General features: G+C 31.9%; 37 protein-coding genes. 27 read left to right on the top strand and 10 right to left on the bottom strand.

All coding sequences use genetic code 11. The features are described from left to right. Positions 1-175 precede the first annotated feature (175 nt). Both CD150_RS09695 and cydC read left to right on the top strand, forming a co-directional pair. A complete protein-coding gene (locus CD150_RS09695) occupies positions 176-1,801 on the top strand; it encodes an ABC transporter ATP-binding protein/permease (RefSeq protein WP_103161535.1) in 1,626 nt (541 codons plus the stop codon). Then, complete coding sequence (gene cydC / locus CD150_RS09690; protein WP_073343280.1) at positions 1,798-3,474, top strand: thiol reductant ABC exporter subunit CydC; 1,677 nt, start codon at positions 1,798-1,800, stop codon at positions 3,472-3,474. The genes CD150_RS09695 and cydC overlap by 4 nt, the downstream gene beginning before the upstream one ends. A gap of 307 nt (positions 3,475-3,781) precedes the next feature. Here cydC and mgrA read toward each other — a convergent pair whose 3' ends face one another. Next, positions 3,782-4,225 (bottom strand): global transcriptional regulator MgrA, encoded by a 444-nt coding sequence (gene mgrA, locus CD150_RS09685; RefSeq protein ID WP_046207364.1) that lies wholly within the window; start codon positions 4,223-4,225, stop codon positions 3,782-3,784. A gap of 226 nt (positions 4,226-4,451) precedes the next feature. On the opposite strand from mgrA, the gene CD150_RS09680 reads away from it, so the two are divergent. From CD150_RS09680 to mdh, 5 genes are all read left to right on the top strand, one after another. Next, positions 4,452-5,378 (top strand): CobW family GTP-binding protein, encoded by a 927-nt coding sequence (locus CD150_RS09680; RefSeq protein WP_103161534.1) that lies wholly within the window; start codon positions 4,452-4,454, stop codon positions 5,376-5,378. 37 nt (positions 5,379-5,415) lie between these two features. Next, positions 5,416-6,324: an aldo/keto reductase gene (locus CD150_RS09675; RefSeq protein ID WP_103161533.1), complete on the top strand. Its 909-nt coding sequence runs from the start codon at positions 5,416-5,418 to the stop codon at positions 6,322-6,324. A 25-nt stretch (positions 6,325-6,349) separates the two neighbouring features. Then, positions 6,350-6,649 carry a hypothetical protein gene (locus tag CD150_RS09670; protein ID WP_064209544.1) on the top strand — a complete coding sequence of 100 codons (300 nt, stop codon included), beginning with the start codon at positions 6,350-6,352 and terminating at the stop codon, positions 6,647-6,649. A 43-nt stretch (positions 6,650-6,692) separates the two neighbouring features. Next, positions 6,693-7,310 carry a DedA family protein gene (locus CD150_RS09665; protein WP_103161532.1) on the top strand — a complete coding sequence of 206 codons (618 nt, stop codon included), beginning with the start codon at positions 6,693-6,695 and terminating at the stop codon, positions 7,308-7,310. 239 nt (positions 7,311-7,549) lie between these two features. Then, a complete protein-coding gene (gene mdh, locus CD150_RS09660) occupies positions 7,550-8,488 on the top strand; it encodes a malate dehydrogenase (RefSeq protein WP_073343271.1) in 939 nt (312 codons plus the stop codon). A gap of 76 nt (positions 8,489-8,564) precedes the next feature. On the opposite strand, the gene CD150_RS13770 is transcribed toward mdh, so the two are convergent. The 3 genes from CD150_RS13770 to CD150_RS09645 all read right to left on the bottom strand — a co-directional run bounded on the left by CD150_RS13770 (position 8,565) and on the right by CD150_RS09645 (position 10,670). Further along, positions 8,565-8,840, bottom strand: coding sequence for a hypothetical protein (locus CD150_RS13770; RefSeq protein ID WP_070657624.1), 276 nt, complete (start codon positions 8,838-8,840; stop codon positions 8,565-8,567). Continuing rightward, entirely contained in the window at positions 8,837-9,502 is a 666-nt protein-coding gene (locus CD150_RS09650; protein WP_081370522.1) for a DUF1361 domain-containing protein, read from the bottom strand. Before CD150_RS09650 ends, CD150_RS13770 begins: the two co-directional genes overlap by 4 nt. Positions 9,503-10,250: 748 nt before the next feature. Then, on the bottom strand, positions 10,251-10,670 hold the full coding sequence (locus CD150_RS09645; protein WP_046207371.1) for a PPC domain-containing DNA-binding protein: 420 nt from the start codon (positions 10,668-10,670) through the stop codon (positions 10,251-10,253). Positions 10,671-10,875: 205 nt separating this feature from the next. On the opposite strand from CD150_RS09645, the gene norA reads away from it, so the two are divergent. The 11 genes from norA (at position 10,876) to CD150_RS09585 (ending at position 24,928) form a co-directional block, all read left to right on the top strand. Continuing rightward, complete coding sequence (gene norA, locus CD150_RS09640) at positions 10,876-12,036, top strand: multidrug efflux MFS transporter NorA (RefSeq protein WP_103161531.1); 1,161 nt, start codon at positions 10,876-10,878, stop codon at positions 12,034-12,036. A gap of 431 nt (positions 12,037-12,467) precedes the next feature. Next, positions 12,468-13,214 carry a hypothetical protein gene (locus CD150_RS09635; RefSeq protein ID WP_103161530.1) on the top strand — a complete coding sequence of 249 codons (747 nt, stop codon included), beginning with the start codon at positions 12,468-12,470 and terminating at the stop codon, positions 13,212-13,214. A 164-nt stretch (positions 13,215-13,378) separates the two neighbouring features. Then, entirely contained in the window at positions 13,379-14,251 is an 873-nt protein-coding gene (gene galU, locus CD150_RS09630) for a UTP--glucose-1-phosphate uridylyltransferase GalU (RefSeq protein WP_073343265.1), read from the top strand. 82 nt (positions 14,252-14,333) lie between these two features. Then, positions 14,334-14,813, top strand: coding sequence for a Cys-tRNA(Pro) deacylase (gene ybaK, locus CD150_RS09625; RefSeq protein ID WP_073343262.1), 480 nt, complete (start codon positions 14,334-14,336; stop codon positions 14,811-14,813). A gap of 796 nt (positions 14,814-15,609) precedes the next feature. Next, positions 15,610-16,368 carry a DeoR/GlpR family DNA-binding transcription regulator gene (locus CD150_RS09615; RefSeq protein WP_073343257.1) on the top strand — a complete coding sequence of 253 codons (759 nt, stop codon included), beginning with the start codon at positions 15,610-15,612 and terminating at the stop codon, positions 16,366-16,368. Beyond that, on the top strand, positions 16,365-17,288 hold the full coding sequence (gene pfkB / locus CD150_RS09610; RefSeq protein ID WP_103161529.1) for a 1-phosphofructokinase: 924 nt from the start codon (positions 16,365-16,367) through the stop codon (positions 17,286-17,288). The genes CD150_RS09615 and pfkB overlap by 4 nt, the downstream gene beginning before the upstream one ends. 1 nt (position 17,289) lies before the next feature. Next, positions 17,290-19,227 carry a PTS fructose transporter subunit IIABC gene (locus CD150_RS09605; RefSeq protein ID WP_073343251.1) on the top strand — a complete coding sequence of 646 codons (1,938 nt, stop codon included), beginning with the start codon at positions 17,290-17,292 and terminating at the stop codon, positions 19,225-19,227. Between the two features lie 170 nt (positions 19,228-19,397). Then, on the top strand, positions 19,398-20,558 hold the full coding sequence (gene nagA / locus CD150_RS09600) for an N-acetylglucosamine-6-phosphate deacetylase (protein ID WP_073343249.1): 1,161 nt from the start codon (positions 19,398-19,400) through the stop codon (positions 20,556-20,558). A 298-nt stretch (positions 20,559-20,856) separates the two neighbouring features. Further along, on the top strand, positions 20,857-22,209 hold the full coding sequence (locus CD150_RS09595; protein WP_073343246.1) for a hemolysin family protein: 1,353 nt from the start codon (positions 20,857-20,859) through the stop codon (positions 22,207-22,209). A 255-nt stretch (positions 22,210-22,464) separates the two neighbouring features. After that, positions 22,465-23,304, top strand: coding sequence for an aldo/keto reductase (locus CD150_RS09590; protein ID WP_046207382.1), 840 nt, complete (start codon positions 22,465-22,467; stop codon positions 23,302-23,304). Between the two features lie 523 nt (positions 23,305-23,827). Then, positions 23,828-24,928 carry a glycosyltransferase family 2 protein gene (locus tag CD150_RS09585; RefSeq protein ID WP_073343243.1) on the top strand — a complete coding sequence of 367 codons (1,101 nt, stop codon included), beginning with the start codon at positions 23,828-23,830 and terminating at the stop codon, positions 24,926-24,928. 519 nt (positions 24,929-25,447) lie between these two features. On the opposite strand, the gene CD150_RS09580 is transcribed toward CD150_RS09585, so the two are convergent. From CD150_RS09580 to queC, 5 genes are all read right to left on the bottom strand, one after another. Then, on the bottom strand, positions 25,448-25,702 hold the full coding sequence (locus tag CD150_RS09580; protein ID WP_064209529.1) for a GlsB/YeaQ/YmgE family stress response membrane protein: 255 nt from the start codon (positions 25,700-25,702) through the stop codon (positions 25,448-25,450). Between the two features lie 63 nt (positions 25,703-25,765). Continuing rightward, a complete protein-coding gene (locus CD150_RS09575; protein ID WP_070039048.1) occupies positions 25,766-26,359 on the bottom strand; it encodes a hypothetical protein in 594 nt (197 codons plus the stop codon). Between the two features lie 242 nt (positions 26,360-26,601). Further along, the gene (gene queE, locus CD150_RS09570) at positions 26,602-27,318 is read right to left on the bottom strand and encodes a 7-carboxy-7-deazaguanine synthase QueE (protein ID WP_046207386.1); all 717 of its coding nucleotides are present in this window, start codon (positions 27,316-27,318) and stop codon (positions 26,602-26,604) included. Next, positions 27,311-27,736 carry a 6-carboxytetrahydropterin synthase QueD gene (queD, locus tag CD150_RS09565; protein ID WP_103161528.1) on the bottom strand — a complete coding sequence of 142 codons (426 nt, stop codon included), beginning with the start codon at positions 27,734-27,736 and terminating at the stop codon, positions 27,311-27,313. The genes queE and queD overlap by 8 nt, the downstream gene beginning before the upstream one ends. A gap of 1 nt (position 27,737) precedes the next feature. Then, the gene (gene queC, locus CD150_RS09560; RefSeq protein WP_073343237.1) at positions 27,738-28,409 is read right to left on the bottom strand and encodes a 7-cyano-7-deazaguanine synthase QueC; all 672 of its coding nucleotides are present in this window, start codon (positions 28,407-28,409) and stop codon (positions 27,738-27,740) included. A 250-nt stretch (positions 28,410-28,659) separates the two neighbouring features. On the opposite strand from queC, the gene CD150_RS09555 reads away from it, so the two are divergent. The 7 genes from CD150_RS09555 (at position 28,660) to ltaS (ending at position 36,130) form a co-directional block, all read left to right on the top strand. Next, a complete protein-coding gene (locus CD150_RS09555; protein WP_073343234.1) occupies positions 28,660-29,253 on the top strand; it encodes an anthranilate synthase component II in 594 nt (197 codons plus the stop codon). Continuing rightward, positions 29,237-30,376 carry a chorismate-binding protein gene (locus CD150_RS09550; RefSeq protein ID WP_073343231.1) on the top strand — a complete coding sequence of 380 codons (1,140 nt, stop codon included), beginning with the start codon at positions 29,237-29,239 and terminating at the stop codon, positions 30,374-30,376. The genes CD150_RS09555 and CD150_RS09550 overlap by 17 nt, the downstream gene beginning before the upstream one ends. After that, positions 30,376-30,984: an aminotransferase class IV gene (locus CD150_RS09545; RefSeq protein WP_073343228.1), complete on the top strand. Its 609-nt coding sequence runs from the start codon at positions 30,376-30,378 to the stop codon at positions 30,982-30,984. Before CD150_RS09550 ends, CD150_RS09545 begins: the two co-directional genes overlap by 1 nt. Positions 30,985-31,181: 197 nt before the next feature. After that, a complete protein-coding gene (locus tag CD150_RS09540) occupies positions 31,182-31,385 on the top strand; it encodes a hypothetical protein (RefSeq protein ID WP_071562148.1) in 204 nt (67 codons plus the stop codon). Between the two features lie 22 nt (positions 31,386-31,407). Further along, on the top strand, positions 31,408-32,115 hold the full coding sequence (locus CD150_RS09535) for a 5-oxoprolinase subunit B family protein (protein ID WP_073343224.1): 708 nt from the start codon (positions 31,408-31,410) through the stop codon (positions 32,113-32,115). Continuing rightward, positions 32,103-33,107, top strand: coding sequence for a 5-oxoprolinase subunit C family protein (locus CD150_RS09530; RefSeq protein WP_046207393.1), 1,005 nt, complete (start codon positions 32,103-32,105; stop codon positions 33,105-33,107). The genes CD150_RS09535 and CD150_RS09530 overlap by 13 nt, the downstream gene beginning before the upstream one ends. Before the next feature lie 1,082 nt (positions 33,108-34,189). After that, complete coding sequence (gene ltaS / locus CD150_RS09525; protein ID WP_046207394.1) at positions 34,190-36,130, top strand: polyglycerol-phosphate lipoteichoic acid synthase LtaS; 1,941 nt, start codon at positions 34,190-34,192, stop codon at positions 36,128-36,130. Between the two features lie 521 nt (positions 36,131-36,651). Here the strand turns inward: ltaS and CD150_RS09520 are convergent. Continuing rightward, positions 36,652-37,470: a ZIP family metal transporter gene (locus tag CD150_RS09520; RefSeq protein ID WP_046207395.1), complete on the bottom strand. Its 819-nt coding sequence runs from the start codon at positions 37,468-37,470 to the stop codon at positions 36,652-36,654. A 112-nt stretch (positions 37,471-37,582) separates the two neighbouring features. On the opposite strand from CD150_RS09520, the gene CD150_RS09515 reads away from it, so the two are divergent. Together CD150_RS09515 and recQ are read left to right on the top strand one after the other, a co-directional pair. Beyond that, complete coding sequence (locus CD150_RS09515; protein WP_064209524.1) at positions 37,583-39,463, top strand: ABC-F family ATP-binding cassette domain-containing protein; 1,881 nt, start codon at positions 37,583-37,585, stop codon at positions 39,461-39,463. A gap of 13 nt (positions 39,464-39,476) precedes the next feature. Beyond that, positions 39,477-41,255, top strand: a complete 1,779-nt coding sequence (recQ, locus tag CD150_RS09510; RefSeq protein ID WP_046207397.1) for a DNA helicase RecQ — start codon at positions 39,477-39,479, stop codon at positions 41,253-41,255. Positions 41,256-41,404 lie beyond the last annotated feature (149 nt).

The following is a 41,404-nucleotide window of genomic DNA, read 5'->3' as shown; positions in this document are numbered from 1 at the left end:
TTTATTAACTATATAATTATGAAAGTTTGTTTTTTACTTTTGAATTTTAAGCATTCAATCATTTGATTATAATTATGGCAAAAATATGAATTAAGTAAATAAAAATGTATTAATTTTTGAGCCAATTCATTTCATTTTAATACATTCCATTTATAATATGAGCCAGGTGATATTTGTGAAAAGATTAACAAGTTTAGCGATGAAATATAAAATTTATCCGATATTAATGTTTGTAATCAGTACAATATTAGCGATTACTGTAGTCATTCAGAACATTGCTATTGCAGAAATTTTAAATGCAATGTTACGTCATACACATCAAGATTTGTTAATTTTACTACTAGTGACATTAATTGTTTTATTAGCAAGAGCGACATTTAACACAATAAATCAAATAATAGGTAATCGTATGTCTTCTCGCGTTAAATATGATTTACGACGTCAATTGATTTTAAATAAATCTTCAGAACCTATTGGTGTTCAAATTAATACATTGACTGAAAATATAGATGGTATAGCACCATTCTTTAATAGTTACTTTCCTCAAGTTCTTAAGTCTATGATGATACCACTATTTATCATTATTGCAATGTGTTTCATACATTTAAACACGGCTTTAATCATGATTGTTACAGCACCATTTATACCAATGTTTTATATCATTTTTGGGTTGAAAACACGTGATGAGTCAAAAGATAAAATGACTTATTTAAATCAATTTAGTCAACAATTTTTAAATAAAATAAAGGGTTTGATTACTCTCAAACTATTTAATAAAACAGAAGCTACAGAACAATCTTTATATGGAGAAAGTACGACTTTTCGAAATTTAACAATGCGTATTTTAAGAAGTGCTTTTTTATCAGGTTTGATGTTAGAGTTTATCAGTATGCTTGGAATTGGCCTTGTTGCTTTAGAAGCGGGGTTAGGATTAATATTATTTAATAGTATAGATTTTAAAACTGCAGCCATAGCAATTATATTAGCACCGGAATTTTATAATGCTATTAAAGATTTAGGTCAATCTTTTCATACTGGAAAGCAAAGTGAAGGTTCAAGTGACGTTGTTTTCGATTTATTAGATCGACAAGAAGCATATGTGAAACCACAAGTGCAAACGAATAGTTATCAAAAGCCATTAATACAACTTGAGCATGTGTATTATAAATACAATGATGCACAGCAACATGCTTTGCAAGATATCAACATTAGTATTTATGAAGGGGAACATATTGCATTAATTGGAAAAAGTGGAGCTGGAAAATCTACTTTAGCTCAAGTTATAGCACAACATTTTAAACCACAATATGGTTCTGTTATTTATAAACAACAGTTAAAAATTGGTTTTTTGAGTCAGCATCCATATATTTTTAATGCATCTATAAGAGATAATATGACGATGTTCCAAAAAATTGAAAAAGATAAAATTTTAGAAGCGCTTGACGATGTTAACTTAAAAAATATTGTCAATAAGTTAGAAAAGGGTATTGATACTTGGATTGGTGAAGGTGGAGAGATGCTATCTGGAGGGCAGATGCGAAGAATTGAACTGTCACGGTTATTATTATTACAACCTGATGTACTGATATTCGATGAGCCTGCAACGGGATTAGATGTACAAACTGAGCATGTCATTCAATCTGTGATAAACAGAAAGTTTGAAAATACGACGATCATCACTATCGCACATAGAGAACATACAATAAAAAATGCAGATAGACGTATAAAAATTAATGAAGGTTCCGTTGAAGCTATAAAAGTAATCGAGCAAAATGCGTATAAAGGTGGTGGCTTTTGTTGAGACCACGTATTCAATTTAAGGTAGATAAAGATTTGGTTTTATCTATTATTGTAGGTATATTGGGCAGTTTAACTGCATTAAGCATGTTTTTCTTGAGTGGTTATATGGTGACGCAAAGTGCATTAGGGGCACCATTGTTTGCATTAATGGTTTTAATTGTTTCTGTTAAAATGTTTGGGTTTATACGTGCTGTTGCAAGATATATTGAAAGATTGCTGTCTCACAGAGCCACATTTACTATGTTGAGAAATGTGAGAGTACAATTCTTCAAACATATTATACCTGTCGTGCCAGATGTGTATAGAAAATTTAAATCAAGTGATTTACTTGGGCGCATGGTTGGTAGCGTAGAAGCACTACAAAATATTTATTTAAGAGTTTATTATCCGCCAGTAGTCATTGGTTTAACGGCAATGATTGCAATGGTTGTGACGTTTTATTTTTCATTTGTTCATGCAATTATCATCTTTTTAAGTATGTTGATAACATTGGTTTTAATCCCTTGGTTAAGCGCGAAAAAAGCACAATTATTAAAAAGAGATGTTAATCGTGTACAAGATCAATTTTTAAATCAATTTTACGATTATAAAGAAGGGTATCAAGAACTTGCAAGATTTGACCAAACAGCATATTATCAACATCGGGTGTTAAATCAATTGAATCAGTATGAACAAGCACAAGCAAAAGAGCAACGATTCTTATCATTGTATGAATATAGTTTGAATCTGGTTTCAATGATTGCTTTATTTGCAACTTTATATTTAGGTGTTATACAAGTGCAAAATCAACAATTAGATGTTGTTTACTTAACAAGTATTGTTTTGATGATGTTAACATTATTCGAACAAGCAATCCCTATGAGTAATGTGGCTTATTATAAAGCCGAGACGGATGAAGCATTGAGCAATATTAATGAAGTTATTGCTCACCCAATGCAACAAGGCAATCAACCACTATCACTAGAAAGTGATGTGCATCAACCTTTCGTAGAAGTTAAAAATGTTGATTTTAAATATTGGAATCAATCGAATTACACTTTAAAAGAATTGAAATTACGGGTGCATGAAGGTGAACATGTAGCAATTATTGGACCTTCCGGCTCAGGTAAGAGTACCTTATTACAGTTAATATTGGGACTTTATCAAAGTGAAAATGGTGTGGTTTTAATAAATAATCAAGATATTACAACCCTTTTAGATTCAAATAAATACAGTTCGATTAATGCTCTGTTACAGTCACAACAGTTATTTGATGGTACAGTACGTGATAATTTATTCACTGATAAAGATGATGCAGTAATCAAAGAAGTTTTTGATACACTAGGTTTATCGCACATTGAATTAGATAGACACATCACACTTTCAGGTAATACACTGTCTGGCGGTGAGATTCAACGAATGGGTATTGCAAGATTATTATTGAAAGAAGCTCCGATTTGGGTGTTGGACGAGCCTACAACAGCGTTAGATATTTATCATACGAATCATGTGATGGATGAAATTCACAAGCAATCTCAAACACTAATCGTGGCAACACATGATTTACGATTACTACCAAAATTTGATAAAATCGTGGTTATGGTTGACGGTAAAATCATAGAACAAGGAGATTACCAATCGTTACTATCAAATAAAGGCTATTTATATCAAATGGTCACGTTAAATCAAGTGTGACTTTTTAACAAAAGACAGCAATATAAGTACTTGATTTGTAAATGGAAAATGTTAAAGATTTAAAGCGAAAACCTGAGCTGTAGCTCATGCATAAGCCCCACTAACCCAACAAGTTGGGAAGTGGAATAAAGGAGTACCTGAGCTGTAGCTCATGCATAAGCCCCACTAACCCAACAAGTTGGGAAGTGGGGCTTTAAAATAAACTAGAGCCTAGAACAAATCAATAATGTCCTAGACTCTAGCTTTAAATCAATATATTTAATTAATCAATTTCATAGTGTTTAACCTTAACATTTAGAATTTAGCATTATTTTGCTTTTTCTTCTGTAAAGGCATTAATTACTTTTGAAAGTAATCGATTTAGTTCTTTGTTTTCTTCTGCGCTAAGTGAAGATGCAACTGCCACATCTTGACATGCTGTGTCCAATTCAGGTCGAATTGCTTCACTTTTATCTGTTAAGTGGATAAACACTTCACGTTGATCTACTTCAGAACGTTCACGTTTAATTAAATCAACTTGCTCCATTCTTTTTAGTAATGGAGATACAGTACCTGTATCAAGTGCTAATTCAGTTACGACTTTTTTCACATTAACAGGTGAGTCAGCCCATAAGATTGTTAAAACTAAAAACTGTGGATATGTCAATTTGTATTTTTTAAAGACATTGTTAGAGTAGTAGCGATTTACTTGTCTTTGAGCATTATACAAACTGAAACATAATTGATCCTTTAAATTAAGTGGTTCAGACATAAAGTTCTCCTCCAGACATTCTATCCGTTTTGTTCTTTCTGTTATCGGATTTGAATCCGTCTATTGTTGTGTAACACTTCCTCAAGCATACTTTCACACTGTGCCATGCTAAAATAAAGTATGTATAAAGTTTAGAAGAAAGTCAACATTTTATCAAGTGAAAGGTTAATTATAAGAATAATTAAAGTTTTACGCAAACATTTTTATTTATGAAATGAGTGAGTATATGAAAAATATTAACAATCAAAAAACCCGAATTACGATTATCACAGGATTTTTAGGGAGTGGTAAAACAACTTTTCTTAGTAAATATGTAAAATATTTACAAAAAAACAATGAAAACCCAAGTGTAATCGTAAACGAAAACGGTAATTTAGATATAGATAGCTATGCTATTAGCGATGATATTGAGGTTGCGTCAATATTAAATGGTTGCGTATGTTGTGATTTGCAACTAGATTTAATAAAACAATTAAAACATTTTCTAAGCAAAAGTGCAATGCGCCATATAATAATTGAGGCGACAGGTTTAGCACATCCAATTGAAATTATTGCAGCATGCCAGGATCCTGAAATTATTGAACAAGTCGCTCAACCCACAGTAGTAGGCTTGGTGGATGGGCCTCGCTTCTTAAATCGTTTTCAATATACAAACCATACAATTCAATTGATGGAAGAACAATTATCTGTATGCCATGACATAGTGATGAACAAAATGGATCTCATTGATAATCATACACATGAGCTTGATGAAGCAATCCGCAAAATTAATCCAACAGCATCCAAATATTTTACTACATATGCAGATATGGATATGAATCAAATTGCTCTGGTTGAAAATGAAAACCAAATGAATATTAATAACCATGTACATCATCATGGGATAAATCGTCTACATTATCATTTTTCTGGACCTATTCATAGACAATTATTTTATCAATTTATTTTACGGTTGCCAGATAATGTTCTAAGATTAAAGGGATATGTAAAATTTAAAGATATGCCCAACGACATTTATGAATTTCAATATGCGTTTGGATTACCAGATTATCAAACGATTGATAAAGAAGTACCCTTAACGATTGTTATGATTGGTGAACAATTAGATATAAATCAACTACGAAATCAATTAGATATGCTACAATTTACCTAATTTAAATTAATGTACTGAAGAAGGGGTTTGATTCATTATGGAAAGAGTGAAAATTAACCAACATGTATCCTTTTCAAATGTAATACAAGGGTTTTGGAGAGCAAAAGATTGGGATTGGACACCACAACAATTAAATTACTATATTAATGAATTAGTCGAGCGTGGAATTACTACTATGGATCATGCAGATATATACGGTGATTATAGTTGTGAAGGGATTTTTGGAGAAGCGCTTAAATTATCACCTAATCTACGGGAGCATCTTGAAATCGTTTCTAAATGTGGCATTGTATTGCCATCAGAGCATTTGGCGGCAGCAAATGGACATCGATACGATCACAGTAAAAAACATATCAGAGAAACTGTGGAACGTTCGCTTAAACAATTGCAAGTAGAACAGTTAGATTCATTATTGATTCATAAACCATCTCCGTTAATGGATCCTCACGAAATCACTGAAGCTGTTAAATCTTTAGTTAAAGAAGGGAAAATCAAATCGTTCGGTGTGTCAAATTTTAACAAATCTCAGTATGATTTATTAAGTAAATGCTTAGTTTGTGATAAATTACATATTACTTTAAATCAATTAGAAATTTCTCCTTATACATTAGATGCGATTGAAGATGGAACCATTAACTATATGTACAAAGATGATGTTAAAATTATGTCATGGAGTCCGTTGGCTGGAGGGAAACTGTTTGATCTTGAAGACGAAAAATCAGCAAGAATCACTGCGATTATATCTCCATTGGCACAAAAGTATAACGTTACGACAACTGCAATTATAATGTCTTGGTTAAAAAAACATCCAGCGTCAATTATGCCAGTGTTAGGCACGCAAAAGATTAATCGTATTGATGAAGCATTACAAGGTATGACAATAACGTTAACTGACCAAGAATGGTTTGATATTTATACAGCTTCCTTAGGTCATGATATTCCTTAGATTATAATTAGAAGGAGCGTAGAACATGAGTATTCAGAATGAACAACATCATAGAGATCAGTTTAGATTTCAACGCAATTTTATTAACTTTCCTTTTTTAGGTTTTGCAATAGTAATTGCTTTATTAAACATAATATATCCTGACATAAATGTCATGATGGCATTGTTTGGTTTGTTCTTTTTATACAATGGTGGGATATTGTTTGTGGCATTTATAAAGCATTATAAACGTGTGATGGTCTTAGCAATTATCTTAACCTTAATGTCATTAGCACTATTTGGAATGACGATGTATTTATATGCTAAATCAAATAATTTACTATAATGTACAATATTACTTGATCTAAATAAGTAGTAGGAGGGCATACATGGAGCAATGGATCACTCATTTTATGGAACAATTTGGTTACTGGGGAATTGCTTTTCTGATATTTTTAGAAAATATCTTCCCTCCTATACCTTCTGAAATCATCTTAACGTTTGGTGGTTTTATGACCACACACTCAAACTTGAGTTTTATTGGTGTAACACTTACATCAACTGTAGGATCTATTGTTGGAGCGATTTCTCTTTATGGCATAGGTGCTTGGATAGGAGAAAGAAATTTATATAAAATTGTAGATCGTTATGGAAAAATAATACGAGTAAAAAGAAGTGATTTAGATAAAACACTGCATTGGTTCGAGCGATACGGTTATTGGACGATATTTTTCTGTAGATTTGTACCTCTTTTAAGAAGTTTAATTTCAATTCCTGCTGGTTTAACACGCATGAATATGCCTTTGTTTTTATTATTTACAACAATTGGTACATTGATTTGGAATATCGTTTTAATTTATTTAGGACAAACAGTTGGTAGCAATTGGCATGTGATTGTGCACTATATGGATATTTACTCTAAAATGATTTATATCGTACTTATTATTTTAGTTATTTTTATTATTTGGAAGTGGTTGAAACGTCAACGAAAGCATAAGCAAAATTAAGCATAAGCTTTGCGAATTCGAACAATATTTTAGTAGCTACTAAAGAATGGTTTACTTATTAACATCTTATGGTGTGAGATAGCACTTAAATTTATTCAAATTGATTGTATGTGCACACTTTGTCAAAGTTGACTAGGATTGAGATTCATGCATAAGTCTCACTAACGCAATAAATTGAGAAATGTAATTCAAGCATACTAAGACAATTCACTTATCTATCATTATAAGGGGATGATATTATGACAAAACAAAAGGTTTCTATTATAGGTGCTGGCAATACAGGATCTACATTAGCTTTTATTATAGCTAAACATGAATTAGCAGATGTTGTATTAATTGATCAACCTAAAAATGAAGGACAGGTTAAAGGTAAAGCACTGGATATATTACAAAGTAGTCCAATTTATGGCTTTGATGTAAATGTTTCAGGCTCAGTAGACTATGCAGATACAAAAGACTCGGATATTGTTGTGATTACTGCTGGGGTGCCACGCAAGCCTGGAATGAGCAGAGATGATTTGGTTAAAATAAATGAACAAGTAATGGAAGATGTCACAAAAGAAATTGTTAAATATTCTCCTGAATGTAAAATTATAGTGCTCACTAATCCGGTTGATGCAATGACCTATTCGGTCTTAAAAGCATCAGGTTTCTCTAAAGAACGCGTTCTTGGACAGTCGGGTATTTTAGATACTGCAAGATATCAAACATTTATAGCGGAAGCTTTAGGCGTTTCGATTAAAGATATTAAAGGATTAGTACTAGGTGGTCATGGAGATACCATGCTTCCGTTAGTTAATGCTACAAATGTTAATGGTGTACCATTGACTAAATTATTAGATGAAACTACTATTAACCAAATTATTGAACGTACTCGAAAAGGTGGTGCTGAAATAGTAGAATTATTAGGTACTGGTTCTGCTTATTATGCGCCAGCTTCAGCAGTGTATACGATGTTGGAAGCAATTTTAAAAGATCAACAACGTTTATTACCCTCTATTGCATATTTAGAGAATGAATATGGTTTTTCTGATATTTGCTTAGGTGTCCCTACAATAATAGGAGAAAATGGTATAGAACGTATCTTAGAACTCGAGCTTTCTGGTGAAGAATTAAAACAATTAAAAATTTCAGCAAATGCTGTTCAACAAGTAAAACAATCGCTAAAAAATAAATAACTTTTTTAAAAAGAAACACCCACAACATGGCTAATAAGTCTGCTGTGGGTGTTTCGTTATATAATTAAATTTGTGATTACATCCTGAAAATACAGATATACACCGCAACGTACTCAAGAAAAGTTAAAATATACATATACTTTAACCTTAACTTTGTTTTAATAGAAACATGCCAATCAGGATATTTACGTTCGTAATAGAATAATTGCAAATAAAATAAACCGATACCTAGTGGTAAACACATGAGTAGAATGCTTTTTGTGTATGAAAATCCTATGTCATGGAGTAAATGTCCAATAATTAGCTGAAATACGATGAGTACAATAAGTAAAATTAAAATATTAAAAGTCATTTTGTATGTTGTACTCCTTTCGCAAATGTATAAATTAAAACTTGAAGCAATACAAGTAATATGACAAAAAGGAAAGCATCAAAATCTAAATGATTGATGACTTCTCTATAAATTCGAAGTGGTTCATTGATAATATAAACAGAATGCAAACGCAAGAACCGTCCGATATAAATACCTAAGCCATTTAAAAACATCATTATTAATATAATGCTTCTATTTAACCAACGATGCGTTGTAAAATTTTCCATTTCTACAAACATTAAAATTAATAAATATAAGGCTAACAAGACACCGGCAACTAAAAAAGTAAAATACATCCATTCAACGATGATTAGCCCTTGATAAAAATTAAAAGTAAATTGATTTAAATGTATTAAATCAGTAACCATATATAGTGTATTGGGTACCATGCATAAAAATATAAGTACAAAAACGATAAATAATGGCCATTCATATTTATATTTCGGTTTAAATAAATTTAATAGTAAGCACAATTCAAATGGAATATATGCTAAAAATAGATTGAGTGTCATAAATTGATAAAATTGGTTAAAGAAAATAGATATAATCATTAAAATTAAAAATATTGTTCTAGCAATGTAACGTGGGGCGATACTTACACCTACTTTCCTTATAGATTTATATATGTGATAAACACACATGTTCATATAATTATTTTTAGGGGGTACAGTTTTAGCTAATGTTAAAAATACGACTTTGTTTGAAAATGTATTTTTAATATTCTCATTGATTAAGTTTAGTTAATGTTTAGTAAATGACAAGCAGTTTAATTTTTAAATAGCAAATAAAAATCCCCTCAAAAAGCTCAATATCAAGGGAAAAGCAATATAAAATTACGAATGTGATTTTTCATAATACAATTTATAAACGAAAATTTCAATTATAAACATAATTCGAACCTATTGAAAACGTTTTAAAAATAAAAACAAGTTATACATAAATAGCTATTTTCAAAACAAAGTAAATATAAAGCATTTGAGTTAATATACATTATTTTTAAATTTTCCGTTTTTGAGCGATGAGGTTGTTTACTTTTAAAGTTTATTAGTATGATTTGGACTTGTAATTTCTCACAAATTCAAACTCAGAGCGTCAAGACGTTTCAAAATGGTAATCGATAAATGTTAGTACAAAAATAATTGAAGTGTGCTAGTTGGCAATATTAAAAGAATATATATACAGAAAAAAACGTTAATTTCTATCTAATTTCAATAGAAATTAACGTTTATGCTTTAGCAAGAGCAAATAATGTTCATGTGTTTTGATTAAGATAGTTTAAATGTATACAAATAATTCCTGACCTATATATAAATTTTATTTTTTGAAGTTAAACACAGTAAATGTTTTTATGGACTAATGATTCATTATTGTTAAATGGACACCAACAATTTACAAGTCTAATAAATTCAAGCCTATGTCTGCATTGTGTTTACGATTTATATCTAGGTTTGTCATTGTAATGACGATTTCTGCAGTAGCAGATACAACTGCTTTTGTTAAATGACCGCTTAATGTTTCATATTGGTTAGTACCAAAAGTTGCATGTAAATGTGCAAACGGCTTTTCATCAATATGAGAAATATTACCTAACAGGCTAATTAATTCTAAAGGTTCTTTAATTTCCTTTTTTTCATAGGTTTTAGTTTCTAAATTATAGAAATTTAATTCTACGTCGTCACAAGCTCCAATACCACTAACCGTTCCAAATTTACCGTTTTGCTCACGAGCAAGATCCGTTACAGCTTCAACAATATCTTCACCTTGCTCTAGAACTAATACGATAGTATTGCCATCTACTTGATATACCATTTGAAAACCTCCATTCAAATTAATACGTTAATATCATTATACAATTAATTATTTATGAGATGTATAATAGTGTTTGAAAATGTAAGTTTTTCTATTGTTTTTCTATAGGAAAATGTTATAGAATGTTCTAATATTGTGCATTCCTCTAAATTAACGATTCAAAACAAGATGATTAAAAAATGTGTATAAGAATGGAGTGAGAAACGTGAATAAACAATTTTATATTTTATATTTTAATATCTTTTTAGTCTTTTTAGGTATCGGTTTGGTTGTACCAGTGTTACCCGTATACTTAAAAGATTTAGGTTTAAAAGGTAGTGATCTAGGAATTCTTGTTGCGGTCTTTGCACTCGCACAAATGATTATTTCACCATTTGGTGGTACGCTTGCAGATAAATTAGGTAAAAAATTAATTATTTGTATTGGGCTGGCACTTTTTGCGATTTCAGAATTCTTATTTGCCGCAAGCCACACGTTTTCTCTACTAATCGTTTCTAGAATATTAGGTGGGTTTAGTGCTGGAATGGTTATGCCTGGTGTTACAGGGATGATTGCTGATATTTCTATCGGAAGAGATAAAGCGAAGAATTTTGGTTATATGTCTGCAATCATTAATTCAGCTTTCATTTTAGGGCCTGGTTTAGGTGGATTACTAGCAGAAGTTTCACATAGATTACCGTTTTATGTGGCTGGTACTAGTGGTGTGATAGCACTTATATTATCTATCACTTTAATTAAAAATCCAAAAAACGAAACGCAAGATGGTTTTACACATTATCAACCTGAATTATTGTCTAAAATAAATTGGAAAGTGTTTCTCACTCCAGTCATTTTAACACTTGTACTCGCATTTGGTTTGTCGGCGTTCGAAACATTATTCCCTTTATATACAGCCGATAAAGCACACTATTCACCTATAGATATCTCCTTTGCAATTACTGGTGGAGGCATTTTTGGTGCGATATTCCAAGTGTTTTTCTTTGATAAGTTTATGAAATACTTTGAAGAACTTACTTTCATTACTTATGCATTACTTTATTCAGCAATTATATTACTTGCGTTGACATTTATGCATAATTACTGGTCAATTATGATTATTAGTTTTATAGTATTTATTGGATTTGATATGATTCGACCAGCAATTACGAATTATTTTTCTAATATTGCTGGAAATCGCCAAGGATTTGCTGGTGGATTAAACTCGACCTTCACAAGCATGGGGAATTTTATAGGACCATTAGTAGCTGGTACATTATACGATATTAACTTTGAATTCCCACTTTATATGGCAATATTAGTAATGTTTATTGGTATGATAGTAATATTTATTGAGAAATCAATTCGAAATCGTCTAAAAAAATCATAAAATTAATAACGCAGACAAGTTACGATGCTTAAAACGAAATGCTATATATGACATGAGAAAATAAGTCACTATTCTATAAAAGATAATTTAGGTTTCTCACAAATAAACTAATATTAAAGGAGTAAGATATGAGATTGGAGTTACCAATTTAATTTCATATCTTACTCCTTTTTAATTTGAAAAATAAAGCAATTCAAACTTTAGAAATATGTTGATTTGTCATGTTAATACTCCTAATTGGTTTAAAAGTGGCTGTATTTATTCATTTATAATTTCAAATATGACACGAATATTAAATTAAGTTGCATACGTAATATTCATGTTACAGAAATTACAATTGTTTTAAATTGTAGTCTATATAAGTTTTTTGTTAAATATTTGTGATAATATGTTGTTGTGATTATTAAAGAGAGATGATTAAGGGGATAAAGTTGAAGAATTTACTATTATCAATATTGGCTTTTCTATTAACATGCTGCTTCATATTTTTATTAGTATTAGTTACTAATCAACAAGTGCTAGCCAAAGTACATGAAACGATATCGAGTTATTCCGATACTAATAATACTGTTCAATCCAAAGCAAGCGCGGAAAAAACAGACTTCGAATCAAACATGCCGAACGATAAAAAGCATGACGCGCAAAAAGAAAAGCCATATAATGCAAAAAAACATGAGCCGATAGCAAAATTAGCAACGCATGATTTGAATGATAAAGAGACTGGAGAAATCAATTTGCCTCAATTTTCAGAAGCGCTAAATAAAGCGAAAAAAATGGTAGACAATGATAACCATTCTGAAAATAAATATAATGACTATGGTATTGATAGTACATGTGAGGGAACTTATTACTATATTTTTACTTTCGAAAATAAGCAACATCCCAAAACATATTATAGAGTCACTGTAGATCAAAATAATGAGGCAAGAATATTTGATGATGCTTATCAAGTTCAAAAACATCAAGACCAAGACAAACCGAGAATATCGCCTCATGAATCAGAAGTAATTGCTCAAAAATATGCAAAAGATGCACTAGGAAATAATGCTACCTTGAAAAAAGTTCAAGCTTCAAAGCAAGGTATGTCCTATACATTTTATGATGCGGCTGCAAACAAAGAATATAAAGTTATTGTGAATAAATTGGGTGATGTCATACGTCAACCTGCATTAAAATAGGGAAATAAAAACATTCAACTTTTAGATACTATTGAAGTTGAATGTTTTTTAGTATCATAAAAAAGTATAAAGTTAAATGTATCGATGTTATTATTATATTAAGACTAAACTGATTTATATTTTGATGAATATTAAATTATTAAAAATTGAAAAGGATGAATGTTTTGAAAAAAATAAAAAAAGCAATTATACCTGCAGCAGGATTAGGTACAAGATTTCTTCCGGCAACAAAAGCTATGCCAAAAGAAATGCTACCAATTTTAGATAAACCAACGATTCAATACATTGTTGAGGAAGCGGCTCGTGCTGGTATTGAAGACATTATAATTGTGACTGGTAAACATAAACGAGCAATTGAAGATCATTTTGATAATCAAAAAGAATTAGAAATGATTTTAGAAGAAAAAGGAAAAACTGATTTATTAGAAAAAGTGAATTACTCTACCGAACTTGCTAATATTTTTTATGTAAGACAAAAAGAACAGAAAGGCTTAGGACATGCGATTTATTCAGCGCGTCAATTTATTGGGGATGAACCTTTTGCCGTATTATTAGGTGATGATATTGTTGAATCTACACAGCCAGCCATCAAACAATTGATGAATACATATGAAGAAACTGGTAAATCCGTAATCGGTGTTCAAGAAGTGGATGAAAACGATACACATCGTTACGGTATTATTGACCCATTAAGTAAAAGCGGACGTCAATATGAAGTGAATCAATTTGTAGAAAAACCAAAACAAGGAACTGCACCTTCAAATCTAGCAATTATGGGGCGTTATGTGTTAACACCTGATATTTTTGAATATTTAGCAAATCAAGGTAAAGGTGCCGGTGGGGAGATTCAACTGACAGACGCTATTGAAAGAATGAATAAGGAAAGCCATGTCTATGCCTATGATTTTGAAGGTGAGCGTTATGATGTTGGTGAAAAATTAGGTTTCGTTAAAACTACAATAGAATTTGCTTTAAAAGATCAAGAAATGAAAGCGGCGTTAACGCAATTTATTAAGCAACTTAATCTGGATGAATGATTTGTGATAAAGTTACTTTATAGATAGAAAATATAAAATATTTTGATATACATGAAACATTTTAATCATATGAGGTATCGAAATGAAACAAAAGAAAACGAATGCTATGCGTATGTTAGATCGTCAAAAGATAAACTATAGTGTCAATATTTATGAAATTTCAGATGAACATATAGATGGTACTGAAGTAGCAAATAAAGTAGGTATAGAGGATAAGTATGTTTATAAAACACTTGTTTTAGAAAATAGTGATCATCATCATTTTGTGTTTATTATTCCGGTCAGTAACACATTAGATATGAAAGCGGCGGCACATGCGGTAAATGAAAAGAAACTGCAATTAATGCCTTTAGATGATCTTAAAAAAGTAACAGGCTATATAAGAGGTGGTTGTTCACCGATTGGCATGAAAAAGCAATTTGAAACCGTTGTTGATGAACAAGCAACAAGTATAGATTCACTTTATATTAGTGGCGGAGAGCGTGGGGGACAGATTGAAATGGCAGTAGATGATTTGGTTGAAGTCACCAATGCAAAAGTGATGCACGTCACTCATCATTGAACAACGCAAAAATAAATAAAATCACGAAATAGGCATGATTCCATTTCGTGATTATTTAGCAGGCAATAAGTAATTAAATATTTTTTGTAATTTTATAAAATTGAGTGTATTAATGATTTGAATCTTTATTCGAATTTTGCACTCTTTTTTTTATGCGTTTTTTAAATTGACGTTCTACAATCATTAAAAACGTAAGGCTCAATGTAAAAAATGTGAGAGCCATCGTTAGAACAAACATAGATTCTATTGGGAGTAAAAGTAATATAAGTAGTACGATAAAGTTACTAATATATGCATATGTATAGAGTAAAATCATGGTCATTCGTATATATTTGTCGGATGTTTGACTAATAAATTGTAACAGGTTAAACGCCATTTGAAAAAACAACAAAATATATATTAGCAAAGTTTGAAAAAACACAAAATCAGTTTTGAATTTTTCACTTATGTATATATTGAGCATCATTAAAATAGCAAAGATAACTGCGGTACTGATTCTGATTCGTCTTTCCCATTTTACTATAGATGATTTTTGCATAACTTCAAGGCACTCCTTGTAAGAAATATATGGAATAAAAAAGATTGTGTTATACATTGTGCATTATAACGTAATGAGATGTATTATCAAGATACTCAAAATGGTTATTAATACATAGTTATGGAGCATAATTATTTATAAAAAGGCCAATCATCAAATTTTATTAGTTATATATGATTGTTTTTGATTGCTTTTGACAATAAATGATTGAAAAAAGAAAGCGCAACCATTATAATGAAAATGAAATGAGGTGAAGGGATGATTACAGAAAAGCGCCAGGAGCTCATATTGACTGAATTGTCAAAAAAAGATTTTTTAACCTTGCAAGAATTAATAGATCGAACTGGATGTAGTGCTTCTACAATTCGCCGAGATTTATCCAAATTACAAAAAATTGGGAAGTTGAAAAGAGTACACGGTGGGGCAATGCTTAATGAATCATCAATTTTAGAACCTAATTTGGCAGATAAACGTGGTACAAATTTAAAGGAAAAACAAGAAATTGCTCGATTAGCAGCACTAGAAATAGAAGACAATGAATGTATTTTTATAGATGCTGGTTCAACTACACTTGAGATGATTCCTTATATTGATGCACAAAATATCATTGTAGTAACAAGTGGTTTGACGCATGTCGAAGAGTTAATTAAACATGGTATTCGTACATTTGTTTTAGGTGGAGAAATTAAATCGACAACATATGCGACAGTAGGTGCTAGCGCACTTGAAACGTTGAAAAGCTATCGTTTTGATAAAGTGTTCCTTGGTATGAACGGCATTGATTTAAAATATGGTTTAACTACACCAGACGAGCAAGAAGCAATTATTAAAAAACACGCGATATATTTAGGTTCGAAAGCGTATGTTTTAGCTGATCATGATAAATACGACAAGGTGTATTTTGCACATGTGCCTGTCGAAACACAAGTTAGCATTGTTACTTCTAAAAAAGTAAAAGAGAGTGACATATTTAAGCAATATACTGAACATTATACATTTATTGGAGGTACACGATGATTTATACGGTAACTTTTAATCCCTCTATTGATTACATCATGTTTGCTGATGATTTTGAATTAAATGGATTAAACAGAGCGACAGAAACTTTTAAATTTGCTGGAGGTAAGGGTATCAATGTTTCAAGGGTATTGAAAACATTGAATGTCCCTTCAACAGCCTTAGGATTTGCAGGTGGATTTCCAGGTCAATTTATAGATGACACTTTAAAAAAAGCAGGTATTCAAACTGATTTTATAGAGATAGATGAAGATACGCGGATTAATGTAAAACTGAAAACTGGTGATGAAACAGAAATAAATGCACCAGGTCCAAATATTTCTCAAACACAATTTGAAAATCTACTCAGACAACTTAAACAAACTTCAAAAAAAGATATAGTAGTCGTGGCAGGAAGTATACCGAAAAGCGTCCCTAAAGATGCTTATGAACAAATTGCAAAAATCATAAAACAAACAGGTGCTCGATTAGTCGTAGATGCTGAAAAAGATTTAGTGGAATCCGTATTAAAATACAACCCACTATTTATTAAACCGAACAAACATGAATTAGAAGTGATGTTTGATACATCAATCAATTCTGACGAAGATGTTATCCATTACGCACAAGAAATTATGAAACAAGGAGCATCATCTGTGATTGTGTCACTTGGTGGTGAGGGCGCAATTTATGTTGATCATAAACATAGTTTGAAAGCGTCAGTACCTCATGGTCAAGTTGTCAATACAGTTGGTTCCGGTGATAGCACTGTTGCAGGCATGATAGCTGGTCTTGAAACAGGATTGACGATTGAAAATGCGTTTAAACAAGCGGTTTCTGCGGGGACAGCTACTGCTTTTAACGATGATTTAGCCTCATACAAAGCAATTGAAGATATTAAAGAACAAGTGACAATTACGACGCTAAAAGGGAGTGAATGAGATGAGAATTACAGAGTTATTAACTCAAGAGACAATAGCTATGGATCTTTCATCAACTGATAAGAATGGTGTCATAGATGAATTAGTGAATCAACTAGATAAAGCAAACAAATTAAACGATGTATCAGTTTTTAAAGAAGCTATTTATAATCGTGAAGCGCAAAGTACCACAGGTATTGGAGAAGGTATTGCGATACCACATGCTAAAGTAGCTGCGGTAGATACGCCTGCTATCGCCTTTGGTAAATCTAAAGCGGGTGTGGATTATCAAAGTTTAGATATGCAACCGGCACATCTGTTCTTTATGATTGCTGCTCCAGAAGGTGGCGCACAAACACATTTAGATGCATTAGCAAAACTATCAGGTATTTTAATGGATGATAAAGTGCGAGAAGATTTACTAAATGCAACGTCTCCACAAGAAGTGTTACAAATCATTGATAAAGCTGATGATGAAGCTACAGAAGAAGTAGAAGAAGAAACCGAAAGCTCTGTATCTTCAGCTGACACAAATGAACCCTATATATTAGCGGTTACTGCTTGTCCAACGGGCATAGCACATACTTATATGGCTCGCGATGCTTTGAAAAAGCAAGCTGAAAAAATGGGCGTTAAAATAAAAGTAGAAACAAATGGATCTGGCGGTATAAAGAATCATCTCACAAATGAAGATATCGAACGTGCAACTGGCGTTATTGTAGCGGCAGATGTGCATGTTGAAACAGCGCGTTTTAATGGTAAGAATGTTGTTGAAGTACCAGTAGCTGACGGAATTAAACGCCCAGAAGAATTAATAAATATGGCTCAAGATACTTCTCGTAAACCGTTTGTAGCGAGTGCTGATTCAAGTAAAGCACAATCAGAAAGTAATGAAAAACAAGGTGTCGGTAAGACAATTTATAAACATTTGATGAACGGTGTTTCTAATATGCTACCACTTGTTATAGCTGGTGGTATTTTAATGGCTATTGTGTTCTTGTTTGGTGCAAACTCATTTGATCCAAAAAGTTCAGATTACAATGCGTTCGCAGAACAATTGTGGAATATAGGTAACAAGAGCGCCTTTATGTTAATTATACCTATACTTGCTGGTTATATTGCACGCAGTATTGCAGACAAACCAGGTTTTGCTGCTGGTTTGGTTGGTGGTTTGTTAGCTAGTACAGGTGATTCTGGCTTTATCGGCGGCATTCTTGCAGGTTTCTTAGCAGGTTATTTAACATTAGGCATCAAAAAATTAACAAATGGTATGCCACAATCTCTAGAAGGTTTAAAACCAACTTTAATTTTCCCGGTATTCTCTGTTTCTATAACAGGTTTACTGATGATTTATGTTTTAAATCCTCCAGCATCTTGGTTAAATAATTTATTGCTGAATGGATTACAAAGTTTATCAGGTACTAACATTATGTTACTAGGTCTTGTTATTGGCGCGATGATGGCGATCGATATGGGTGGTCCATTTAATAAAGCAGCTTACGTATTCGCTGTAGCTGCATTGACAGAAGGTAATGCAGCACCAATTACAGCAGCGATGATTGGCGGTATGGTGCCACCGATTGCTATTGCCACAGCAATGTTACTGTTCCGTAAAAAATTCACAAAAGAACAAAAAGGTTCTATTGTTCCAAACTACGTGATGGGGCTATCCTTCATTACTGAAGGCGCAATTCCTTTTGCCGCAGCTGATCCTATTCGTGTAATCCCGTCTATGATGGTGGGTTCAGGTGTAGCAGGTGCAATTGCATTAGGCTTAGGGTCATCCATTCAAGCACCACATGGTGGTATTATTGTTATATTAGGAACAGACTTTAGTCACGTATTACAATCATTGATAGCAATCATTATTGGAGCTATCATAGCAGCAGTTATTTACGGTATGTTAAAACCAAAATTAACAAAAGATGAGATTCAAAGTTCAGAAGCGATGAATGATTAAAATTATAGAGATTCATAATGAAAAGCCAGAAGAAACTCGTGATTGAGTGAAACTTCTGGTTTTTTTATTATTGGCTTTTGAATATAATATAAGCGTTGAATTTGGTAAAATAAAATATAAGTGATGTAAGAAAATTTTAACCTAAAATAATTGAAAAGAAGGTAATATAAATGGTTGAATATGTAATTGAAAATGGACGAATATATACTGAAACTGAAACCATTGATTGCGGTTATATCATCATTAAATCTGGTAAAATTGCTGGTTTAGGTATAGGAACGTATGAAGGTGATTTACAAACGATCGATGCACAAGGGCATCATATTCTACCTGGTTTTATTGATATTCATATGCATGGTGGCTATGGGGAAGATGCGATGGATGCATCGATGACGGGCTTAAAACATTTATCAGAATCATTGCTATCTGAAGGCACAACGAGTTATTTAGCAACTACAATGACACAATCAGATGAAAATATAACAAAAGCACTTAAAAATATTGCTACATATCAAACACAACAAGATACGAAAAATACAGCTGAAATTGTGGGTATCCATTTAGAAGGTCCGTTTATTTCTGAGCATAAGGTAGGGGCACAAAATCCTGGTTATGTCCAACGACCTTCAGTAGAAAAATTAAAATACTTCCAAAATATAGCGAATAATCACATCAAAGTCGTCACATTTGCACCTGAAGTCGATGGTGCTAAAGAAACGTTGGCAACTTTTAAAGATCAAATTATATTTTCAATTGGACATACGGTTGCGACATTTGATGAGAGCAATGAAGCGGTGGAAAACGGTGCCAAACATGTTACGCATTTATATAATGCAGGTACCCCGTTTGAACATAGAGAACCAGGTCTATTCGGTGCTGCGTGGGTTAATGAAAAATTAAACACTGAAGTTATCGTCGATGGGATTCATTCACATCCAGCTGCTGTAAATATTGCATATAAGCAAAAAGGCAATGAACATTTCTATTTAATTACAGATGCTATGAGAGCAAAAGGTATGCCGGATGGAGAATATGATTTAGGAGGTCAAAATGTCATCGTGAGAGGCTCAGAAGCACGTTTAGCTTCAGGAGCATTAGCGGGAAGTATTTTAAAAATGAATACTGGTTTGCATAATCTTATTAAATTTACAGGTGATACCCTAGATAATCTATGGCGTGTTACGAGCTTAAATCAGGCCATTGCTTTGAACATTGACGATAAAAAAGGTAGCTTAAAAACAGGTAAAGATGCTGATATTGTCATTGTGAACGATGATATTGAAGTTCAGACAACAATTAAAAATGGTGAAATCCATCATTTTATAAAATAAGCATTATTTTAAAGTATATAAACATTTTCAGAACAAAAGATGTAAAATTTAGAAAGTTGACGTGAAGGTGATTTTGCGTTTAAATGGTACATTAGGTGAATATAAAATTTTAATTTGTATAAATTACTTTCGAAATAAGTATTGTGATAAAATAAAAGAAATGCGTATTTTTAGGGAGGTGTTACAATGGGAAGGATTTAGCATATAAAACAAACTTAAGCAATCAAATCATATTTTATAAGCAGTCACCTATTGTGACACAAAATTTGGAGGTGAATCCCTAGAAATAGGGAACTAATTGGAAACAGTGACCATAATAAATTTAGTAATATTCTTTTTTTTAATAGCATTAACTACAGTCTTCGTAGGCTCAGAATTTGCATTAGTAAAGGTACGTACTACTAGGATTGAACAACTTGCAACAGAAGGCAATGGTAGTGCACGTGTTGTTAAAAAAATGATTAAAAACCTAGACTATTACTTATCAGCATGTCAATTGGGTATTACAGTGACATCTTTAGGATTAGGTTGGTTAGGTGAACCAACATTTAACAAGTTGCTACACCCATTATTTGAATTAATCCATTTACCTGAAGCACTGACGACAACTATTTCATTTATCGTAGCATTTATCATTGTGACATATCTACATGTTGTTTTGGGTGAGTTAGCACCAAAAACACTTGCTATCCAATATACTGAAAAATTAGCATTGGTTTACGCTAGACCGCTATATTATTTCGGATTTGTAATGAAACCATTAATTTGGTTAATGAATGGTTCTGCAAGAATGATTATTCGTATGTTTGGTGTGGATCCTGATGCAAATAATGATGCAATGTCAGAAGAAGAAATAAAAATTATTATAAATAATAGTTATAATGGTGGAGAAATCAATCAAACAGAATTAGCATATATGCAAAATATTTTTTCTTTTGATGAAAGACATGCCAAGGATATCATGGTGCCGCGTACACAAATGGTTACATTAAATGAACCGTTTAATGTAGATGAACTATTAGAAACGATTAAGGAACATCAATTCACACGTTACCCAATTACAGAAGATGGCGATAAAGACCATGTTAAAGGGTTTATTAATGTAAAAGAATTTTTAACAGAGTATGCTTCTGGTAAACCGATGAAAGCAAGTAACTATATTCATGATTTACCAATGATTTCTGAAACAACTAGGATTAGTGATGCGCTTATTAGAATGCAGCGTGAACATGTTCACATCAGTTTGATTATCGATGAATATGGTGGTACTGCAGGTATTTTAACGATGGAAGATATCTTAGAAGAAATTGTCGGTGAAATTCGTGATGAGTTTGATGATGATGAAGTCAATGATGTTGTAAGACTAAGTGATAATAAATACCAAATTAACGGTAGAGTGTTATTAGATGATTTAAATGATCAATTTGGTATTGAATTTGAAGATTCTGAAGATATAGATACAATTGGTGGCTGGTTACAGGCACATAATACTAATTTACAACCCAATGATTATGTAGATACACAATATGATCGTTGGATTATATCAGAAGTGGATAATCATCAAATTATCAATGTTATCTTAGAATTTGAATCTCATGAAACACGTCCAACTCCAGAAGAAGATGAAGACGAAGAAAGCAATGATAATTAAGCTATGAGTATGATGCACTAGCAATGTTGAAATTTTTAGCATAGCAATCATCATTTGCTGACAAGATATCAACATATGTTTTGCACCACTCGCATATTACTTGTATGATAAAATATAAGTAGGTATTGCAAAAACTGGGACATCATTGAATGTTCCAGTTTTTTTATAATTATCTTTATAGAAAAGCTAAATGCATAACGTGTTTTTATGTAAAATTGAAAATATATTGATATTAAAAATGAGGAGGATAAGTGTATGTTAGAAGATACATATTATTTAAATAATGGTTATCCTATGCCAAAAGTTGGTTTAGGTGTGTATAAAATCACTGATGAGGAAATGGAAAATGCTGTATCTAGCGCTTTAGATATTGGTTACCGTGCTTTTGATACAGCTTACTTTTATAAAAATGAAATTGCATTAGGCAATGCTTTAAAAAAATCTGATGTACCACGTTCTGAATTATTTATTACATCAAAGATATGGAATGATTATCAAGGATATGATAAAACAATTGAATTTTTTACAAAATCTATAGAGAATTTAGGTACTGATTATCTAGATTTATTTTTAATACATTGGCCATGTGAGGAAGATGGACTTTTTATTGAAACGTATAAAGCGATGGAAAAATTATATAGAGATGGTCGAATCCGTGCCATTGGGGTATGTAACTTTAAACAACATCATTTAGAAAAATTGATGGCAGAGACAGAAATTACGCCTGCTGTGAACCAAGTGGAGGTACACCCTTATTTCAATCAGCATGAGCTACAAGATTTTTGTGATAAGCATGATATTGCAGTGACAGCTTGGATGCCACTCATGAGAAACCAAGGTTTACTTGAACATCCTATCATTGTTGATATTGCCGAACGTTATAGTAAAACACCTGCACAAATCGTGTTGCGTTGGCATTTAGCACATAACCGTTTAATTATACCAAAGTCTAAAACACCTAAACGTATTAAAGAAAATTATGATATTTTTGATTTTAGTTTAGAATTAACGGATATTGCTGAGATTGATAATCTAAATCGAGATGCGCGCCAAGGTAAAGATCCTGATAAAGTGCGTATAGGCGATTTAAAGTAATGATTTAAAATAGCAAAATTTAGCTTTGTTTATAAAAATTTGAAGTGAAAGATAGCTAAAAATGGAGAAGTAGTTGCAAATCAAGGTTTATTTTTTAGTAGTTTCTTCAAAAAAGGTGAACGTTAAATATTTTAAATAACGTAGGATAGAGCATGGTGTTCATGACACTTGTTTCTCTATCCTACTTTTTTAATTTTACGAATATATGTTTTATTTCCTTTTCTGACAAATAGTTGATAAACTAAATGGACAATGTTACAACTTTTTACAAAAAAGATATTGAACAATATTTATATGTATATATGCTCTACATTATCATAAAAATTTAAAAACTAAATTTTAGTGTTTCTTAATGACACGAATTATTGGTATTATCTATTTCAAAATTTTTAAAAGAGTGTAAGTTTTATAATTGATTATTAAGGAAATATAAAAATTGTGTAAACCTAAATGAAAAGAATGGCGAAATAACTGTAAATATTGGTAAAGTAAAATTGAAGTAATTGAAATGAAGGTGTTTATTATGCATATAAGAGTTATAGTGCCATGTTATAACGAAGGTGAAGTAATATTAAAAACATATCACAAGTTAACTGAAATATTAGATGAAGATAGTCTTAACCGTCACTATAACTATGATTTGCTATTTGTAGATGATGGTAGTCAAGATAAAACGATTAATTATATTCAAGAAATGGCAGCACAGGATGAACATGTAAAATATATTTCATTTAGTAGGAATTTTGGTAAGGAATCAGCAATGATTGCCGGTTTCCAACACAGTGTGGAATGTGATGCTGTTGTGATGATTGATGCTGATTTACAGCACCCGCCAGAGCTTATACCACAGATGATAGATAGTTATTTGGATGGCTATGATCAAGTCGTCGCAAAACGAGATAGAACAGGTGAAAAACGTTCAAGAAAATTTTTAACGCAATGCTATTACAAAGTGATTAATCATTTTGTCGAGGATATTAAACTAGAAGACGGTGTTGGAGATTTTAGATTGCTTAGTCAACGCGCGTTACACTCATTAACATCGTTAAATGAATATAATCGTTTTTCAAAAGGGTTATATGAATGGATTGGCTATAATACTAAAGTTTTTACTTATGAAAATGTTGAAAGAGAAGAAGGTACATCGAAATGGTCATTTGGTAAATTATTGAACTATGGTATAGATGGCTTGATCTCATTTAATAATAAACCATTACGCGCTATGATTTATTTAGGACTGATTGTATTTTTTGTGAGTCTACTTTATATTATATTTAGTTTTGGAAATATTATGATTAATGGTGTGAAAACACCAGGGTACTTTTCAACAATTGCAGCTATTTTATTACTTGGAGGTATTCAACTGATTTCAATCGGTATTGTAGGCGAATATATCGGTAGGATATATTATGAAGTAAAACAGCGACCAAAATATATTGTTCAAGTATCTAATTTAAAGCAGGTAGACAAAACGAAAGGGTTGGACTCTGAATTAGAAATGTCTGAATATCCAGAAGAAGCGAAAGAACAAAGTAAAAACAGTATAAATAGAGAAGAACATTTTTATGTACCATCTCATAAGGTTAAAACTGAAAAGAATAAAACACTTGTTAAACATAGATAATCACTGCCCTCAGGTTATGCTAAAAGCGTAGTCTGGGGGTTTCGTTTATTAAAAAATTGAGTTTAATTGTGCATGGTTGTCCGAGGAGGTGATTTGAGCCTGTGTCTTTCGGCATATCAATCTAAAGCATTATCACATTACAAAATTGTATAAGAGCCAAATTAGTTAAATACTCTTAAAAGCAAAAATAAAAATGTTATAGTCAGAGAAATTTTGATACAGAAGTAATGCTTAGTTTTATAAAGGTTGTTTTAGATTTTAGGTTATTGTTGAGCCCGTACACACAAAGTTAAAATAACAACTAAAGATGATACGAATGACATTTTAAGAAAGATAGATTATAAACTCTCATGATAATAACACTTTAAAAATCAAAAAACGTCAATTTCTATTATCATACTATAGAAATTGACGTTTATTTTTGGTTGAAATTTTAGTATTAGTCATCTTCTGACGATATAGAAACGATGACATTAAGTTTCAGGAATTTCTTTTAAAACTAAAAAATTAACAAATCATTTATTTTTTACGTAATTTTCCCAATATAAATGATGCAAGGGCAACAAGAATAATTGTTCCAATTAGTGCAGGGAAGATAGCGATACCGCCTAAATGCCAACCCCAATCACCAAATATCCATGAACCTAATGCAGAACCTACGATACCAGCAATGATATTTCCTAAAATACCTCCAGGGATATCTTTACCGACGATACCACCAGCAATCCAGCCGATTAAACCGCCGACAATTAACATAATAATAAATCCAAACATAAGTATACCTCCTTTTTAAATATCATAATCAATTATTACATACCACAAAATATAATTTGCTAATCATTTTTTTGAAAAAAATATATTCTGCCATAATAAAAAAAGTAAGAATAATAAATGTACAATTATAAAGGCATACCAATAAGGTGTTAATAAAGGCATGATTGTAAAAGATAATACAATAATAATTTGGCCAATCACTACTGGTTTGCGAATACGATTCAAGATTTTAATTTGTTCTTTTTCATGTGTTTGGAATGTACTATAGAACAATAAAGTTGCACCTATGAGAAAAATAGCTGGAGCTAAATATGGAATGGACATATAGTAAGAATCTTTACTTGTATCGTATGAAAGGATTAAAGATGTACTCATGATAATCGTTAAAATAAAACCAATAAATTTTTGATCAGTTATGACATATGTTTTTGTTTTTTTATTGAGATACAATTGCAACAATGTCCAAATAATTAAATGGGTGCAAGTATAAAATGTTATGTAATCGTATTTACCAACAAGGACTAAATTAATGATACTATTAATGGTTATTGATAAAAGTATAGAGCTAAACTTAAGTTGTTTGAAATTCTGACGATATAAATCAATACCGAGTATGATTGCTACCGTAGCTATATTTATGATTATATTTATTAGCATGTTGCTCTCCTAACCTAGATACTTCACTGCAACATTATATCAATTAAGTTAGATTTAATCATTTAATAACAGTTGATGTTTTAAAAAATTATAAGTCATTATCTGACATATTGTAAAATTGTTATTATTTTAAATAATTATATTTACAGTGACAATCATTGCTATGTTTTATGTACAAAGTAAAAACCGGTTTATTGTATAGACAAAGAGCATTATACAACGAACCGGTTCATTGACTCAATTTAAACACCTTTTTTATTACTCCAAAGTAAAGTATGTAATTGAGGTAATACATATACATTATTCATATCGCTACTATCCATGACACGATTCACAAGGGTTTCATATAATGAAAGTAACTTTTCTGTGTGAGATTCAACATATTCTCCGTCTAGGTATGGATTCCCAACTTGTAAATAAAATGGCACGTTAGGATATCTATGATGAATCATTTTGGCAAATTCAAAGTCCTCATCATTGAAAATAACTACTTTAAGATTGAGTGTTTCTGGCTTACATTTAGCAATGACATCATCTAAAATAGGTAAATTTGGTTTCATCATTGAGCTAGGTGGTTTTGGACTAATTGTTAAATCATCAATTTGTGTCATCCATGGTTGGAATTTACTGCCTTGTGTTTCTAGGGCGCTTTGTATGCCTTTGTCTTCGAATAAATCGACTAATGTTTGAATGCCTTTTATTAAAGCTGGATTGCCTCCTGAAATTGTTACGTGATTAAATGATTCACCTGCAATGTCATATAATTGCGCATAAATTTCTGTAGCATCCATCATGCGTATTTCTTCTTTTGCACTGCCATCCCATGTAAAACTAGAGTCACACCAACTGCAACGGTAATCACATCCAGCTGTACGTACAAACATGGTTTTGCGGCCGATGACACGACCTTCACCTTGTATCGTTGGACCAAAAATTTCAAGCACAGGTATTTTACTCATGGTTTGGCTCCTTTGGTCGATATATGACATAACTTGTTGGTGTTTCTCTGACGTAAACTTGCAAGCATTGTGGTTTGTTTGGCCTTTGGTTTAATGAAGACTGAACCATCTCATATATTGTTTGTGTCACAATTTCAGTTGAAGGACTTTTACCCTTAAATTGAGGTAAGTCATTTAATAATTGATGGTCAAATTGACCGTGTACGAGTTGTTTCAATTCACTAAAATTCACTAAAAATCCATTATGGTCTACGGTATCTCCACCGATTGTTAAGTTGACAAAGTAAGTATGTCCATGCGTACGCATGCATTTTCCAGCGTCTTCACTTGGAATATAATGTGCTGCTGAAAAATTAAAATCCTTATTAAGTTCAAATTGGTAATTGTGGTTAACACTAGGGTAATTTTGTTGGAACATATTAATTCGCTCCTTTTTCTTCTAGATAAGCATTAAGACCGCGTGCGCGTAGTTTACAGGCAGGACATTCGCCACATCCTTCGCCAATAATCCCGTTATAACAAGTTAACGTTCGCTTTCGAACGTATTCTAATACACCGAGTTCATCGCTTAAAGCCCATGTTTGTTTTTTATCCAGCCACATTAACGGCGTGTGAATAACGAAATCTTTATCCATAGAGAGGGAAAGTGTAACGTTCATTGACTTAATAAAGCTATCTCGACAATCAGGGTAGCCAGAAAAGTCTGTTTCACATACACCCGTGATAATATGTTTAGTATTTGTCTGATATGCTAGGGCGCCAGCAAAAGATAAGAACAGCAAGTTACGTGCGGGCACAAACGTGTTTGGCATACCGCTATCTCCTTCATTTATATCCATATCATGTTGTGTCAATGCGTTAGGAGTGAGTTGAGATAACAGGGACATGTCAAGTAAATGGTGCTCGACTGCTTGTTCTTGAGCGATTTGTTTCGCAACCTGAATTTCTGTATCGTGCCTTTGTCCATATTCAAAAGTTACTAAGGCAACTTCATCAAAATGTTTTTTTGCCCAAAATAAACAGGTTGTACTATCTTGGCCACCGCTAAATACTACGATGGCTTTATTATTGTTTAATGGCTGTTGTGTCATTATAGTTTACACTCCTTAAAATATCGTGCTAGCTTTGCCATATAAAACTGATGACGCCATAAAAAAACGCCTATCTCTATAAAAAGATAGACGTCGTTCAAGTGTCTAGTTTTTTATAGAGGGTGTCAGCTAGAAACCTCTGTTACATTTATACCGTGACTAGAATAATACATTTAAGCTGTAAAATCAAGTTGAGATTTGGGATAATAACTATATTAGAATAATATATAACTACAAATGAGGTGATTCAATGTTACTTGTAATCGATAATAAAGACTCATTTACGTATAATATCGTGGACTATCTCAAACAATGTTATACAGGGATAATCAAAGTGGTTGATGTGGATGAGATTGATATAGACAAGCTCATCGATATGAAACCATTGGCGATTATCATATCGCCAGGACCAGGAACGCCGTCAGATTATCCAATTTTAAATGAAGTCATCACACAATTTATGAATAATGTACCAATTTTAGGGGTATGCTTGGGATTCCAACAAATTATTACTTATTTTGGGGGACGTATTGTAAAGAATCATAAGCCTATCCATGGCCATACAACTTCAATTACCCACACGGGCAAAGGTATTTTCAAAGATTTACCAAAATCATTTAATGTAATGCGTTATCATTCATTAATGGCAGACATACATACATTTCCTGTTGAGCTAAATGTCACAGCAACCAATGATAAAGGAATAATTATGGCCTGTGAGCACCGAGAATGTGCTATTTATGGTGTCCAATATCATCCTGAATCGTTTTTGAGTGAATATGGTATCGAACAAATTAAATTATTTATTGAAAGTGTGGAGGCGCATCATGCAAGTAAAATTTAATTACCAATATTATATAAATGAAACACAAACCGAAACGTATCAATATCTATTTAAAGAATGTTTGAGTAAAAAAATAGCATATCAAATGCAGGACGTTGGAGCAGTCATCCGATTTGCTGAATTACATCAAAGTAAAGGTAAATATGTGGCTTTATACTTACCATATGAAGCGGCAAGTTATTTTAATAATCAGTTAGCAACGATAACGCCTAAAGGTATATTTGTGTATGCTGCTGCATATGTATTTGAGTTAGTACACGATGACTTAAATGAACAAGCTTTGGCATATCAGCGTAAATATAATTTTAAATTTCAATATAGACATGCGCGCATGATTGATCATATTAAACAAGTGCAAAAAGCGATTGTAGAAGGTAATACATACCAAGTTAATTATACAACCAGATTGAGTGATGACGTAAAAGGACCGATTTCTGAACTTTATCATGTACTTCAGGGCGGAAATCATGGTCATTATTCTGCTCTGATTGATACAAAAGAAGTTCAAATAGCATCATTATCCCCAGAGCTATTTTTTCAATTTGGCCCATTTAAAAATCAATCCAATATTGTATTAAGTAAGCCGATGAAAGGAACAATAGCCAGAGGAGAAACAGAATTAGAAGATAAGGCACATTTTGAAAAACTTAGAAATTCTACCAAAGATAGGGCAGAAAATGTCATGATTGTTGATTTATTACGGAATGATATAAGTAGAGTAGCCAACACTGGCACAGTTAAAGTATATCAACCGTTTCATATTGAAAGGTATCAAACGGTGTATCAAATGACATCTATGGTTACTGGACAGTTAGCAAACCATGTGAGTTTAGCGCAAGTATTAGAAGCTATTTTCCCTTGTGGTTCAATTACCGGCGCGCCGAAAGTAAACACAATGAAATATATTAAACAATTAGAGCAAACACCGAGAAATGGCTATTGCGGAACTATTGGTTTATTGTTACCTGATGGGAAAGCTATTTTCAATGTACCTATTCGTACGATTCAATATATTAATGGGAAAGCTGTATACGGGGTTGGTGCAGGTATTACCATTGATTCCAACCCAGAATCTGAAGTGCAAGAATTCATCGATAAGACTAAAATTTTGGAGAGATTATAATGCAGTTATTTGAAACATTACGATTAGACTCAGGCAAATTTTCAAGGTTGAGATATCATTATGACAGGATAAAACATTCAGCAAATCAATTCCAAATAACATTTGAAGATGATCAATGGCATAAAACGATTTCTGAAATTAAAAACCACTATTTTACAGGGACGTATAGAGTGAAAATTATTTTACATCCCAATGGCATTTTTAAATATGAAGTTGCTGAATTACCTCAAAAAGATAGCTTTACGGCAAAAATTGTACCATTAACCCAAATTCAAGATAAACGCATACTTACGAATAAAACGACAAATAGAGATCATTTAGCACATAATCATGAAACTGACCTCATTTTACTTTATGACGAATCAGGAAAAATATTAGAATTTGATATTGGAAATATTATGATCAAAGAAGGAAATCATTATTATACGCCAGTATTTAATGATGATTTTTTAAAAGGATGTAAGAGACAAGAATTAATAGATGAAGGTGAATTAATAGAAAAAGATTATAGTTTGGCAACATTTAAGCAAAAGTTAAGGCAAAATCAAATTCAAGTTTTTCTGATAAATAGTTTAAGAGAGGTTGCCGATGTTGCAATAAATCTATAGAATATAGAAAGTATAAGAAAAATATAAATTTTAATTCTAATAATTGTGTTAAAACGTTATTGCGATAGTGTTTGATATCCATAATTGAATGTATCAAATATGCTACACATAGATATAGTTTAACTGTAAGATATGAAGTAAGTTAAACAAAGTTATATGCGTCTTAAAAATCTAATGTCAGCAAGCGAGGCAAAATAATGATATGGATTTGGATTTTATTAATTATTACGCTAATCGGCCTTACAAAATGGTATGTAACCTATTTAATGAATCACCATAAATATTATATTACTAAGTTAGTCATCACTATTTCATGTGCTATTCAATTTATATTTATCTATGGTTTAGTTAAAGAATTAATACGCTACTTAATACAAATATTAAATGTATTTTATCGATAGACACAATAGATGAGGTGAATTTATGAAGATATATAGTCAAGGTGACCAAGCAATTGTGGTTTCTATAGAAAAGGAAGTTTCCAAAGATTTAACTGATGATTTACTCGCATTAAAAACATATCTTATTAATAAAAATTATCCTTTTATTACAGAAATTGTACCAACAGAGTCGGATATGATGATTTGTTATGATGCTAGAGATATGATTAAACATCACAACATAAAATCACCTTTTTTATATATGAAAGCACTTTTGCAATCTGTTCAATTAGAGATAAAACATGTAGAAGAAACACCCTTACCCATTCAAATACCTGTAGTATATGGTGGTGACTTTGGACCAGATTTAGCATCCTTGCTAAAATATTATAAAATGGATTTCGACAAATTTGTAAAATTACATACAAATTCGAATTTTTTCGTATCAATGATGGGCTATTCTCCAGGATTTCCGTATTTAACAGGGATGGATAAACGCTTATTTGTCAATCATACAGGTGGCAAAAAAGCATTTATTCCTGCAGGATCAGTGATTATAGAAGGTAAGAAAACTGGTATTACTACAATTGATACTTATGGTGATTGGCTAGTGATAGGCTACACACCAGTGGAATTATTTAATCCACATCAAACAGATTTTACAACTTTAAAATTAGGGGATAATGTGCAATTTCAAGCTGTGTCAGAGGATGCATTGGATTTAGGAGGATTTAAACCATGTCAATCATAATAGAAAATGAAGGATTGTTCTCAAGTTTTCAAGATTTTGGTCGTATCGGTTATGAACACAATGGTGTAATCCCTAGTGGTGCTTTAGATCCATTATCACATGAAATTGCAAATCGATTAGTAGCCAACGATAAACATGAAGCTACTTTAGAAATGACCAATAGAATGGCAAGTATTCGTTTTACTGAACCTACTTTAATTGCATTAAGTGGTGGCAGTTTTAAAGCTAAAACTGCTAATTTAAAAGTTTTACCCAATAAACTTTATTTAATGGAAAAAGGTGATGTACTCGAGTTTACAGAAACTTCACGGACATCAAGAGTCTATTTAGCCGTTGGTGGAGGATTCGAGCTAGATGAATGGTTGGGTTCTACTTCAACTGATTTTATGTCTAAACTTGGTGGTTTTCATGGGCGCAAACTAGAAAAAGGTGACGAAATCAATATGAAACGTGATTATACAGAACGTCACCATAAACTTTTTGAAAATCTTGAACATACACATCAGACTGACTGGGGTATAGATGGCTATGCGCTTTCTTTTAATTATATGTCAGATGTATTTCATGTCATTAAAAATAAAGGAACAGAAGATTTTAATCAAAATGCTTTAAATCGTTTTACTTACGGGGAATATAAAGTGACAAGTAAAGCGAATAGGGTAGGTATGTATGTCGAAGGCCAACCTGTTAAAGCATTTTATGAAGATATGCCCGCACATCAATCTGTACAAATAGGAACAATTCAAGTTAAGAGAGATGGTACGCCAATTATTTTGTTAAATGATCATTACACGTTAGGGAGCTATCCACAAATAGGGACAATTGCCAGTTACCATTTAACTAAGTTAGGTCAAAAACATCCTGGTACTAAATTGAAATTTCAATTTATAGATGTTGAAACTGCAGAAAAGAACTTAATAAAATATACTAATTGGTTAAATCAACTGTTTCATGGTATCGAGTATAGAATGCAATTAGAAATGTTAAAATAATGTACACGATTAGAGAATGAAGTGTATGTGTGTATAGCAAAATGTTACGAGCATTAGCATTTAAAATTAATAATCAGTTAATCTATAAAACATTATTATATTAAGACTCTTTTGAGCTAAAGAATCATAGAACAAATAAAAGTGTCTTGGACGAGTGAAAAAAGGCAATTTCTATTGAAATATTATAGAAATTGTCTTTTTCAATATTGTTTTATTTATAGTTAGCTCATTGAGTTAGTACTTGAGTTTCTATAGATTTATATCTCAAGCTGCTTTTTTATGTTGGATGATTTTTATAATATGTCTGTTGCTTTCGACAAATACTTAAGTAAAATATAGTTCTAAATTAATGTTTACAATACATGGTCAATGATTATTCGAAAAGCGTTCAGCTATAGCAATTATTTCGTAGATTTACTTTTGGTCTTTCGTATTTATTATCAACAGCATGAATGTCGGATATGATAAGATTTAGTAATTACTTAAGTCATTCTGTATAATTTAACCTTTATTTAAATAGGTCCAAGGCCTGATTAATTTATTAAATAGAACAATTATAATTATAAAGGAAATTTAAATTTTAACTTTATTTTAATCGCGTATTCACAATAGGTTAATGATACCTTCATAAAACGGTTAAATCAGCTTTTTAAATTAAAAAAAGTGTGTTTTTACTTGATATTAGTCAAGAATTGCTTTATATTTATTAATTGAACTATAATCGTTTTATTACAATGATATTACAGAGTGAACGCAGTGTAAAAACGATGTAAAACATAACAAAACGCATTAACATAATTTATATTACAACAAATATAATTTTTCACAAAAGAACAAATAAAATTCATTGAAAATAAAAAATTGCTATTTTATAAAAATAAATTAGTGACATAAGAAAAAAAGATGTGTTTTAAAAGAAAATACAGGAGTTACCGTGTTTTTTAACTTAAATTTTAACTTTCGCAAATAACGATAAAGATGTTGGTAGAAATTATCACTTACGCGCTAACAACGGGTACAAAGCATTTAATCTAGCTAGGTATTAGCACAAACTTTTATTAATTTATATCGGGGGAACAGACATGAGTCTACACAAAAAGAAACTAACTCTTTTTGCGTTTTTTATTTTAACTGTTATAACAGTTACTGCTAAAACGTATTTTTCATACTATGTTGACTTTTCTTTAGGTGTTAAAGGGTTAGTTCAAAATTTAATTTTATTAATGAATCCATATAGCTTAATTGCATTAGTATTGAGTATTTTCTTATTCTTCAAAGGTAAGAAAGCATTTTGGTTTATCTTTATAGGAGGTTTTATTTTAACCTTCTTATTATACGCAAATGTTGTATATTTCAGATTCTTCTCTGATTTCTTGACTTTTAGTACATTAAATCAAGTAGGAAATGTTGAATCAATGGGTGGCGCTGTATCAGCTTCATTTAAATGGTATGACTTTGTTTACTTTATCGATACAATCATTTATTTATTTGTATTAATCTTCAAACAAAAATGGTTAGATAAGCGTGTGTTTAGCAAGAAGTTTGTTCCAGTAATCATGGCAGCGTCTGTTGCATTATTCTTCTTAAACCTAGCTTTTGCAGAATCTGATCGTCCAGAATTATTAACGCGTACATTCGATCATAAATATTTAGTGAAATACTTAGGTCCATATAACTTCACAGTTTATGATGGTGTAAAAACGATTCAAAATAATCAACAAAAAGCGTTAGCAAATGAAGATGATTTGACAAAAGTTTTAAATTATACGAAACAAAAACAAACACAACCAAACCCAGAATATTTCGGTGCAGCAAAGAAAAAAAATGTGATTAAAATACACTTAGAAAGTTTCCAAACTTTCTTGATAAACAAAAAAGTAAATGGCGAGGAAGTTACACCATTCTTAAATAAACTTTCTTCTGGTAATGAAGATTTTAGATATTATCCGAACTTCTTCCACCAGACAGGACAAGGTAAAACTTCAGACTCAGAATTCACTATGGATAACAGTTTATATGGTTTACCACAAGGTTCGGCATTCTCACTTAAAGGGGATAACACGTACCAATCATTGCCAGCTATTATGCATCAACAACAAGGATACACATCTAGCGTAATGCACGGTGATTATAAAACTTTCTGGAACCGTGACCAAGTATACAAACATTTTGGTGTAGATAAGTTTTATGATGCAACATATTTTGATATGTCAGAAGAAAACCAAGAGAACTTAGGTCTGAAAGATAAAGAATTCTTTGATGAATCAGCTGATTATTTAGCGAAGGAAAAAGAACCTTTCTATAGTCACTTAATAACGCTAACAAACCATTATCCATTTACATTATCTCCAGAAGATGCATCAATTGATAAACCAAATACTGGTGATTCAACAGTTGACGGTTATGTTCAGACAGCGAGATATTTAGACGAATCGTTAGAACAGTTTGTAAATGAATTGAAGAAAAAAGGTATCTATGATGATTCCGTTATTATGATTTATGGTGACCATTATGGTATTTCTGAAAACCATAATAAAGCGATGGAAAAATTATTAGGTGAAGACATTACACCAGCTAAGTTTACAGATTTAAACCGAACAGGCTTCTGGTTGAAAATACCTGGTAAAGAAGGTACTGTTGATAAAACTTATGCTGGACAAGCAGATGTAATGCCAACATTACTACATTTAATGGGTATTGATACTAAAAATTATCTCATGATGGGTACAGACTTATTGTCAAAAGATCATAATGACACAGTACCGTTTAGAAATGGTGACTTTGTAACGAAAGATTACAAATATGTAAATGGTAGAATATATGATAATAAAAATAATGAGCCAGTTACAGAAAAACCAAGCGATTTTGATAAACGCAAACAACAAGCTGAAAAAGACTTGCAAATGAGTGATGACGTCCTAAATGGTGATTTATTGAGATTTTATGATAACCCTGACTTTGATAAAGTGAAACCATCAAACTATAAATATGAAACAGGTCCACAAGGACAAGAGAAAAAATAATTAATACTTTAGCCCTAATCCATTATTTAAAATGGATTAGGGCTTTTATATATATGTAAGTGTATTGAATGGTATTTTATGATGCGCATGATGATTGTATTGAATTATTTAATATGAGTGAACTTTAAGCAGGGTAGGATAGCAGATTAGTACATATCCAGAGCAAACATGCACATTATAAAAAAGAATGCTAAAAAGGCTAGAACATAAATCCCCATTCTCAAAATGAGATTGTTTGAGACATTTAGTTCTTGGACAAATGTGACGTATTTTGGCGAGACGCTTGAGTGAATAGGAGAAGCTGAAGACTACAGGCTGAAGCTGTTCCCCTAAGAAAGTGAATCACTAATATGAAGTATTGAAAAAATAGAAGCACTCAGATGAATTGAATTAAATCATCTGAGTGCTATTTTTCTTGTGTTTACCCCAAAATCTTTGTTTTGAACTTGAGACGATTGTCTCAGCTTCATCATTTTTTTATTTAAAAAATGGATTCAAGTTATTTCTTTTTCTTTTACCTTTTATCCAAGTGCAACGTCTAAAATCATCATGATAGTAAAACCTAGCATTAAACTTAATGTTGCTAAATCAGTATTATTACTAGCTTGAGAGTCTGGTATAAGTTCTTCTACAACTACAAATATCATCGCTCCAGCGGCAAAGGCGAGTGCGTATGGTAACATAGGTGTAATGAACAGTACTGCAGCAGCACCTATAGTAGCAAATATGGGCTCAACAATTGCAGATGCTTGACCATAATTAAAAGCTTTCCATCTTGAAGCCCCAGCTGCTCTGATAGGCATAGAAAGCGCAGCACCTTCGGGAATATTTTGAATCCCGATACCAATTGCCAAACCAAGTGCGCCTAAGAAAGTGGCTTGTCCATTACCGGCTACTACACCACCAAATGCTACACCAATAGAAAGCCCCTCTGGTATGTTATGGAGTGTAATAGCCAATACAAGTAATGTATTTTTATTGAGTTTTTTTGTTCCTACACCTTCTTGGTATTGGTTAGTGTCTTGGGTGTTTGGGTGAATGTGTGGGATAATTAAATCTAACGCGCGTATAAAAAAACCGCCCAATAAAAAACCTATTGCTGCTGGTAACCATGCAATAGATGAACCTGAACCATAATCAATAGATGGTTGTAACAGAGACCAGAAACTGGCAGCAATCATTATGCCTGCAGCAAAACCTTGCATTGAGTTCAGTATTTTATCATTAACTCTTTTAAATATAAAAACTGCAGCAGCCCCTAATGCAGTCAACAACCAAGTGATGATACCGGCGATGAGTGCTTGGATAAAAGGAGGTAAGTCTTGAAAAAAATCTGACATAAGCTACGCTCCCTTGTATCATTTGAGTTCAAAAAGGTGTATAATATATAGAACTGAAATTAAGTTTAACAGAATTAATTATAATTTTCGATATTAAAAAGGATGTTGGACGATGGAAGCCTACAAAATTGAACATTTACATAAATCATATGCCGATAAAATCATTTTTGATGATTTGCATCTGTCTATTTCTGAAGGAGAAAAAATAGGTCTTGTAGGTATTAATGGTACAGGCAAAAGTACTTTGTTAAAGGTAATCGCTGGTTTGGATGAAGACTTCGAGGCAGAGGTTTCACATCCTAATGCATATCGCATACGTTATTCGTCTCAAAAGCAAGAATTCGAAGAAAATTTAACGGTTTTTGAAGCGGTATTAACGTCAGAGACAAAGACACTTCAAGTGATACGTTCATATGAAGCTGCTGTAACAAAATATAGTGAGACACAGAATGAGACAGATTTTCAACAGATGATGCAAGCACAAGAAGCAATGGATACATATCAAGCTTGGGATTATAGTGCTGAAATCAAAACTATTTTATCAAAGCTAGGCATCAATGATACGACTAAAAAAGTGAGAGAACTTTCGGGTGGCCAACAAAAACGAGTTGGTCTTGCTAAAACACTTATAGAGCAACCAGATTTATTACTCTTGGATGAACCTACGAACCATTTAGATTTTGAGTCAATTAGTTGGCTAATTAATTATGTTAAACAGTACCCACATACAGTGCTGTTCGTAACTCATGATCGTTATTTTTTAAATGAAGTATCATCTCGTATTATTGAATTAGATCGTGGGAAATTAACTACTTATCCCGGTAATTATGAAGATTACATTGCACAACGCGCTGAAAATGAAGTCGTAGAGCAAAAACAACAAGCGAAACAACGTGCATTATATAAACAAGAATTAGCTTGGATGCGTGCAGGAGTTAAAGCACGTTCTACTAAACAACAAGCACGAAAAAATAGATTTAAAGATTTAGAACATGATGTAAAAAATCAACAACAACAAGATAAAGCCTCTTTAAATCTTGCATATTCACGTTTAGGTAAACAAGTTTTTGAACTTGAAAACGTGTCAAAACACATCGGCGATAAGGTATTGTTTGAACACATCACAGAAATTATACAAAATGGACAACAAATTGGTATCGTTGGACCAAATGGCGCCGGTAAAACAACATTACTGAATATTTTGAATGGTGATGACCAAGCGTTCGAAGGGGCATTGAAAGTTGGTCAAACTGTTAAAATTGCTTACTTCAGACAGACTGAAGCGCGCTTAGATCGAGACATCAGAATGATTGATTACTTGCGTGAAGAAAGTGAAGTAGCTAAAGAAAAAGATGGAACTGCTGTTTCTGTTACACAGTTGTTAGAACGCTTTTTATTCCCTAGTGCAACGCATGGAAAAAAGGTGTATAAATTATCTGGTGGAGAACAAAAAAGATTGTATCTATTAAAATTATTGGTACATCAACCTAATGTTCTATTATTAGATGAACCGACGAATGACTTGGATACAGAAACTTTAACCATTTTAGAAGATTATATCGCTACTTTTGGTGGTACAGTCATCACGGTGAGTCATGATCGATACTTTTTAAATAAAGTTGCTCAAGAATATTGGTATATTCATGATGGCAAATTAGAACGTATCATAGGAAGTTTTGATGACTATGAAGCATATAAAAAAGAGATAGATAAACGCCAAATGCAAGAAAAGCAACAATCAAAAGTGAAACCAACATATGCAAAGAAAAAGAAAAAGGGTCTATCATATAAAGAAAAACAAGAATATGAAACAATTATTGCGCGTATTGAAACAACCGAACATAGATTAGAAGAGATCGAACAAGAAATGGTTGAAGCAAGTTCTGATTACGCTAAAGTCAAAGAATTAAATGAAGAACAACAAAATCTTAATACGTTGTATGAAGATGATATAACAAGATGGAGCGAGCTTGAAGAATTAAAAGAACAATGAGGGATTATATAACATGGAAGCAACATTATCACATTATTTTGGCTATGACACATTCCGTCCAGGTCAAAAAGAAATAATAACTAAAGTAATGGATCATCGTAATGTGCTTGGCGTTTTACCAACTGGTGGGGGAAAATCAATTTGTTATCAAGTGCCGGGATTAATGCTAGGTGGTACCACAATCGTAATCAGCCCATTAATTTCACTTATGAAAGATCAAGTTGATCAATTGAAGGCCATGGGGATTCGCGCAGCATATTTAAATAGTAGTTTGACACAAAAGCAACAAAAAGATATTCAAACACAACTGAAAAGTGGGGAAATCCAATTTTTATATGTTGCACCAGAACGTTTTGATAATGCCAATTTTATGCGCTTATTACAGCAGTTAGATATACACTTAGTTGCGTTTGATGAAGCCCATTGTATTTCAAAATGGGGACATGATTTTAGACCAAGTTATCAGGAAGTCATCCATAAAGTTTTTGCACTACCACAAGATTTTTCAATTGTAGCATTAACAGCAACAGCAACAATCGAAGTACAAAAAGATATTATGGATCGCTTAAACATCGATAAACACGATGAAATCAAAACAAGTACGAAACGACGAAATTTAATATTTCAAGTTAATCCAACGTATCAGCGTCAAAAGTTCGTATTAGAATATGTTAAAGATCATCAAAAAGAAGCAGGCATTATATATTGTTCGACACGTAAACAAGTAGAAGAACTACATGAAGCATTAGAAAACAATAAAATTAGCAGCACAATATATCATGCTGGTTTATCCAATAAAGAGCGGGAAGCAGCTCAAAATGATTTTGTATATGATCGTGTGCGTGTCGTAGTTGCAACGAATGCATTCGGTATGGGGATTGATAAATCTAATGTGCGCTTTGTGATTCACTATAATATGCCTGGTGATTTAGAATCGTATTATCAAGAAGCGGGTCGTGCAGGTCGTGATGGACTGAAAAGTGATTGCATCCTTTTATTCAGTGATAGAGACATTGGTTTACACCAATATTTTATTTCATCTTCAAAAGCAGACGATGATTACAAAGAAAAAATGGGTGAAAAATTGAATAAAATGCTACTATATACGAAAACTAAAAAGTGTCTAGAAGCAACACTCGTACATTATTTTGAACCCAATGAAAAACTAGAAGAGTGTGAGCAATGTAGTAATTGTGTTAGAGAAAATAAAACATATGACATGACGAACGAAGCGAAAATGATCGTAAGTTGTATTGCACGTATGAAACAGCAAGAAAGTTATAGTGTCATTATTCAAGTTTTAAGGGGTGAAGACTCTGATTATATTCGCTATTGTGATTATAATCAATTGTCCACACATGGCATTATGAAAAACTATACGACATCTGAACTCAGTCATCTTATGGATGAATTGCGATTTAAAGGATTTTTAAATGAGCATGATGAAATATTGATTTGCGATGTATCTGTGAAGGAATTGCTAAATAATCAAATTTCAATTTATACAACACCATTTAAACGTAAATCAAAAGAAAAAGTTAACATCAATACCGTAGAAGGGGTAGACCGTGCCTTATTTGATGAATTAGTTGCCGTGCGTAAACAATTAAGTGAAAAATTAACTATTCCACCAGTAAGTATTTTTTCAGATTTTACTTTGGAAGAATTTGCCAAGAGAAAACCAGAATCAAAGCAAGATATGATCTTAATTGATGGTGTCGGAAGTTATAAATTAAAACACTACTGTCCAATATTTTTAGAAACAATACAATCTTATAAAGCTCAAATTTAGTTGAGCAAATAATTGTTTTTAGAATATATAATCTCATATACTTAATTTTAACGGTATTAGTATTTTACATTGAAATAATTGCGATAAATACGAAGTTAATTTGACAACTATTAATATACTATACAAGTACAAATGTAATAGTGATATTG

The sequence above is a fragment of the Staphylococcus ureilyticus genome, from assembly GCF_002902235.1.
In the GTDB taxonomy this organism is placed as follows: Bacteria; Bacillota; Bacilli; order Staphylococcales; family Staphylococcaceae; genus Staphylococcus; species Staphylococcus ureilyticus.
The sequence above is the reverse complement of the archived record's forward strand: the minus strand, read 5'-3'. Positions and strand labels throughout refer to the sequence as shown.

Excerpts from the sequence above, each read along its gene's own strand:
- mgrA (WP_046207364.1), bottom strand. The coding sequence starts at position 4,225 with ATGTCTGAACCACTTAATTTAAAGGATCAATTATGTTTCAGTTTGTAT.
- CD150_RS09680 (WP_103161534.1), top strand. The coding sequence starts at position 4,452 with ATGAAAAATATTAACAATCAAAAAACCCGAATTACGATTATCACAGGA.
- CD150_RS09675 (WP_103161533.1), top strand. The coding sequence starts at position 5,416 with ATGGAAAGAGTGAAAATTAACCAACATGTATCCTTTTCAAATGTAATA.
- CD150_RS09670 (WP_064209544.1), top strand. The coding sequence starts at position 6,350 with ATGAGTATTCAGAATGAACAACATCATAGAGATCAGTTTAGATTTCAA.
- CD150_RS09665 (WP_103161532.1), top strand. The coding sequence starts at position 6,693 with ATGGAGCAATGGATCACTCATTTTATGGAACAATTTGGTTACTGGGGA.
- mdh (WP_073343271.1), top strand. The coding sequence starts at position 7,550 with ATGACAAAACAAAAGGTTTCTATTATAGGTGCTGGCAATACAGGATCT.
- CD150_RS13770 (WP_070657624.1), bottom strand. The coding sequence starts at position 8,840 with ATGACTTTTAATATTTTAATTTTACTTATTGTACTCATCGTATTTCAG.
- CD150_RS09650 (WP_081370522.1), bottom strand. The coding sequence starts at position 9,502 with ATGTGTGTTTATCACATATATAAATCTATAAGGAAAGTAGGTGTAAGT.
- CD150_RS09645 (WP_046207371.1), bottom strand. The coding sequence starts at position 10,670 with ATGGTATATCAAGTAGATGGCAATACTATCGTATTAGTTCTAGAGCAA.
- ybaK (WP_073343262.1), top strand. The coding sequence starts at position 14,334 with ATGAAACAAAAGAAAACGAATGCTATGCGTATGTTAGATCGTCAAAAG.
- CD150_RS09615 (WP_073343257.1), top strand. The coding sequence starts at position 15,610 with ATGATTACAGAAAAGCGCCAGGAGCTCATATTGACTGAATTGTCAAAA.
- pfkB (WP_103161529.1), top strand. The coding sequence starts at position 16,365 with ATGATTTATACGGTAACTTTTAATCCCTCTATTGATTACATCATGTTT.
- CD150_RS09605 (WP_073343251.1), top strand. The coding sequence starts at position 17,290 with ATGAGAATTACAGAGTTATTAACTCAAGAGACAATAGCTATGGATCTT.
- nagA (WP_073343249.1), top strand. The coding sequence starts at position 19,398 with ATGGTTGAATATGTAATTGAAAATGGACGAATATATACTGAAACTGAA.
- CD150_RS09590 (WP_046207382.1), top strand. The coding sequence starts at position 22,465 with ATGTTAGAAGATACATATTATTTAAATAATGGTTATCCTATGCCAAAA.
- CD150_RS09585 (WP_073343243.1), top strand. The coding sequence starts at position 23,828 with ATGCATATAAGAGTTATAGTGCCATGTTATAACGAAGGTGAAGTAATA.
- CD150_RS09580 (WP_064209529.1), bottom strand. The coding sequence starts at position 25,702 with ATGTTTGGATTTATTATTATGTTAATTGTCGGCGGTTTAATCGGCTGG.
- CD150_RS09575 (WP_070039048.1), bottom strand. The coding sequence starts at position 26,359 with ATGCTAATAAATATAATCATAAATATAGCTACGGTAGCAATCATACTC.
- queE (WP_046207386.1), bottom strand. The coding sequence starts at position 27,318 with ATGAGTAAAATACCTGTGCTTGAAATTTTTGGTCCAACGATACAAGGT.
- queD (WP_103161528.1), bottom strand. The coding sequence starts at position 27,736 with ATGTTCCAACAAAATTACCCTAGTGTTAACCACAATTACCAATTTGAA.
- queC (WP_073343237.1), bottom strand. The coding sequence starts at position 28,409 with ATGACACAACAGCCATTAAACAATAATAAAGCCATCGTAGTATTTAGC.
- CD150_RS09555 (WP_073343234.1), top strand. The coding sequence starts at position 28,660 with ATGTTACTTGTAATCGATAATAAAGACTCATTTACGTATAATATCGTG.
- CD150_RS09550 (WP_073343231.1), top strand. The coding sequence starts at position 29,237 with ATGCAAGTAAAATTTAATTACCAATATTATATAAATGAAACACAAACC.
- CD150_RS09545 (WP_073343228.1), top strand. The coding sequence starts at position 30,376 with ATGCAGTTATTTGAAACATTACGATTAGACTCAGGCAAATTTTCAAGG.
- CD150_RS09540 (WP_071562148.1), top strand. The coding sequence starts at position 31,182 with ATGATATGGATTTGGATTTTATTAATTATTACGCTAATCGGCCTTACA.
- CD150_RS09535 (WP_073343224.1), top strand. The coding sequence starts at position 31,408 with ATGAAGATATATAGTCAAGGTGACCAAGCAATTGTGGTTTCTATAGAA.
- CD150_RS09530 (WP_046207393.1), top strand. The coding sequence starts at position 32,103 with ATGTCAATCATAATAGAAAATGAAGGATTGTTCTCAAGTTTTCAAGAT.
- ltaS (WP_046207394.1), top strand. The coding sequence starts at position 34,190 with ATGAGTCTACACAAAAAGAAACTAACTCTTTTTGCGTTTTTTATTTTA.
- CD150_RS09520 (WP_046207395.1), bottom strand. The coding sequence starts at position 37,470 with ATGTCAGATTTTTTTCAAGACTTACCTCCTTTTATCCAAGCACTCATC.
- CD150_RS09515 (WP_064209524.1), top strand. The coding sequence starts at position 37,583 with ATGGAAGCCTACAAAATTGAACATTTACATAAATCATATGCCGATAAA.
- recQ (WP_046207397.1), top strand. The coding sequence starts at position 39,477 with ATGGAAGCAACATTATCACATTATTTTGGCTATGACACATTCCGTCCA.